The following is a 57,671-nucleotide window of genomic DNA, read 5'->3' on the forward strand; positions in this document are numbered from 1 at the left end:
TTATGGGGGCAGTGCTAACCATACAGTCGCGGCCAGTATTGGCCGACTTTGGTGCAGTGTCCCTCCTTCCCGGAATGGTAGCTGCTTCAATCATTAGGGAAATGGGGCCGGTAATTACCGCTTTAATATGTGCAGGAAAAATTGGCTCAGGTATAGGAGCTGAATTAGGCTCCATGAAGGTATCGGAACAAATTGATGCCATGGAAGTGTCCTCCACTCATCCCATACGGTTTTTGGTCGTCACAAGGGTTTTGGCTGCCACATTGATGATTCCTGTTTTAGTTATGTACGCCGACGCCCTTGGTATTTTAGGAAGTTGGGCTGCCATAAACATCAAAGGCAGTGTCTCCTTTGTTTTGTTTTTCCATCAGGCTTTTAGGGTCATTGATTTTATGGATTTTTTTCCTGCGGTAATAAAAACGTTCTTTTTCGGTGCCGCCATTGGTTTAGTAGGTTGCTATAAAGGATATACCGCGGCACAGGGAACCGAAAGCGTGGGCAAAGCGGCCAATTCGGCAGTTGTGATTGCTTCTCTGCTCGTGATAATAATTGACTTGATTGCTGTACAAATAACCGATATGTTGTTATAGTAAAATGCAAAAAATGAGTAATAAAGTAGGTGATATTGCAAAAAGCTCAGAAACTTCCAATTTGGTTATTGAAATCAATAACCTAAGTAAAGGTTTTGATGACCTTCAGGTGTTAAAAAACTTGTCGCTAAACCTATTCAATGGCGAAAATCTGGTAGTGCTTGGGAAATCAGGCTCCGGAAAATCAGTTCTTATTAAATGTATTGTCCGTTTAATTAACTCTGATAGGGGTACCATTAAGGTATTCGGGAAAAATGTAAATGAGTTAAAAAGTAAAGAATTATCAAAGTTGAGACAAAAAATTGGATTCCTTTTTCAAAGTGGTGCATTATATGATTCAATGACCATTAAACAAAATCTGGAATTCCCTTTAATCAGGATAAAAAAGAAACTGACTAAAAAGGAAAGGGATGAAAAAATTGAAGAAGTTTTAGAAAATGTAGGTTTAACCGATACGTTGCACAAAATGCCTTCAGAACTTTCTGGAGGAATGCGAAAACGGGCAAGCCTGGCACGTACTATAATTGTTGACCCAATGATTATGCTGTACGACGAGCCAACCACGGGTCTCGACCCGGAAACCTCAAGTGGCATCAGCACTCTAATTAATGATGTTCAAAAAAAATACAACACATCATCTATCATCATTACTCACGATATTGAATGTGCACGTGCAACAGCCGATAGAATAATAATGCTAAAGGACGGCGATGTATATATGGAAGGAAATATTGATGAATTTGAGAATTCATCAGATGAAACAATACAATCTTTTTTCAAAGAAAAACCATAAGTATGGATAATCAAACAACACGTTTCAAGGCGCTATTGGGCATTTTTATAACAGTTGGAATAGCCATATTTGTAATTGCCATTTTTATAATTGGCAAGCAACAGAATTTATTTAATCCTGTATTTAAAATTACTACCAATTTTTTTAATGTAAGCGGACTTCAGGTTGGAAACAATATCCGTTTCTCAGGCATAAACGTTGGAATTGTGGACAATATTAAAATCATTAACGATTCAACCGTACAGGTTGAAATGCTTATTAGAAAAAACGTCCAGGAATTCATAAAGGCAGACAGTCATGCAAATATTGGTTCCGAAGGAATAATTGGCGATCGTATCATTATCATTTCTCAAGGAAGCACTAATTCCCCTATGGCTATAGACGGACAACATATCTCATCACAAGAACCGGTTGAAACCGACGACATAATTAAGAGCTTAAAAACATCGGCACAGAGTGCCGAGGTTGTTACTCATCAGCTTGCCGAAATAATGACGAATATCAATAACGGCCAGGGAATGTTGGGAAGATTAATATCGGATCCAGTTATTGCTGAAAATGTTAATATGACCATCGAAAACTTAAGAAAGAGTTCCGAAGGATTGGATCAAACCATAGAGCTTACACAAGATAATGTGTTTGCTTTTATGGAAAGCTTACTTAAAACCGCTGCAAAAACTGAAGTTGCCTCCAACGAACTCGGTGAGATTATGACGAAAATTAACAGCGGCGAAGGAGCCATTGGAATGTTGATTCGTGATACAACCATTGTAAATAACATCCATGAAACCATGGAAAACATCAAAGAGAGCAGCATTGGACTCAACGAAAACATGGAAGCTCTAAAACATAATTTCCTTTTTCGGAGGTATTTCAGGCGACAAGCAAGGGAAAAAGAACGGTTGCGGTTAGAGGAAGAGACGCAAGAAAATAATTGAGATAGGGTTAGGTTGATAATTGATGATATTAGCTTCCTTTTAACGAACTATTAGGGATGAAACGTGTGGTATTGTGTTTTGGTATTTTTCTTTTGGCAATTGAATTTGCTTTAGCACAGGATGCACCAGTCCAAAGAGACTCAACTCTTCTTTATGAGAACATTGAAACTTATTCAGACCGCAGTGGATTTACTAAATTTATGTTCCGGTTATTTTTTAAACCGGTGTCATCAATTCCAGCTCAGGAAAAGGTGAACAAACAACTGAAACAAAAACCATACAGTACTTTTGAAGGAAAAATCATCAGACATATTAATATTATTACCTTAGACCCGTTTGGCAATTCAATTGGCGACACCATTACGGGGTCGCTGAATTTATTAACCAAAGCAGGAAACAGATATCATATAAAAACCAAACCCAATACCATTCGAAATTTGTTATTGGTACGTGAAAACCAGCTCTATGATTCTTTGCGAATAAAAGAATCAGAGCGGTTGGTTCGAAGCATGAACTATGTCACGGATGTCTCTTTTTACACACTGGAAGTACCTGGATCTGTTGACTCAGTTGATATCTACATTCGCGAACTCGATAGCTGGAGCCTTCTCCCCGGAGCCTCCCGGTCTGCTTTACGCCTAACCCTTAGTCTGCGTGAAAACAACCTTTTGGGACTCGGGCACAGGCTTCAAAATGGGATAATTGTGAACCGAACAACCGGAGATATTGCTTACCGAATAAAATATTTCATCCCAAACATCAGCAATACTTACATTAATTCTACTCTTGAATACGGTACTGATGAATATGGCATTTTTATCAAAAGTATTGATTTCGAACGTCCGTTTTTTTCACCTTTATCAAAGTGGGCAGGCGGGACAAATTTCTCGCAACACCATCTTAAGAATCCCATCTGGTCCGACAATTTTATCCCCTACAAGTACAATTTACAGGATTTTTGGATCGGAAATTCTGTTCCTGTTTTGAGAGGGACATCTGAATATAGTCGAACCACCAGATTCATCTCTTCCATGCGCTTTAAGCGCATCCGTTTTATCGAACAGCCTCCCGAAAAAATAGATACCTTACAGTTTTACAGGAATGAAAACCTCTATCTTTCAAGTGTAGGAATATCCACCCGCTTGTATCTAAAAGACAGGTACATTTTCAAATTTGGAGTATCGGAAGATGTCCCCATAGGAAAAGTAATTGCTCTCACCGGAGGCTATCAACATAAAAACGGTTTTGACCGTTTTTATATCGGAGCTCGGTTCTCTTCAGGAAACTATTATTCCTGGGGATATATCAGTTCTAATATTGAATACGGAACATTTCTCAGATCAGATAATACTGAGGATGGAGTTTTTCTGGTGGAGGCAAATTATTTTACAAAATTGATTGAAGCAGGACAATGGAAATTCAGACAGTTTGTTAAGCCTCAATTAGTTCTTGGTTTTCACCGCACCGATTACGACAGCTTAACCATTAACCATGAATATGGGTTGAGAGGCTTTAACAGCCCTGAATTATCGGGCACCAGTCGTTTGTTGTTTACGTCGCAAACACAATCATACGCCCCCTGGAATTTCATCGGGTTTCATTTTGGCCCCTATTTTAATTTTTCGCTGGGTATGCTTGGAGATACAGCAAAGGGATTTCGTAACAGCAGATTGTATTCGCAAATTGGACTGGGTGTTTTAATAAAAAATGATAACCTTGTTTTAAATGCTTTTCAATTATCTATTTCGTATTATCCGGTAATCGCCGGTATAGGAAACAATATCTTTAAAGCAAACTCTTTTCAAACCATTGATTTCGGAATCCGTGATTTTGAGATTGGAAAGCCGGGAGTGATTACATTTCGGTAGAATATAAACGATTTTCTGATAAGTTAAAAAGGGAAACAACAATGCTCAATATGTATTTCTAAAAGAGCACAAAGACGAATATGTGGTAGTACATATTCGTCTTTGTGCTCTTTTGTTTACTTCTCGGCTAAAAACTTAACGACCAATCTCCCGAATGCATCGAAACTAAATATCTTAAAAGTCCATAACATTATACCTCTAAACAAGCGCTTAATATTCTATAGACGGTATCCAAGTGACATTCCGAAACCAGTATTTTTAAGTGTCGATTGGTCATCACCGGTAATTCGGTTATCTTCCGGACTGATATTCAGCAAACCCAGTTGAGTGTTCAGTTGCAAAAATAATCCTGACTGCAGCTCGTAACCAAAAAAGAGGTTTGCCCCTGCATCAAATGGTTTTACATAAACAGTAGTTAATGGGTCATCGGCGTTCACCTTGTTTTTAAATTCAATATCTGCATCAAATGATGCAGGACCACCTTCGTACGTGGCTTTACCCCCAACTCCATAAGCTACGTAAGGCCCAAATCCAAGGAAAAAATAACCATTTCCAACCATCGCTTTATAAACAAGGTTCAACGGCAGTTCGATGTACGACAGCTTGTATGTGGATGAAATAACACCCTCAGAGTTCTTTGCACCTTTTGTACTGAATATTAATCCCGGCTGAAAATAAAACTCAGGAGCAAGGGGCATTTGAGCATTCAGTCCTGCATGAAAACCAATAAGCATATCATTTTCGAGCGAACTACCGCCTATATCCTTACCGTTCAGATTCTGAAAGTTAATACCCCCGAGAATTCCTATGGATGTTCTTGACTCTGCAGCCTGCTGGGAAATTGCTGCAATTGGTACTAAAAGTGATAATAGTATAATTAAAGAAAAAAGTTTTGTATTCATTGTGTATAAATTAAATCTGATGAAATTATTGATGAAACACGTAAGGTTTTTAATTTAACTTATTGTCATCCATAAAAATGTCAACAACAAATTAATTCGATGCTTGTTTTTCAGCTTCGGCTTTCATTTTTTCATTAGCCGTAATCAAAAATTCAACCCGACGATTTTGCGTACGACCTGCTGCTGATTCATTTTCATATTTGGGTGCTAACTCTCCAAATCCTTTTATGTTTAAACGACTATAGGCGATTCCTTTTCCCGATAGGTAACTGGAAACGGTTCTGGCTCTTTGTTCTGATAAGGTTTGGTTATATGACTCACTTCCGCTACTATCCGTATGACCCTGAACTTCAATGTCGGTATCGGGATAGTTATTTAATATTACAACCAGGTTATCCAGATTCCTTTTAGCGTCATTCGACAGGTTTGATTCATCAAAACCAAATAAAATATTGCTGCTGAATTCCACAACAATACCTTCACCTACCCGCTCAACTTTTGCATCGGGAACCGTCTTCGCAATCTCTTCAGCCTGTTTGTCCATTTGTCGGCCAATGACCGCACCTGTAGCACCACCAGCGGCTGCGCCAATAATTGCACCAAGCGCTGTATTCCCTGATGCTCTGCCTATTACCGCTCCTGCTGTTCCACCAGCTGCAGTTCCAACTGCCGCTCCCTTCTGTGTTCTATTCCACGAAGAACAGCCTCCAAAGATGAAAACTGCACTTAAAATAACGAGGAAACTCATTCTAAACTTGTTCATAATAATCGTATTAATATTGGTTAACTATTTAGAATAAAGTTCGGCTCATTTTAGTTAGTAAATGTTACACATTTACTCATTACTGTTACATCATTCACACATTTGCAACTACTAACAAGGTTCATAGTCATTCATTAAAGTTTTTCAGGGATAAGAATTCATTATCTAAATAAGATTAGATGATAAATAGTAAAAAGACAAATCACAATAACCGTTGATTTATTAAGTAGTAGAAAATACATTTCAGGATTGAATAAAATAAAAAGTGGGAATATTGTAAAAAATTATAGTAATCATATAACACAAATACTTATCAGGCTTCATAAATTCAACATTTAAACAATAAAAGGAAAGAGTGCTTGTTCGAAATATATTAATTAGAGCATATTTGTTAATTATTAATGCGAAATTTGGTACCTTATGTTGTAATAAATTGCTAAAAGAGTGATTGACTGATATTATTATGGATAGGTGAGAAGGCGAGCTTAAAGTAATAATGAAATGCTATATATAAAATTCGAATAATTGAGACCAAAAAAGACAAAACAGACTAATAAATCAAAGACTCCTGATATACAATCCGCTAAATTTCCAATAGTAGGAATCGGTGCTTCAGCCGGGGGACTGGAAGCCTTAGAGTTGTTTTTGAAAAATGTTCCTGAAAAAAGTGGAATGGCTTTTGTCGTTGTTCAACATTTGGATCCCACACAAAAAGGGATGCTTCCGGAACTATTGCAGAGAATTTCTAAAATGCAGGTTTCTCAGGTGCAAGACCTTACAAAGGTTAAACCCGACTGTGTATATGTAATCCCTCCAAACAAAAGCATCTCCATTTTAAAAGGAGTTCTTCACCTTTTTGAGCCTGTCGAAGCCAGAGGGCTTCGACTTCCTATTGATTTTTTTCTACGCTCACTGGCCGATGATCAAAATGAATATGCAATTGGAATCATCCTCTCAGGGATGGGTTCAGATGGAAGCATTGGCATTAAAGCAGTTAAAGAAAAAAATGGAATCGTATTGGTGCAAGATCCTGAAACTGCAAAATTTGACAGCATGCCACGCAATGCTATTTACTCAGGATTGGTCGATATTATTGCTCCACCTGAAGAACTCCCTTCCGGACTGATAGATTACCTTAAGCACATTCCTGTAACTAAGACGAATTCAAATGTTGAAGTAAAAGATAAAAGTGCCTTTGAAAAAATAATTATTCTATTGCGAACACATACCGGGAATGATTTTTCTCTCTACAAAAAGAACACGGTATATCGACGAATAGAAAGAAGAATGGGCATACATAAAATTGATAGTATTACTGCATACGTTCATTTTATGCAGGAAAACCCGGAGGAAATAAATATCCTTTTCAAAGAACTAATGATTGGGGTAACTAATTTCTTCAGAGATTCCGCTGTTTGGGAAAAGCTCAAAGAAAAAGAGATCCCGACACTGATTAAAAACCTAAAACCAAATACTCAATTGAGAGCCTGGATTCCCGGGTGTTCAACAGGAGAGGAAGCCTATTCTCTCGCCATCATCTTTAAAGAAATACAGGAAAATCTATACCCGGCCACAGGGTTGTCATTGCAGATCTTTGCTTCTGATATTGATAACGATGCAATAAATTATGCAAGGAAAGGATTGTTCCCTGAAAATATTTCCTCCGATGTCTCTCCCAAACGACTGAACCGATTCTTCATTAAAACCGAAGAAGGATATCGTATTAGCTCAGAAATTAGGGAGATGATAGTTTTTGCGCAACATAATATTATAATGCATCCACCGTTTACCAATATTGATTTTATTTCGTGTCGGAATCTGTTAATATATTTAGACCCTGAACTGCAGAGAAAACTGCTTGGCTTATTCTACTACAGCTTAAACCAGAATGGTATTCTTGTGCTTGGCACCTCTGAAACCCTTGGTTTGCAAAGTCATCTTTTTTCTCTCGTGAATAGCAACCTTAAAATATTTAAACGTTCCGAAGTGAGTCACAACCCACTTCTTTTGAATTTTCCGTCATCGTTTACCCGACCCAGAATTGGAAGCATTGAAAATAATCCACCCGAAAAACCTCTTATGAACATTCAAACGCTTGCCGATCAACTGCTCCTGAGCCAGTTTTCTCCAGCAGGGGTATTAGTTAATGAAAATGGTGATATTCTATACATCAGCGGACGAACCGGGAAATATCTCGAGCCTGCTGTTGGTAAGGCAAATTTGAATATTTTCGCCATGTTACGCCCTGGTTTTCAGAGTGATTTTGCCATTGCGTTTCGTAATGCGACAACCAAAAAAGAAACAGTGGTGTTACATAATGTTATTATTGGAACCAATGGAGGCTCAATAACTTTAAATGTAACCATTCAGTGGATCCATAAGCCGGAACCATTGTATGGTAAACTCATGATTATTTTTACTGAAATTCCGAAATCTACTGATGAAAAACCACTGAAGAAACAAGGAAAAAAAACACCATCAACTGCCAGAGAGGCTAAACTTGAAGAGGAGCTGCAGCATACCCGTGAAGAAATGCAAAACATCATGGAAGAGATGCAAACTTCACAAGAAGAGCTAAAATCCACAAATGAAGAGCTGCAATCTACAAATGAGGAATTGCAATCCACCAATGAAGAACTAATGACCTCCAAAGAAGAGATGCAGAGCCTCAATGAAGAACTTCAAACGGTAAATGCAGAATTAATGGCCAAAGTGGATGATTATTCACGGGTTAACAACGATATGAAAAACCTGTTGAACAGCATCGATATTGCAACTCTGTTCCTGGACAAAGAGCTGAATATACGCCGTTATACTAATCAGGCTACAAAAATATTTAAGCTCATTAAAAGCGACATCGGAAGGCCATTTACCGATCAGGTTTCACAACTCATATACCCGGAACTGCCAGATGATGCTCTCGAAGTTTTGAGAACACTCATATTCATTGAAAAACAGATTCCAACGAAGGATGGCAGGTGGTTCTCCATCCGGATAATGCCTTACCGTACTTTCGACGATCGAATTGACGGGTTAGTTATAACTTTTATAGATATAACCGAAATGAAACTGGTAGAAGATAAACTGCTAAAAATAAACCAGGAAAATCGGCTCCTAATTGATTCTTCTTCGAAGGCTATACTAAAAATTTCAGCCAGCTGGAAAATTTTGGAGTTTAACTCGGCAGCCGAATCATTTTTTGGGAAAAAGCGCGAAGATGTTACAGGATTAAATTTCATTGAGTTATTTATACCTGAGTCGTTCCAGAAACAGGTTATACAAAAAATGACCCGTCTTATCGCTAAGAAAGGAAACAGTGACTTTAAACTGACAGTCATTTCAGAAGGAAACAAGGAAGTTAATACTACCTGGTCGGTAAATGTGTTATTTAATTGTCTGGAATTATCTTCTGCAATAATAACAATCACAAAAAAATAAAATGGTATGATAAATGAAGAGATGGACTTTACTGATGTCCAAAAGCTGCGAGAAAAGGCTGAGAAAAAGCTGAACAAGTTACGTAAAAGCGAGGACGGTGAACTTAACAAAATTGATGTAAATAAACTTTTGCATGAATTGCAAGTACACCAAATTGAATTGGAAATGCAAAATGAAGAATTGCAACTGGCATATAAAACAGCAGAAAAAGCCTTGAAAAAATATACCATGTTGTTTGACTTCTCTCCTATGGGTTATTTTTATCTTGACCCGGATGGGTCAATCTGCGATTTAAATTTTACTGGTGCCAACATGCTTGAAGAACGTCGTTTCAGCCTGATTAACAGCAATTTTAAGCTTTTCATACTAGATGAATCAAAACCAGCATTTAATGACTTTTTCAGAAAAACATATACCAGCAATGTTAAAGAATCGTGCAAGGTGTGGCTTGGATATGACAATAAGACACTATGTCATGTTTATATGGAAGGTCTGGTAATAGAAAATGAACAAAAATGCTTTTTATCGGTCGTTGATATTTCGAAGTTTTCGAATACGTAATCAAAAATGAATGAACTACAGGCTAGGGATGCTTCAATTAACATTTTTACAAATTTTCAAGTGTATTGCGTTTTACATTTTTTAGTATTTTGAAGTGGGACGGTGTTAAACCTGTAATTTTTTTAAACTGGTTTGACAGATGTGCAACGCTGCTATAATGCATTTTATAGGCTATTTCTGATAGGGTTAATTCATCATACATCAGCAATTCCTTTACTCTTTCTGTTCTGTGTTTCAGGTAAAATTTTTCAATTGTAGTCCCTTTTTCTTCGGTAAAGAGATTGGCCATGTAGGTGTAATCGTAACTTAATTTTTCACTCAAAAAGTCTGAGAGGTTTACTTTAATTTGCTCATCAGTGTAATGCACCAATTCAATAATCGCATTGGATATTTTCTCTACAAGAATTCTTTTCCTGCTGCTCATCAATTCAAGTCCCGCCCTTTTCAATGAGATGTCTAACTTCTTCAAAATTTCTTCTGATACCGTTCCTATAATATTTGCCTCACCAATTTTTACATCAGAATATGCCAGTCCATGTTTTTCAAGTTCATCCTTAACTAACATCTGGCAACGAATACAGACCATATTTTTGATGTAAATTTTCATTTAAAAATATTATATTAAAGTTATTGGTTTCAGTTGTCGAAAGATGAATCGCAGCAAAGCTTTTAACGGAACTCGCATAAATCACTAATATAGGGGTTCATCTTCCCTTTGTTAATTGATGTGTGATAAAACAAGATTTTGGTGGCAACTAAAAAATTCCTCGTTCATACATGAAAAACAGATGTTGAAAATTTTTCAATGCCGAATATTAAATATTTTCCTTTAGGGAAAACAATGATTCACCAAACAGTTAAGTTGAGATAAAGATAATCTGAAGTTATAAAAAACAATTCCTTCCGGGAAGTCTAAACATTTCGTAAATACAGACAACATGTCATTTCAATATAAATGAAATAGAAATAATCACTCATTCTGAATCACCTACGAACAATATAAACATTCTTAGAGATTTACCTACTTTGGTTGCTTTTACAAATAAAACTGCCTTGACTCTCTATTTACTATATGTTATTCATCATTCCAACAATGTAAGTTAACCCAATCGGAGACCAAATGCAAGTTTATCAATTAAAAACGACATTCATGAAACAAATAATTAACTGGTACTTAGGACACGAGTTACCAAAATACTTAATAAAAGGAGAAGTCCTTAAATTTGACTACTTTAAAAGAAATTCATGTCAATCCCCCCCGCAGACTGGTTCTAACTATTTATGTATTTCATTAAGTACAATTATCAAAAGTTTCGGAGTACAGCCAATTGTTTAAAATTTTATTGTCCTAAACATCTTCAAATCTGGCAATATTTGCCAAAAAAAACTATTTTTGCCTCATCGTAAAACATGGTATGCAATGCATTACCATAAATATAACCCTTCCTTTTTGAAACCACGCAGACTACCAATTAACTTTTTCTGTATTATTTTCAATTCAAACTAACAACTGAACGATGGAGTATTTTACCGACCAAATGGCCAACGCTCATATTCTGAACCAGTTTTGGCTTACCTTTCTATTAGTTATCTCTATGGTTCTGGTATCCAGAACCTTCGTAGCAGGAACACGCTACTCCCCCATCCTAATTATTGTAGTATTTGGATTAATAATGGGCTACGTAATGGTGAGTACAGGCATGGGAACCCCAGGGCTAAGAGAATTCCCCATCATTGATTTTGCCAGCAAAGTGACCATAACAGCTCTAAGTGCATCATTCTTTGTAGGTGGGCAGGAAATAAGAAAACTGATTTCAAATCAACCCATCGACAATACTGATATCGTTGAACCATCAACCGATGAGATGTTTCTGGGAACCAAATTTACACAGTTCATGTTCCTGATTAGGGCATTCTTCATCATGATAGGCGTTGAATCCCTCAAGAGAACAATTATTGGTTACAACAACAATGAACCATTGGACAATTTTTACCCATTGTTGGGTTATATTGGTGTTGTAGGTTCCATCATTCTAATTGATTACCGTGCAAAAATCACCAATAAACCGGTTTACATTCGAAAGGGAATGATAGAAACCGGATTGATTTTGAGCATCCTGGTGCTTGCCTATTACATTGCAACCTGGATTAAGCCAATCATCGCCTTGCCAGAGATTTTCTTTGCCATGATCCTTTCGGTTACTTTTGGTATGCTTTTCTCGCGCTGGAAATTTGGCCCTACCATCCGCTCTCTACTGTTTGCAGGCATTCCGGTAGTACTGGCAGCCAACTTTATGGTTGGCGGCTCACGAATTGCCGAAGCATTTTCATTAACAGGCATGACGTCGGTTCTTTCATTTGGCTTTTTTGGTCAGTTGGTTTGGATGTTTGGAGGACTTACGCTTCTAATTATATTAGGTCATGCCAACCACATGAGAAATCTGGCTCCCGGGATGGCCGGTTCATTATCTCACTCGGGATTAACCGGAGCATGTACGGCCGGGGATTTAGGATACGAAGCACAATTGAGAGCACCCATCATGATAAACATACCTTTTATCGGCCATATTTTCGTATTCAGTATTCTGGCAGCGAGTGCTACAGCAGGAAAACTGCTGATTCCTTACACGCTTTTAATTGTTGCCATTGGAATCCTGCTCACATGGCTGGCATTAAGAACTTTAAAAAAAGCCAATAGCAGAGAGAAACAGGAAATTCGCGGATTGATGATCTTTTCTCTGGGCTGGCAGTTGGTGGCAGTGTTTGGTGGTTTGCTAATTCTCAATATTGGAGGAATGGGATTAAATGACTCTGTAATGGCCAATGCCTCTGCCATATCGCATTTTGGATTATTCGCAGCTATACAGGGGGGAATGTTTGGAGAACAGGCTGCCGGAATGATTGCTTTCGTTTTTGCCATGCCATTCCTTGTACACCCACTGGTTTTCGGAATTTTTGGAAAAACGGCTGAAAACAATGGTGTGATGCCGGCTAAAATTGTATTTATACTTGCAGCCATTGGTATATTAGGAGTATTATATGCTTTAGTATTTTAATTAAAAAGAAATTGAATGTATCCTTTTGAGAGATTAAATCCTGCAGAAATCTGGACATATTTCTATGAAATATGCCAAATACCCCGACCTTCAAAAAAAGAAGAAAAAATCATTGAATACCTCAGTGATTTTGCAAAAAAACACAGGCTAAACCTCAAAAAGGATAACATTGGAAACATGGTGATTTCAAAACCGGGGACACCCGGTTTTGAAAACCATCCCACCACTGTACTGCAATCGCACATTGATATGGTTTGTGAGAACAACAGTGATACAGAACATAATTTCATGACCGACCCCATCATTCCATACATTGACGGGGAGTGGATTAAAGCCAAAGGCACCACACTTGGTGCAGATGATGGGATTGGAATGGCTGCTCAACTGGCCATTCTGGCTTCAAAAGAGATTGAACACGGACACATTGAATGCCTGTTTACTGTTGATGAAGAGACAGGTCTGACCGGTGCTTTCGAGCTGGAGCCGGACATGTTCACCGGAAAAACTTTGATTAACCTGGACTCGGAAGATGAAGGAGAAATATTCATCGGATGCGCCGGAGGCATGAGTAACACCGGATATTTCACTCCTGAATTTGAACCTGCTCCTAAAGATGCTTTCGCATTTAAAGTAAAAATTTCCGGGTTAAAAGGCGGACACTCGGGAGATGATATTAACAAAGGATTGGGAAATGCCATTAAAATTCTGAATCGATACATTTATGATGCCACGCGTGAATATGACTTTCAACTGGCTACCATAGAAGGAGGCAATTTGCACAATGCCATAGCCCGTGAAGCCACAGCCACTGGTATCGTGCCATGGAAATACAAGGAAGAGGTAAGGGTTCTTATAAACTGTTTCATAGCAGATTTACAGGAAGAAATTGGAAAAACTGAACCCCATATAAATTTACATCTGGAGTCAATCAGTCTTCCGAAAAAAATCTTTACCAAGGATTTTCACAATCGATTGGTAAACACCATCTATGCCATACCGCACGGAGTGATTGCCATGAGCAGCAACGTCCCGGGGTTGGTTGAAACTTCAACCAATCTGGCATCAATTAAAACAGAAAAACAGCAATTGGTTATTAACACCAGTCAAAGGAGTGCACTCGACAGCGGAATAAAAGACATCGCCAACATGGTTAATACCGTATTTAAACTGGGGGGTGCAACAACGAAACAATCGGACGGCTATCCCGGTTGGAATCCCAATCCCGATTCTAAAATCCTGAAAACAGCTGTTGAAACTTACAAAATGCTGTTCAAAACGGAGCCCCAGGTGAAGGCCATCCATGCAGGACTGGAATGTGGATTGTTTTTGCAAAAGTACCCTGGGTTGGATATGATCTCCATTGGCCCCACCATTAAAAGTGCTCATTCTCCCGACGAAAGGCTCCATATTGAAACGGTTCAAAAGTTCTGGGATCATTTACTTGCCATACTAAAACATGTAGCATAGACGGTTATGACCAACGGTCATATTTCTTTGATAAAAATATACATTTTTATGTATCCTATGGCTGCTTCTTGCGTATAGTAAATTATATAATAACAAGTTTTTCCCATCATACTTAAAAAAGAAGCAGAATGGATAAAGTACTGACAAAACATTTCCAGTACACTGGACTTGATGATTACGATGAGTCGTTGGACTCTCAAATGAATGCGTTTTTAACCGAGAACAATATCCGTCCGGAGCAAGTAATAGATTTAGAGTATGCTGCGCATTCAAGCGGAGGAATAAACACGTATTCCGCACTTCTTATTTATAAGACCTCATAGTAGAATATTTTTTGGTGAACAATGAAAAAAGGTTGGTTACTGCTTTAGCAGTTAACCAACCTTTTTTTTTAAATTTGAATATCCATTCAAAAAAAAGACAATCATGTTAGAATTGTTTAAAAATTTTCTTGAAAAAAGAAGAAAAGTAAATAAATCCATCAAAAAGATAGACACTATTAGTGGCTTGGGGATTGCTCTTAGTGGAGGAAGCGCAAGGGGCTATGCTCATATCGGTGTTTTAAAGGCTCTTGCAGAAAACGACATTGCTCCGGAAATCATCTCAGGAACCAGTATGGGTTCGTTGGTTGGGGTATTATATGCTGCAGGCTATCATCCCAACGAGATTCAAAGTATTGTAAAAGAAGAGCCTGTTCTTAAAATGGTAAGACCAGCCTGGAATAAAAATGGCCTTTTTCAAATGACTGAACTGCGAAAATTGTTGAAAAAATACATTGAGAAAGACGACTTTGCAGCGCTTAAAAAGCCTTTCTGTTTAGCCGTAGCAAACATCAATGAAGGGAAAAATGAAATCATCAGTGAAGGCTCCTTGATTGACTATGTTCTGGCATCGTGTGCGGTACCTGTTATTTTTACTCCCCAAGTGATATACAATACCACATATATCGACGGAGGACTTTACGATAACCTTCCGGCTGATGCCATCAGAGAAAAATGTAAAACCCTCATAGGTGTCCATGTAAACTATATTGGCCCCATGGATAAATTCGATGGAATTACAAGCATAGCCGAGCGGGCGTTTAGTCTGGGAATTGGGGAAAATGTAAAAGCTGCAATAGAAATGTGCGATTTCATCATAGAACCAGCCGAGATGCAAAACTATTCTTTCTGGGATTTTGATAAATCTGAAAAAATCATTGAAGTGGGTTACAATTATGCTAAGAAAATGATTGAAAAAGGTGAATTGAATATTAATTAAACACTTCAAACCATGCCATATAGCCTTCATTTTTAGGGGATGCACTTAACGGAAGTATGTCACCGGTAATCATGCCATGCATTGATTTTGCCGAAAAACAACCAGCTAAATCATCCCATTCTCTGGCCTTCAAATAACCTATCTGCCATTTACCTGTTCGACCGGGAGCTAATCGCTCACGGATTTTTAGATTTATCAACCCCATGGAATAACGCATATTCACTTCTATACAAGGGTTTAAAAGAATCTTGCCATTGGCAGAAAGGAAAAACAGTCCATCAACGCCTATGGGTCCACGATACTTTGTATTGATTTTCATTTTTTGAAGAGCAGTCAAAAGAACAGATTCTGCCTCCTTCTCCCCTTCTTTCATCAGTGATTCCGGAATGGAGGAATCTTTGGGCAGATGGGTGTAACATCCTAAAAACCGTCCGGCTTTATCGGTTGAAAAATAAGTTGTTCCAAGAGAATGAACCCCTTTTGAATCACACCAAAAATGAAATGAAACATCCTGAAGCTTATGTAAAAATGGTTCTCCTAATAAAAAGCCCTGCTGTTTTAGTTTTCCAAGAATCCAGGGATTTTTCCAGGCTTGTTCATTCTTATCCCGGATTTTAAACAAACCTCTGCCCGAAGCGCTCCAGGGAGTTTTTAACAACAATGGCAGAGTGCTTGTTTTTTCTATATGGTTGATATACTCCGGAGAATCCATCATAACTGGAACGTGTGGAATCAAAACGTTCGAAAATCGTTCCTTTTCAATGATAACTACAGCTTCCTTGATCAGTTCAACTCCGGTGAGTCTGCTTAGCAATCGCTTGTATTCTGATTTCCAATGATTCATAGGATTCGATTTCCACGAATCCTGAAGTTGTATTTCAAGCGTTGAGAAAAATTTGTGAATGGCCGGACTCCACCCCCATGGGTGGAGTTCTTTTGCAAAAATGGTTTCCTGCAATGAATCTACATCCATACACTTCGGGACTTCAAATCCAAAGTCGGATAACCAACTGACAAAATCTGTACTCAGCCTATTACGCGTCAACAAAACATCTTCAGATGCACCCAGCCAAATCATAATGGACTCCAAGTCCTCTTCAAACTTCTTTAGTCGTGCAGGTGGTGTATACGAAGGATGACCGTTGACTACCGCCATTTCGCAAGTAGGGTTATAAAAAAGCAGCTTATTGCAGTTCATTCTTGTAAAGGAGTTAAAACTTTCTTTAGAAAATCATCTGTCAACTCAACTGTTTTCTCAAACCATGGTTGAAAAAGCCAAAAAGTGTGCATGGTATTTTCATGCACATATTTTTGGGAGTAGATTCCATGTTCTGTTAACTTTTCAATCATATCATCCCTTCCTGCACCAAATCGCGGGATGGAACTATTTATGAAAAGAATGGGAACAGAGTTGGGATTAACATGGGTAATTGGAGATGCTTCGTATCGCAAATCGGGCCGCTCTTCTGTTGTTGAATTAAACCACCAGGTAGCAGCAGATGGTCTTCCTGGCCGATCATGACCCTCGCCCGACTCCGGGTGTATAAACGCAGATAATCCATCTACATTTACAACAGCATTGACCACTGCATCAATTTCTGTGTGGTGTGGAGGATTAAAAACAGAATCGACTCCATTAATTGTTCCCACGAGTGAAGCCAGTTGTCCTCCGGCCGAGGTGCCGTATAACACGAGTTTTTGTCGATCAATAGGATAAGAGCAGGCGTTGGCTCTGACCCAACGGACAGCGGTAATTACATCTTCAACAGCCGCCGGGTAAAATGCTTCAGGTGAAAGTCGGTATTCTAAACAGATGGAAACATAGCCCCTTCTTGCCAACTCCATGGCCATAGAATGTTCCATAGATTTATCACCGCTTCTCCATCCTCCCCCATGAATTAAAAGTACAGTGGGTAATTTTGATTTTTCCAGATGGGATAAATAGATGATGTCCAGTTTGAGAGAACGATTTTCCAATTGAAGATAAGTGATATCATGATGTATGGTCAAAGCAGATGTATCGCCCTTTTGAGCAAGAGATATATCAGGATAATTTATTTGTTGTTTTTTGAATTCGCTGATTAAGTTAAAGGAGGTATCTCTGGGGATTCCATCAATCTCCACCAATTGACCATACATGGCATATGGTAAGAGGAATAAAAATATAAGCAGTGGAAACTTATTTGAAAGTAGAGTCATTGATTATCTGGTTTATATAAAAATGAAAAGGGCCCGCCGACGTTCCGACGTGCCCTTTAACCTTAACCCTAACCCACTACAAATATAATGGGTAATTTTATAAATACAAAAAAAACTAACGAAATTTTTATTGTTTTTTTCTCTATTTTCTCTTCAGCACGAAATATTCTTTAGCTAAGTATTTTAATGCTTGCCGATTATGGAGTGCTGTCCAATTTTTGTCATGCCGCTTACAAAATTATTGATGTATCACAATTCTGAAACCAACTTCATCTTCAGAAAATAATTCCGGTCTACAAATTTGAGCGTATCGAATTTTCAGGTCCGGTGCAACGATGTATGGATAAATCGGATCTCTTTCATGTTCGTTAAGGTTGTCATAAACTTTAGTGGTCTTCCAGATACAATAATAAGCAGCCAGTTTTTCGGAGACTCCAATAACTGGCTTATCAGCATATTGATCACTTCCAAAATAATTCACTACCGGCCAGTTGGTTGAATCTGGGATTTCTTTTAAAAGTTCAGAGAATAAGATGCTCCTAACTACAGGTTGGGAAGAATAGGGATCACCTGGTGCGTGTGTTAATTCAGCCCAGGACAACTCATCGTTGGGTCTGTTTTTAGCATATTGCCAAAACTCCTGGAATTCTTTATTGGTGATCTGATCACTTATCCAAAATGATGGAAAGCTTACCACCATATTGGGATCGTCATCCATTTTACCTTCCGGTATGAAATGCATATTCTCCAATCTGGATTCTCTCTGCGAGATCAAATTAGTTACTGCAATAACAAGAAACAGCAACAGTGAAACATTCCTCTTCATTATTTCTGATTTATGGTTAGAGTTTACTTGGTGATGAATCCAGTAGACGGGTGATTAAATCTTTTGAATGGAAAAAACCAAAACTGCGCTGCTTAACAATATAACCTTCCTTACCTATCACAAAATAATGAGGAATCGCATTTACACCCAAAGCAATTGAAATATCCGTGCTCTGTTCTTGGTTTGCAAAATAGTGTCTCCCCCCAATATCATTTTCGGCAAGAAAACCAGCCCAATTCTCCTCCGTTGATCTGATACAAAGGTAGATGAACTCGATCTCTTCATCTTCGTATAGTGGCATAACATCTTTCATAGCTTCCATACCCATAATGCAGGGCTTGCACCAGGTTGCCCACAAATCAACAAACAGAACTTTCCCTCTGTTTTCAGCAATAATGGATTCCATTAACGAACGACCTTCACTTCCCATGTTAGAGAATATTGGGTCTGAAATAGCTTTTGTAAGTTCTGGATTCTTTACAATTTGGTAGAACTCCAATAAGGGCTGTTTTATAAAAGATTCATTGATGTTTTTCTCAAAAATATGTTTATAATCATTGAATTGGGTAAGATTAAAACTTCGAAATATATTATGGAACACATTGCCAATAAGCAATTCCTTAAATATTCCATCTTCTTTTTCTAATAAAACTTCAAAAACATCCTCATGCGAGAGCACTCCCCCTTCAGGTAGACTATTTACCAGCATTCTGACAAGAATACGTTCATAACTATTTGCTAAATGAAAAATTCCTGAATTAACTATCCTGTTGGCAGAACCTTTGCGGTCTACATATAGATCACCAATTTGAATCGTATTAAACCAATTTATAAATCCCTCATCCAGGATGGCATCAAGAGACAAATTTGATAACATGGCCCGATAATACTGGATGTTTATGTAATCCAGTGACCACTGCTTGAAATCTGCTGGAGGATTTTCTCTTTCAATAAACACTCGTCTTTTCTCCAAAGCATCAACGCGAATGCTGTCGCAGTGTCTTCTTCTCTCTTCTAATCCAGAAGACTGGGAACTAAAAAATTCGAAAGTGAAAGCACCTGTATTGCTACTTAAATATTTTTGCAATGCAAGATTGGTTTCAGCACGATCACCGGAATAGCGAAAATTGCCAATGTCTCTGAAGTCAATCTCAACAAAAAGACTGTCTCCGGGATGCAGAATCATTCTATTCCCCACTGGATTAAAACCGATGTCCTGCGGTGAGTACAAATTAAAAGTAAGATGAAAGGAACCATCTTCATTGATTGGACTGTTGAAGACACTTCTGAAGTTGCGGAAATCTGTTAGATGTACAGTCAAACTTTCAGTATTGGGATACACATCCCTGTTGTAAACCTTACCACTGATGATAGTTTGGTTGTTTGCGATGTCGGTCTCTTTCTGGCTTGAGCAGCTCGATGCAATAATCACGCATAAGCATAATAAGGTCAGGATTTCAGTTCTCATTATTATTATTGTTTTAATTCAATTATTTAGCATAAAGATAAAAAAAATTGATGTTTTTTAAAAATAACGAGTAGTGAAATTATTGATCATTATCATTGAACAAGACAAAGTTTGCCCGATGAAGAATCGTCTTACAGATTTGAAAATGCTGTGCATAAATTTACAAATCTATTAAACATAGGGGGTCAATATGCTCCGGAATATTCAATCTGGCACAATAAAACCGATATAGATGGCACATTTAGAACCGCTGATGCCAGTAGCCGTTGTCTCAATCGAATTTACTCATAAAACCAAATATCGAACAATAAACCTAATTCCGAAGGTGTGAATTGTTTTCATCTGTTTATAATTTTTTTTTAGTTACTTCCGAGTACTCGGGATGGAACTCGCCATCATAGTCATTGGTTACGCCGATCTTCGATTCTCCTGCGTGAGAAGGTTTTATCATGGCTCGTTTCATAACCATTCAATTTTTGATTGTTTGAGATAATTTGGTTCACTCGAAAAACTAGTTCACATTTTAGTTCTCATTTATTTTGAAATACGAAGCATTCACGAAGGCAAAATCTTAACAAAACAGTAACGAGTAAATGAATCAAATTGAGTTAAATCACAAAAAACAGAAAAGCCTGCAAATCATACGATTTGCAGGCTTTTAGTTTTGTTTAAACCTGTATTTGTCGGGATGAGAAGATTCGAACTTCCGACCCCTCGCCCCCCAGACGAGTACTCTAACCGGACTGAGCTACATCCCGAACTTATATAGATGCTTTTCTAAAAAAGCAGTGCAAAGATAACAACTTTTATCAATAGACACAACCTCAACCTCCTTAAAAAATAGGGACATTTCATCATAAGATATTAACACATCTGTTTTCGTATTCAATTACAAATCTTTGCGCCAGCAAAACATTTTAATGTTAGTATAAAATAATTCCCATCCCCTATAAATTACAGTTCCTCCTATAAATTCGTCGTTTTAGCGAAATTCTCATCATAAATAAACAAAATCATCTATTTTTGTAAAACCATATCAGAAGCATTCATGTTAGAGATATAGAATCATCATCCCAAAGAAACCAGGATAGAACATTTTATGAGTACGAACGGCCAAACAAAAGAAGAGACCTTTTTGCTAAATGGGTTGATGCGTGGAGAAGAGTCCTTTTACCGCAGACTGTTCGATCTTTACTACAAACAACTGGTTATATTTGCCAACCGCATCCTGAACGACGATGACCAGTCCCGCAATGTGGTGCAGGATGTATTCGTGATGATCTTTGATAAAAGATCAGAATTAAACATTCATACAAGTCTGAAAGCACACCTTTATCAAACCGTTAAAAACAGGTGCTTAAACATTGTAAAACGGGACAAAATTATCCATGAGCACCATCAAAATATTCTGAGCAGATCAAACCATTTTATTGAGCCATCAGAAAATCTGGAATATACTGAACTGGAAGAGAAAATCAACAACACCATCAGCAGTCTTCCCGATCAGTGTCAGAGAATATTCAAAATGAGTCGCTTTGAGGGACACTCCAATCAGGATATTGCCGACCAGCTTGACATATCCAAAAGAACTGTAGAAACGCAAATCAGTAAAGCACTAAAAAAGCTGCGGGAAGAGTTAATGAAAAGCCAGATGTTGCCGCCGATATTGGCTGTTTTATTTTGCCTGTTACAGCCATCTCTGATGCTGATCTGATGCTGTGTTACATCCTATTTTTTAAAGAGCCCGGTACATCTTGTTCTAAACACGAATATCATTCAACTTCTATTCAATAAATAAAAAAATAACATTTTTTATACGTGTATGAGGAGGCTCGTTTGTCATATGAGTGATTAAGCATTTATGGACGTTATCCGTCTATAAGCCAAAATCATTTTGTTTGATCAGGCCTTAATCAATAGAAAAACCAAATAATTGTAACCATTAAAACCCAAGAGAGATGGAATTTTTGTTGCAACTAATAGCAGACATGTTTGGAACGGCTCAAGCCGAAGAGACAGCTAAAACAATGCAAACAGCAGAGCATGAAGCAACGGTATCCAAAGCAGCCAATGCTTCGGAAAAATCATTGCAGGAACCTGTACCCGAAACACCAAATTTATTCAATGTCATTCAGTTTCGTTAATAACATTGGCATTAAGTAATACCTAAACCGGAACAAATTGTATAATAATCATATGACTTCTAATATCAACAACCAGGAAGAGTTGATTGTGAGATACCTATGTGGTGATGCGTCACCCGAAGAGATGATCACAATTGAATCCTTGCTAGAAAATGACCGGGAATTTATTCAGCTTTTTAACGAAACCCGGTTTGTTTGGGAGCAGGCTGCAAAACCCTGTTTCAATCCCGAACAAGATTGGCAAGCCATCCGCCAGCGTATTGGTTTCGCAAAAAAGAAATCGGGAGCTCTTTCGTTTTTCATAAGAGTTGCCGCTGTAATTACATTGGTGATATCAGTATCCGCAGGATTATGGGTGTACTGGAATGTACCCGGATATGGAAGATGGGTTGTATTTGAAACAGGAGCATCGTCCGACTCGATAGTATTGCCCGATCAAAGCATCGTGTTTCTTAACAGAAACTCTTCCCTTAAGTTTCTGAACTCATTTAAGCCTGACCAAAGAACCGTGGCACTGACCGGTGAAGGCTACTTTGAAATCCAACCGGACAAAGACCGCCCATTTAAAGTTGAGACCGGAATCGTACAGGTTCATGTAACCGGTACCGCATTTCACCTGGATGCAACCCACGAAAACGGCGTTGTTGAGCTCAATGTCACCAAAGGAGGTGTAACCATATACAATCCAACCGGCAGTCTTGATGTAAAGCAGGGAGAAAGAGCCTTGGCCGGACAAAGGCTGATTCAAAAATCGCTCATATCTGATAATAATTTCCTGAGTTGGAAAACCGGGTCACTGGAATTTGATAATGCCACTCTTTACGAAATAGCAAAAACTCTTAAAGATCATTTCCCGGAAATAGAAAGATTCAGCATAAAAGATACCACAAATATTAAAGTAACCACCCGTTTTCAGGAGCAGTCTCTTCAAGACATAACTGAAGAATTATCATTACATTTTCAAAAAAAGTTTGCACTTCATAACGGAGTTTTAGTAATCTCTGATTAATTTTATGGGATCATTCAATGCTTATTTAAATGATCCCTTCCAGGCTCTTATTAATTCAAATAATCACTCGAATCATATACGGGGTTGTTCTCTTATCCGGAACAACCTCGCAATTTTTATTGGCACAAACCGATGTTACCCCCCGTATTCAAATAGAACCTGTCAGCGGCAGCACTCCCGACCTGATTCGGATACTGGAAGAGAATTCGGGATGGGTCATCAGCTACAGTTCACGACTACCAATTCCTGAGCGCAGCCAGCTTTCCAGCCAGGAAAAAACACTGCTTCAGCACGTCAGCCATCTGTTTAAGGACGTTCAGTTCTCCTATACAATTCGTTCAAACAGGCTGATTCTGACACCTCCGCCAAAGAGAGAGATAAAACATACCATCAGCGGCTTTGTCCGAGAAGCCGGAAGCATGGAAACGTTACCGGCAGCCAACATATATACTCCCACTGATTTCAAGGGAACTGTCAGTAATAATTATGGTTTTTTCAGCATCACTCTAATTCCGGGGAAACATACCCTGAATGCATCGTACGTTGGTTACCAAACAGAATCAAAAACCCTGGAGCTAAACAATGACACAGTCATTGTTTTTAATCTTCAACCCCACCTCCTGCTTGGAGAAATTGATGTGGTTGGACAACTATCCTACGCACAGTTAAACGCATCCAGAATGGGAAACATTCTGATTCCTATTCACGAAATAAAACAAACGCCTGCTCTTTTAGGAGAAACCGATATTGTTAAGAACATTCAAATGCTTCCAGGCATTCAGGGTGGAAGTGAAGGTTTCAGTGGCTTGTACGTGAGAGGTGGAGGTCCCGATCAAAATTTAATATTGCTGGATGATGTTCCCATATACAACATAGGACATCTGCTTGGTTTTTTCTCAGTGTTTAACGCCGATGCCGTTAAACACGTTTCTGTACTTAAAAGTGGTTTTCCGGCTCGCTATGGCGGAAGAATATCGTCGGTAATAGACATCAGAATGCTGGAAGGAAACAATGAAAGGGTTGGAGGGAATATCAATGTTGGACTGTTATCTTCAGGCGTTTCCCTCAATGGACCGGTTCAAAAAGACCGGTCGGGGTTTGCCATCTCATTCAGAAGAACCTATATGGATGCCATTGCCGCGTTGGCTCAGCGTGGACAGGAAGAAACCACCAACTACTATTTTTTCGATCTAAACGCCAAATACAATCACATTATAAACGATAAAAACCGCCTTTACCTCAGTGCTTATTGGGGACGTGATAAATATATGACAACATATAATTTTGTTGACCTTACCTTAAACAATGGTTCACCTAATGGTGAACAGTTGAGAACCACCATAAACGACGAAAACAATGCCGGTTGGGGAAACGTAGTAACTGCATTGAGATGGAACCACGTGTTCAATCAACGACTGTTTGGAAACCTTACAGCCACTTTTTCAGATTACCGTTTTTTTATAGGTGTACAACGTAATCATGAAATCAACAATAATTGGGATAGTTACGAGCAAAGATATATCAGCGGAATAAGAGATTACAGTGTTAAGGTCGATTTCGACTACTACCCTGCAAACAACCATCAGGTGAAATTTGGATTGAATGCCATCCAGCATGAATTCAACCCGGGTGTGGATGTGGTTCAACGAAGTCCGGGTACTTCTCAGTCGATGGATACAACTTTAGGAGATATCAGACTCACCGGAGGTGAATACCATTTTTATCTGGAAGACGAGTTTACGCTGATGCGTAAACTCAGAGTAAATGCAGGTGCAAGATATGTGCTTTTTAATGGAGACGATAAGTTTTATCACTCACTGGAACCCAGAATATCATTAAATTACGAATTGTCGCCCATGTGGAACATGCGCACCGCGTATTCTCACATGTCGCAGTTTATTCATTTGGTAAGTTCTTCCAATGTGGCGCTGCCAACCGATTTATGGCTGCCGGTTACCGAAACCATTCCCCCAATGTATAGCAGACAGGCTTCGCTGGGTACCGACTGGAAGTCAGGTTTTAATCAGAACTACTCCATATCGGCCGATATTTACTACAAACAAATGAAAAACCTCCTACATTACAAAGAAAGCACCGGATTTTTCGATTACAGCACCGAATGGGAAGATAAGCTTACTGGAGGAGATGGAGAGTCCTACGGTCTGGAGATGATTCTGCGAAAAAACAACGGTGATTTCACCGGATGGTTAAGTTATACTTTGGCAAAAACCACAAACCAGTTTTCAGAGATCAACAATGGCAGATCCTTCCCTGCCAGATTTGACCGTCGACATGACATCAACCTGAACCTAAAATATCAGTTTAATGAACGAATTGATGGCAACCTGAATTGGCAATTTGGTAGTGGAACCCCCATTACCCTCCCTTCGGAGAAATACTTTGCACCCGATTTTCCATTTTTGGATGAATCGCCAGGCAGTGGTTTTTCAGAAGATGCCGTTTCTCTAAATCAATACAGAATGCCCCCTTTTCACAGAATGGATGTAGGTTTCAATTTCTCCAAACAGAGAGACCGAACCGAAAGAATATGGAGTCTGGGTGTGATTAATCTTTATGGTCGTCAAAACCCTTTCCTCCTATACTTTGCATCCGATTCAAACTCCGAACCGGGTTCTGCACAGCGCAACTTAAAGCAGTTGAGCCTATTTCCCTTCCCCATTCCTTATGTGAGATGGACACTGATTTTTTAGTAAAAGTCCAATGGACTAATTAGTATTTGATGACTTTAAATCAATAATAAATTTTGACCATCTATGCTTAAATCAGTAAATTTATGCTTACCGAAAGCATAAATTATTAAGACATGAGGTTCACCATTCTCATCGACAACAACCCAAACCCTGAAACAGACCTTCTGACTGAACATGGTTTGAGCATCTTTATTGAGTCTGGAAAAACAAAAATTCTATACGACACCGGAAACTCCGATGCCTTTATAGCTAATGCGAAAAAATTGGGGATTGACATCAGGGATGTGGATTACCTGGTTCTGTCGCACGGACATCGCGACCACACCGGAGGTTTGGGAGCGTTTCTGGAGATCAATAAAAAAGCTGTTGTATTTCTTTCCGAAAGAATTAAAAATCAGTCATTCTACTCAACCAAATTGAGCGATCCAAAGGACATCTCCACCGATCATTCGTTGTTTAACAAGTTCAAAAACAGGTTTGAATTCATAGGTCAAAATGGATTAATCAACGAAAACATTGCATTGATTAACAGTTTTAACCAGATATATCCTTTACCAAAAGGAAACCGTCATCTGTTAACAGAGATCAATAACCGACTTATTCCTGATAATTTCAACCACGAAATTGCGCTGACATTAAAACAGAATCATCAGGTTTTGGTTTTTTCAGCTTGTACCCATAACGGATTGCTCAACACAATTAATGCAGTCTCAAGTTACTGGAAAAACAAAACCATTGCGCTCTTTATCGGTGGCACTCACCTCATCGACAGCAATTCCGCATTATATGAAAATGAGGAGGAACTTTCAACCATGATCAATGTCCTTCATTCAACATATCCTGATACCTTGCTGATTACAGGTCATTGCACGGGAAAGCGTGCAATGAATAAATTTGAAGAGGAACTGGGAGAAAAATTTGACAGATTCTTCAGTGGATATAGCAAATCAATATAAAAACAGCGACTCTCAGGTCGCTGTTTAATTAAGTTTTTATGTTTTTATTCTAAACTGTTGCTATCTCCTTCACTATTTCAGTACCACGTTTTATGGCTGCTTCATTTAGCGGTAAAAGATGGTGATGACGCTCAGGAAGTGATTTCTTTAGGCCGTTCATGACATTCTCCATCGTAACCACCGGATTGATTTTCAAATATCCTCCTAACACAATCATGTTAAAAGTTTTTGCACTTTGCATTTTAGATGCCTCCTCTGCTGCATCAACCCTGTAGATATTGATGTCATCGCGCTCGGGATGACGTGTGATTCCATTTCCATCGTATACCAATAAACCACCCGGTTTAACCGTCTGCTCAAACTTATCCATTGACTGCTGGTTAAGAATGATGGCGGTGTCATATTTACGCAAAATGGGGGAACTGATTCGGTTATCGCTCAGAATCACAGTAACGTTGGCTGTACCGCCCCGCATCTCTGGCCCATATGATGGCATCCATGAAACTTCCATACCTTGCATAACGCCGGAATATGCCAGAATTTTACCCATTGACAGGACTCCCTGACCTCCAAATCCGGCTATAATTATTTCTTCATTCATGATCTCATGATTTTAATAAACCCAAGGCAAATTCTCTTCTCTATTAAAAAGAATGGGAACTTTACACCTGATTATACATCTTTAATATCGCCCAACGGATAAATTGGAAACATATTGGCCTCCATCCATTTATTGGATTGAACGGGATTCATTTTCCATCCGGAGCTACAGGTACCTACCACCTCGATGAATGATGTTCCCTTTTTATTTTTCTGATTTTCAAAAGCTTTTCGCAAAGATTTTTTCAGTTTTCGGACTGCTGGAGCCGTATGCGCTGCCTGACGGGTAACATAACATGTGCCCGGTAAAGTAGCTACAATACTGGTCATATTCAGAGGTCTTCCATCGTGCTCCACATCCCTTCCAAAAGGACATGTTGATGCCTTCATTCCTTCAAGAGTTGTAGGCGCCATTTGGCCTCCGGTCATACCGTAAATTCCATTGTTAATGAAAACCATCAGGATGTTTTCACCCCTGTTACAAGCGTGAATGGTCTCTGCTGTACCAATGGCAGCCAAATCACCATCGCCCTGGTATGTAAAAACGTACTTATCGGGACGCAGGCGCTTTATGCCGGTGCCAACGGCAGGGGCTCGACCGTGAGCAGCCTCATGCCAGTCAATTTCAATATAATTATATAAAAGTACGGAACAACCAACCGGAGTAACTCCAATGGTGTCTTCCTGGATGTTCAATTCATCTATTACTTCGGCTATAAGTTTATTAACTACCCCGTGAGTACAGCCGGGACAGTAATGCATCATCCGTTCGGTGAGGAGCTTGGTTTTTGCGTAAACCAAGTTTTCCGGTTTAATAATATCTTTAACTTCCAACGCCATAATCAACCTTTTAAAAAGTTTTTTTCCAAAGCTTCAACCACCTCTTCGGGTGAATGAATAACACCGCCCATACGGCCAAAATGCTCAACCGGTACTTTCCCGTTTACAGCCAATCGTACATCACGCACCAATTGTCCGGCACTCAGTTCCACGGCCAGCATTCCTTTAACCTGACCTGCCAGTTTATCCAGTTCAACTCCCGGAAACGGGAACAGAGTGATGGGACGTAACAGTCCAGCTTTGATGCCCTTTTCTCTCAACAACTGTACAGATTTCTGACATATGCGAGCACTGGAGCCGTAGGCCACCAATAAGTACTCTGCATCTTCGCACTGAAACTGCTCAAAACGAACATCTTCCTTGTGCATCTGCTTATATTTTGCCTGAACTTTGTGGTTAAATCTTTCAAAAGCGTATGGATCAAGCTCTACAGATGTTATGATGTTTCTCTCTCGTGAAGATGGTTTGCCTGTTGTTGCCCAGGGATATTTTTCTGCCAATTCCTGATCGGACATGCGGTCTTTTTGAGCTTTTAACTCAACCTTCTCCATCATTTGGCCTATCATGCCATCACTTAAAATTAAGGCCGGATTGCGGTATTTAAAAGCCAGTTCAAAGGCCAGCTCAACAAAATCGGCCATCTCCTGTACAGATGAAGGAGCAAGAACAATTAAATTGTAATCTCCGTGTCCGCCTCCGTTAACCGCCTGAGAATAATCAGACTGAGCAGGCTGAATGGTTCCCAAACCTGGTCCTCCACGAACCACATTTACAACAACGCAGGGTAATTCGGCTCCAGCTAGATAAGACAATCCCTCCTGCATTAAGCTGATTCCGGGACTGGATGAAGATGTCATCACTTTTTTACCGCATCCTGCTCCGCCATACATCATATTTATGGACGCAATTTCACTCTCAGCCTGTAAAACCACCATGCCTGTTGTTTCCCAGGGACGTAGTTCCATTAAAGTTTCCATCACTTCGGACTGAGGTGTTATGGGATAGCCAAAATACCCGTCGACACCATATCGTATGGCAGCTTCGGCAATGGCCTCATTTCCCTTCATTAACCTTAATTCGCTCATTGTTATGAATTCGTTACCTGATTTATTTTGTTGCGATGAGTTAACTGTCAGACAGCTTCAGCAACTTTAACTTTATAAACAGTGATACAACTATCGGGACAAACCATCGCACAATTGGCGCATCCGATACAAGCTTCCGGATTTTCCATATAAGCGTAATTGTATCCTTTCGCGTTTACTTCCGCAGCCAGACGGATAACATCGGTGGGACAAGACTCTACACAAAGAGAGCAACCTTTGCAGGTTACTGTATCCACCACAATTGCACCTCTAACTTTTGCCATAAAATATTTTATTAATATTTGAATTGATTACGAATTTAATCATAATCCCTGATTTCACCACATTTCTTCATTTTAGATTGCTTCTAAAAGAAGCTTTATAAACCGGTGACGGTTTATAATCTACAAATAAAACAGTGAGTTACGTACCTAATTTGTAAACATTCTAATTACTTATCATGAACTGCTTGAAACAACTTCAAACGATCCTCCATATCAGCAAAACGATCCGATGATGTTTGCGAAACACAGATTCTTAAACCCTCAGTTCTGGAACTTCCTGTTGTATCAAGAGTTATTGCACTAATTCCAAATCGTAACAGCTCTCCAAGGAGCTCCTCGCCTGTCATCCCGGGATAGCAAATGGTAAAATAAAATCCGTCGGCCAATTCCTTCTCCTCATCATGATCGTAAACAATTTTAAACCCATTCGCCAGAAACAACCGCTTCATGGTTGTGGCTCTCTTTCCATATTCTCTCACATTGCCAATAAAATCATAAGTTCCATCGTTGGCTGCTTTCAACATGGCTGCAAACCCTGCCTGGGAAGAATGTGCCGTACCGGCTGAAGCTGTGTACATGGCTTCCTGCAAAACAGCCCGTCCGAATACATCAGACACAAACCAACCTGAAAGATTTGGAAATTGCTTATGAAAAAGATCATCCGATATGAGCATGGCGCCCGTTCGCTGACCAGCATAGCTGAACACTTTGGAACTGGAAAAAATCAACGCATAATTTTTGGTATAGTTGGCAACTGTTGGCTGATATGGTGGCTCACCGGGACGACCAAAGTCTTCACGAAAATCCATCCCAAAATATGCCAAATCCTCAAGTACGACAACATCGTACTTGTTTGCCAGTTCTCCTATGATTTTCAGTTCATTTTCCGTAAAACAAATCCACGCGGGATTGTTGGGGTTTGAATAGAGAAATGTACTGATGTTTCCCTTTTTTAAATATGACTCCAGTTTATCCCTCAATTTATCACCCCTATAGTTATAAATATCAAAACTTTCGTATTTCATACCCAAAACGCCCAACTGGCGTTTTTGAACAGGAAAACCGGGATCAATAAAAAGAGTGGTATCCTTAAGCGCATCCCGTCTGTTGGCAACCAGAAACAGAAGCATTGAAGCCTGCATGGCTCCCACTGTTGGGATGCAAACATCCGGAGATATCTCAATATTGAGAAAGAGTTTGGCAAACCTCGACAACTCCTGCTTCAATGCAGGAATGCCTTCAATAGGCGGATATATGGATGCTACGCCACTTTTCAATGCTTCAATTTCGGCATCAACCCCTATGGATGGTGCCGGCAACCCAGGGACTCCCATTTCAGTGCGAATAAATTGCACTCCATATTTTTCCTGCAATTTATTAACCAGGTAAACAATCTGGCGAATGGAAGCATGAGCCAGGGTCTTAATTCCTAACTCTTCTCTGAATTTGTATATAACCTCTTGACTAAGAGGAAAAGGATTACTCATATCAAAACAAATATTATCAGACGACAGGCGACCGAATGTCCCTTATCACCCTTTCATATAAATACAAAAAATACCCAAAAAAAATCACCAACGTTGAACTGTATATATGTTGCACACCTACAGCGTGCCGTTTCTCAATGAAACATCCAGTTCTATCAACATTTGCCACCTATGGCGGCATAATTTAATGTTCTCCTGAGGATTGATATTAGCAGGTTCTTCTCCGGTTCCGCTACGCTTCATCCCGCTTTGCGGGACTACGCTGCGCTGCGCTTCCATCCTACCCTGTCACCCTCCAACCATAAACCATAAACATTCTAAACTACAACAACTTTCTTTTATCAATCACCCGTTTGGCTTTGCCCTCACTGCGTTCAATGGTCTTAGGTTCAACCAATTTAACTGTTACAGATAGCCCTGTGGCACTCTCCACATGATTTTGAATTTTCATGCGCAGTGCCTGTAGTTCGCTGATTTTATCCTGGTAAAACCGATCTTCAACTTCTACATGCAGTTCCAGAGTGTCCAGATTATTATGTCTGTCGACCACCAAAAGATAATGAGGAGTTGTTTCGTCCATTTCAAGCAATACACTTTCAATTTGTGATGGAAACAGGTTTACTCCGCGAATAATCAACATATCATCGCTTCGTCCTGTACACTTATTCATTCTGACCAGGGTTCTGCCACAGGCACAGGTTTCAAAATTCAGTCGAGTCAGATCTCGTGTTCGGTATCTTATAATTGGCAGACCTTCTTTTGTCACAGTAGAAAATACCAACTCTCCCAATTCCCCTTCCGGGAGAACTTCCAGTGTTTCAGGATCAATGATTTCAGGAATAAAATGGTCTTCATTAATATGTAGGCCGCATTGGTGCTGACACTCGAAAGATACGCCGGGACCAATTATTTCACTTAAACCATAAATATCAATGGCCTTAATTTTAAGTTTTTTCTCTATTTCACGGCGCATATTCTCAGTCCATGGTTCAGCACCAAACACCCCTACCCGCAGTTTTAGATCATCTCTGTTGATATCACCTTCCTCAATAGCTTCTGCCAGATACGATGCATAGGATGGTGTGCAGGCTAATACGGTACTTCCAAAATCCCGCATGAGTTGAAGTTGTCTTTTGGTATTTCCTCCTGAAATAGGAATCACTGAAGCACCAATTTTTTCACCACCATAATGCAGACCCAATCCACCCGTAAACAATCCATAACCGTAGGAAATATGAATAAAATCGTTTTTCCCTGCGCCAGCTCCCGTCAACGTACGTGCCATCACTTCACTCCAGACTCCAATATCGCGACGTGAATAGCCAACCACAGTTGGCTTTCCGGTTGTACCTGATGAAGCATGAAGTCGGATGATTTCGCTCATGGGAACAGCGAACAATCCAAAGGGATAATTATCGCGTAAATCGTTTTTGGTAGTAAAAGGGAGAAGCTTTAAATCATCAACAGATTGTATATGTTCAGGCCCAAGTCCTTGTTGCTGCATCTTTTCCCTGTAATAGGGGACATTGTAATATACACGTTCCACCACATCTCTCAGCCGTTCGCTTTGAACAACCTTCATTTGCTCACGCGGCATGGTTTCGAAATGCCGGTTCCAGATTGAATTTGTCATTTAGGTTTAGTTTGATGAATAAGTTTTGATTTGAATTAAAATTTATACAGATCACTGGCCGAAATCAGTTCCATCTGGTGTCGCTGCAGTTCCATAATGGCCTGCTCAACATTATCGCTCCTAAGAGCGATAAAGGATTTCTCACCAACTGAAAATCCATATAAATATTCAATACTGATATTGGCTTTGGAAAGAATCTGAAGTGCTTTGGCCAAAGCACCCGGAGTATTGGGTGTTGCAAATGAAATGACTTCGCTGATATTAACCGAGAAAAGTTTTTCCTTTAGAACATCTCTGGCTTTTTCAGGCTCTGAAACAATCATCCGTAGAATTCCAAATTCTGATGTATCGGCAACACTGCAGGCTGAAACATTGATGTTATTTTCTCCGAAAATTTCAAAAACTTCGTGTAAACGACCGGATTTATTCTCAAGAAATACGGACAATTGCTTAATTATCATAACTTTAAGTTTTAGCAGATTAAGCACGCAAATTACAAACATTAACACTTATCAAGAGATCTTAATAATATGTTTTATAACATATGTCATGTTTTTTCTATTAAAATCCTGGCATCAACCACCCTTATGTAATCTTGATTACCCAGCAGGGGATTAAGATCAATCTCTTTAATTTCAGTAGCATACCTCAACAAAGTTGACAATCTGACGATGATTTCCGAGAATAGCTCCTCATTTACCCCTTCAGTTCCCCTTGTTCCCTGAATGATGGGATAACTTTTCAGGCTTCGGATCATCGATCTTGCTTCATCAAAAGTCAAAGGTGCCAATCCATGAGAGAAATCTCCTAAAGCTTCTACAAAAATGCCGCCCAACCCGCACAAAACCACGTGTCCAAACCGGGGTTCATACTTTGCCCCAATAAACAACTCCATCCCCGATTGCATCTTCTGAACCAAAACCGCATTTACGCCCTTAATCTTTCTCATTCGGCGATACTCTGCATTTAAATGTGCTTCGGTTTTAACGTTAAGGGTTACGCCACCAACATCAGACTTATGCACCGGGCCAATGACCTTGAGTGCAACCGGATAACCTATTCTTCTGGCAATGCGCAAAGCACCCCGCCGTGTAGCAGCAACACCCTCCTCCACTATTGGAATGCCAGCAGCCTTAAGCAAACGGCCTACCACCCCGGGTTCCTGAAATCCATCCATAGCTGTTTCAACAATCCTTCGGATTTCAGGAATATCAATTCCTTCCATAAAGACATGCTCACCTGCAGGTTTTGGGGTGTTGTGAACTGAAGTCAGAGCCTTACCTAAAACCACCTCATCAGGGAAATTGATATGACCTTTTGACAGGAACTCTTCCACTTCGCTCCTGGCACTACTGATTGACGGCAATATGGGAAATACAGGCTTCCGGCAATTTTGCATCTTTTCATGAATCATGTCAAATGCATCATAAACGGTAGTCAGCCCGGTACTTCCAAAGATAATGATCATCCCGTCTACTTCATTCATCTCATTGTCACAGTAGTCGATGACTTTCCCAAGTTGCTCGGCGGTTCCAGTTGCCAGAATATCGATGGGATTGGATGCAGAAGATCCGGGATTCAACATTTTCAGAATACGATCATGATCTGCACCATCTATGGCGGGAATGTTTAAACCGCCATCAGATAAAGCATCGGTAAGCATCACACCGGGCCCGCCTGCCTGTGTGATAATAACCAGATTTTTACCTTTTAACTCGTTGTACATAAACACAGAAGCCACTGTTGTAAGTTCCTCCCTGCCAAAACATCGAACAATACCGGCTTTTCTAAACAGAGCTTCTACAGCAGAGTCGGCACTTGCCATCGCACCTGTGTGCGATGAGGTGGCACGCTGTCCGGCATCGGTCACCCCCGATTTAATGGCTGCAATCCGGCATCCCTTGTTAATAAGAGAAGTGGCGTGTTTTAATAGCTTATCTGGATTCTGTATGTTTTCTACATAAATTAGTTTGATCTTTGAACTTGTTGATGCATCAAAGGATTCATCCCAGTATTCGAGCACCTCTTCGATGCCGGTCTGAGCGCTGTTACCTACTGTAATAATGGATGAAAACGTTAGTCCCTTGGGAAGTGCCGATTCAAGAATAAAAACAGCTGTAGCACCGGAGCCGGAAACAAAATCGCACCCGGCCGGATTTAGTCGTGGTACAGGAGAAGTAAAAACCCCGTTATAAACGGGGGTGATGACACCAATGCAGTTGGGTCCAATAAGAGTTCCTCCAACAGAATTAACAGCATCGCGCAATTCTTTTTCCAGAAGTGCACCCTCTTCACCCTCTTCGCTAAAACCAGCTGATATAACAATAAAAGCACGCGTGTTTTTTAATTCCGCCAGCTCTCTTACAACAGCAGGACACTGATTGGCAGTTATGGCAAGAATGGCAAGATCTACATTACAGGGTAGTTCTTTTGCACTGGAAAAAGAAGAGACACCCTGCACCAAATCACGACCGGGATTAATTACAAACAAATTCCCGGTGTAACCTCCATCCACAATATTCTTTACAATTTTACCTCCCGGCTTAGATATGTTTTCAGAACCACCAACAACAACAATCCCCGAAGGCGAAAATAATTCTTTATTTATCATATTTCCTATTTTTCGATTTTGGATGGAAAAATGTAATCACACACACTTAACCTGTATTATTCACAAATTATCTATTACGATGATCAACTACCTGCTAAATACTGACGTCCTCAATAAAATTGACTTGAAAATAATCAATTATTACCTTCATCAATTTTCTTTGCGGTTGTCCGTATTTATTGGTATTTAATCATCTCATAACGACAATTCATGAATAAAACAGGTTAAAACAGTTCCATCAAAACAAATTTACGCTAAAATAATGAACTGTTGATTTGAGTTTTATCATGATCCTTTACCTGAACCCTGTTATACCCACTTATTTTTTTATATTTTTACAAAAAAAAGAGCGTGACAACCAACATAAACCAAATTGATTTTAAAAAGAGTCTGTCAGGTGAAGAGATAGCCTTTTTAATAGGTTGCTCCGGAGACAACAGCAAAGCTTTACGTGAAATGGCCGGACAAAAAACCATTGAAATAAGAGGCTCTAAAGTTTGGTTTAGAGGTCTGATTGAGTTATCGAACATATGTATAAAAGATTGTTTTTACTGTGGAATCAGGAAAAGCAACACAAAAGTACCCCGATACAATCTGGATGATGAGGCCATCATTCAGGCAGCCAGATATGCTTTCGAAAACCGGTATGGATCTGTGGTGTTGCAATCAGGCGAACGATTTGACGACGAATTTATTGATCGCATCGACAAACTGATAAAAAGAATAAAGGAGATTTCGGACAACAAGATTGGAATCACACTTAGTTTGGGAGAACAGACCAAAGAGACCTATCAAAAGTGGTTCAACAGCGGAGCACATCGCTACTTATTACGCGTAGAAACTACCAGCAAGGACCTTTACCAAAAGCTACATCCTGAAAACGAGTTGCACAGTTTTGAACGCAGATTGGAAGCCCTTAAAGCCCTTCAAGAAGTTGGATATCAAACCGGTTCAGGAGTCATGGTTGGACTTCCCGGTCAAACCATCAGCGATTTGGCAAATGATCTCCTGTTTTTAAAAGAATTTGACATAGACATGGTTGGCATGGGACCATACATTGAACACGAGGATACACCATTGGCCAAATCACATCAGTCGCCTTACACACAGGAAGAGAGACTGAAAATGACGCTGAACATGATAGCCACGCTTCGGTTAATGATGCCCGATATAAACATTGCAGCGTCTACAGCCTTGCAGGCCATTGATCCCATGGGAAGAGAAAAAGCCATAAAATGTGGAGCCAACATCATCATGCCCAATATAACGCCTGCCGCAGAACGCAAAAACTATCAACTGTATAACAATAAACCTTGTATTGATGAATCAGCCGACGACTGCCTCTCTTGTCTCCAAATGCGCATAGCCTTTACAGGAAGAGAAACAGGACTGGGAGAGTGGGGTGATTCACTACACTTTTTCAAGAAACAGAAAAATGAACAATTGAAGCGTTAGCGCCGTTAATATTATTCTTAACCCGAACAACCTAATGAAGAAAAATATTATATTAATCATTTAAAAACAATATTCACTGAATGGTTTATTCAAAAACCATAAGATTAATGTAAAGTAAAACATGAGACAACCTGAAAAACATATTTTAGTAATTTTTGGAGCCTCCGGCGACTTGACATACCGCAAACTGGTTCCTTCTGTTTTTGATCTTTTTACACAAAAACTATTGCCCGAAAACTTTGGAATTTTGGGTTTGGGAAGAACCGAACTCAGCGATGATCAGTTTAGGGAAAAGATGAAAGAAGGAATTGAAAAATTCGCAGGAACCATCAACACAAAACAAGATATGGTAGAAGAGTTTCTTTCGAAACTCTTCTATTACGCCTTTAACACTAAAGAAGAGAAAGAATACCCTGATTTTAAAAAACATCTGGAATCACTTAACAACAAACTAAAAACCGAGAACAACTACATATTCTATCTGGCCACGCCTCCAAGCATGTATCCATTGGTTCCAAAGTTTTTAGCCAACAACCAATTAAACGATGAATCCAATGGTTTTAAAAGATTGATAGTTGAGAAACCATTTGGCTATGATCTGGAAAGTGCCAGAAGCCTGAATCATGATCTTCAGAACCAGTTCAGAGAAGAACAAATTTACAGGATAGACCACTATCTTGGAAAAGAGACTGTACAAAACCTTTTGGTTACCCGGTTTTCCAACGGAATTTTTGAACCACTCTGGAATCGTAATTTCATTGATCATGTTGAAATTACCTCTGCCGAAGACATTGGCGTAGGCGATAGAGGGGGATACTACGAAGATTCGGGTGCTTTGCGCGACATGGTACAAAACCACCTGATGTTGCTGGCTTCGCTGGTGGCTATGGAGCCACCGGCTTTGATTAAAGATGAGAGCATCCGTAATGAAATTGTAAAGGTGATGCAATCTCTTCGACCCATTCCGGAGGAGAAAGTTCCGGAGTTCGTGATACGCGGTCAGTATATTGGCTCTGAAATCAGAGGGAAAAAACAAAAAGGATATCGCGAAGAAAAAGGTGTAAACCCGAAGTCGAGAACAGAGACATTCGTGGCCATGAAATTCTTTATAGACAACTGGCGATGGGCCGGTGTTCCGTTTTACATTCGAACAGGAAAGAGTTTACCTACTCGTGTAACTGAAATTGTCATTCATTTCCGCCCTACTCCCCATCACCTGTTTCATGGGGATAAAGATATTATGAAACAGAAAAACCAGCTGGTCATCAGAATTCAACCGGATGAAGGAATTTTACTGAAGTTTGGAATGAAACTTCCCGGTGCAGGATTTAATGTGCAGGATGTAAACATGGATTTTCATTACTCCGAGTTGAACGACACATATTTACCAAGCGCTTACGAAAGGCTTTTGCTTGACTGCATGCTGGGTGATGCCACGCTTTATTCGAGAGCCGATGCCGTAGAGGCTGCATGGGAATTTGTTGATCCGATATTAAAAGCCTGGAAAAATCAACCTTGTATCAAAGTTCATGGTTATCCTGCAGGCACATGGGGTCCCGATGTGTCAGACCAATTGATTGAAGGAGAACAAACCTGGAGATATCCATGTAAGAATCTGGTTGGCGATGGAGAATACTGCGAGTTATAAGGAAAGAAAATAACTCAAAGTTCCATGAGGCCAATAAATTAAATTCGTTATACGAATGAAATGTCAGCATAAATTTAAAACTACAATGACACCAAAAATTGAAATATATCCCGGCAAAAAAGCCATGGCCAGAGAGTTCGGGAAACGACTGGAGCAACTAACAAAAGAATCGGAAAACATCACCATTGCTCTTTCCGGAGGTAGCACACCAAAAGCTATTTTCGAAATCCTGGTACTGGAATTCAAAGACCTTATTAACTGGAAAAACATCAAATTCTTCTGGGGTGACGAACGGTGTGTGGAACCTATTGATCCGGAAAGTAATTATGGAATGACACACGACCTGTTATTGAGCAGAGTCCCCGTTAACAAATCCAAAGTATTCAGAGTTGCAGGTGAGATAAATCCAAGCGATGCTGCTCTCCAATATGAAGAAACCATAAAAAATGAAGTGCCATTTGTTAACGGTCTGCCCCAGTTCGACCTGATGATTTTGGGTTTAGGAGATGATGGTCATACCGCTTCAATTTTCCCTCATCAAATTGAATTTTGGGAATCAGAAAACATCTGTGAAGTTGCCACACATCCAGACTCCGGACAAAACAGAGTGACCCTAACCGGTAATGTTATAAACAATTCAAAACAGATTCTTTTCTGGATTACAGGCGATAAAAAAGCTGAAAAAGTAGATGAAATCATCAATAAAAAAGACAACTACAAGCAATACCCGGCATCATTGGTAAAGCCTGAAAACGCCATCTGGATGATGGACGAAAAAGCAGCAAGAAAGATTGGTTAATTTTCGACTGACCACAGGTCAGAGGGTTGGATAGTTTTGGGTTGAGGGTTTAGTTTTAGGGTTTTCAGTTTTTAGTTTATGGTTTGGAAAACCATCAAACTACAAACTATCAACTCAAAACCTAACCTCAAACTTCGAACCTTAAACCTTAAAAAGACAGATCTCTCTGGCCTTTTTTTATCAAATCCAGGCGTTCAATCAGCTTTTCTTTAAAAGCATCATCCGGATAATGCTCCAGGTTATCGAGAATCAGCCGATAGCCTTTTGTTTTGATCTCATCCGAAGCGTAATCTTCAAGATATTCAGCCAGAGTAAGCATGGCATTGGGTTGACAGAACCTCTTGATAAAACCCGGCACTGAAAACTCCATAAAATGCTCACCTGTTCTGTTTAATCTATAACATGCAGTACAAAAAGAAGGGATATACTCCTTTTCAATCAATTCAGTCATTACCTCCTGTAATGAGCGGTTATCGTTAATCTCGAACTGTTCAGCATTTAGGTTTTGCTCTGGTTTTCGATTGGAGTAACCTTTCATTTCAATATTGGTTCCTCCATCAATTTGAGATACACCAAACTGCAAAACTTCATCACGCACATGCGAAGGTTCTCTGGCTGTAAGTATTAAGCCGGTATATGGAACGGCCAACCTCAATATAGCTACAAGTTTAGTAAAATCGGCATCGCTCACGGCATACTTCTGGTCAATGGCATATCCCGAGGCCTTTTTTATACGGGGAAAAGAGATGGTATGTGGGCCAACATTATAGACAGCCTCAAAATGATTGACATGCCTGACTAGACCTAAAATCTCAAAACGCCAGTCGTATAATCCGAGTAAAGTTCCAATTCCCACATCATCTATTCCGGCTTCCTGTGCTCTGTCAAGAGCTGTCAAACGCCAGTCATAATCACGCTTTTTCCCTCCTTGATGAACTTCCAGATAAGTTTCTGGGTGGTAAGTTTCCTGAAAAACCTGATAAGTTCCAATTCCGGCCTCCTTGATAGTCATAAAGCCCTCAACATCAAACGGCGCAGCGTTGATGTTGACCCGTCGAATTTCACCGAATCCCTTTTTCACTCCATAAACAGTACAAACCGACTCTGCAATAAATTTCGCACTATATTCAGGATGTTCGCCAAAAACAAGAATGAGACGCTTATGTCCGGCATCTTCAAGGGTCTCCACCTCTTTAACTATCTCCTCTTTATTTAGAGTTACTCTCAGCTGATCTTTATTGGATGTTCTGAATCCGCAATATGCGCAATTATTGGTACAATAATTCCCGATGTATAGTGGAGCAAACAACACAATTCGTCGGCCATACACCTGTTCTTTCAGTTTCCGTGCACCATCTTTTATGGCTTCAATGAGTGCCGGATCGGTGGTATTAACCAACACAGCCGTCTCTTCCAGTGTGAGGCGATTTTTGTTCAAAGCTCGATCAATCACTTCCAACACCCTTTCAGTTGATGGATTTTTGAACCCATTAATATAATCCCATATTTCATTGGGATCAATAAAAGGCGCCATGGCTTTGTCCTCAATCTTGTATTTTTGTGGCTGGTATATCATTATTTCCTCTTGAAATCATTCAGAAAATGCAGCTCTCCTGAAACAGTAAAATTAACACTCCTTTTGCATTCATCCATATAGAATAGAGAAAATAATTAAAAAACAATATTGATTAAACTAAACTTATATCAGATTACCCTCGCAACCTTTTTAATTTTGAAAATTTCCTATAACTTGTGTGTAAATTATCACGACTTTATGATACAAAGAATTCATCTGTTAACCATGATGTTATTCCTGTTTGCGGAAATAACAGGTAATGAGCGACATGATAAGTTAACTGATGTAATCATCATCAACTCTTACCATACCACATTTAAGTGGACACAGGATCTAACCAATGCCATAATCAAAGAACTTCCGGAAAAAGATAATTACAGGCTCTTTGTTGAATATATGGATACCAAGAAATTCCACACGCAACCTCAACTGGAAGCCTTCAAAGATTACATGTTTGAAAAATATAAGGGGATAGATGTACAGGGTATTATTTGCAGCGATAATCATGCCATGGAATTCATTCTAAAATATGGAGATGAGTTGTTTGGCAAGGTGCCGGTGGTATTTTGCGGTGTAAATAACATCAGGGACTTCAACATTGACACCACCCGTTACCGGGGTGTTGCAGAAGACATTGACATCAGAACAACACTAAGGATAATAGAAACAGTTCAACCCAATTTGGAAGAATTAATTGTTATATCAGACTCAACTTTATCAGGATTACTTTTTAGTGACCAATTCAAATCCGCATTAGAGCCCGATTTCTTACACTTGAACTATGAAATCATTTATGCCACAACCCCCCTTCAATTGAAGAACCAACTCTCAGCCTTCCCAGAAGAAAACCGAGCCATTTATCTGTTGAGCCTATATCTGGACAGAGATGGTTCTTCCCGGGATATCATCCTAGAAGCCGATTTTATCAGGGAGTCTCTCGATGTTCCTGTATATGGAAACTGGGACTTTCTGTTTGGAAATTTTATTGTTGGGGGTTCTGTTATAAACGGAACTGATCAGGGGATTGAAGCCGGAAAAGCCATGCGTAAGATACTGACCGGCAAAGCCGATCAGGTTCCATTTCTTAAAGAGACGCCTCAACATATCATATTTGATTATATTCAACTCAAAAGATATGATCTCATTATTCCCCAAAAATCAAACATCAGTTTTATTAATCGACCTGAAAACCTATTTCGAAAACATCAAAGAACCATTATTATTGGTGGTTCAATATTGATTTTTCTGGTAACTGCCATACTTATCTTACTACATATACTCAATCAGAAAAGAATCATTGAAAAAAGACTACGCAAAAGTGAGAATCGTCTGGAACTAGCTCTGGAAGGATCTTATACCGGATTATGGGACATCGATTTTGAAAACAAAACCATTTATCTAAATAAACGATTATCTCGTTTTCTGGGATATGTTGATAAAATTGAAACAGACTTTAATATCAAAATGGTAAGAAATCTGTTTCATCCTGAGGATATTGACCAGATTAGAGAAGCATTTATCATGCATGTTAATGGAACCAACAGGGGGTTTCACGGTGAGTTCAGGCTTAAAACAGATGACGGAGAATATGGATGGCATAGCGTACATGGAAGGGTTACTGAGTTTAATGACGCTAACAGGCCGGTAAGGATGGTTGGGATACTTACCGATATTAACTTTCAAAAAGAGTTTGAGAATGAACTACATAAAGCACGTAACCGGGCGCTTGAAAGCGACCGGTTAAAATCTGCATTCCTTGCCAATATGTCTCATGAAATTCGCACACCAATGAATGCCATCATTGGTTTTTCGGACATCATCCTTAAAGAAAAAATGAGCAGCAAGGAGGCTGAGAAATACCTGAAAATGATATTAAAAAGCGGAGAAAGTTTGTTAAACCTAATCAACGACATCATTGATATCAGTAAAATTGAGTCGGGACAAATTCAGATTAAACCAGAAACATTCGATCTGCACACGCTGTTGCAAAATATTGAAATGGTGGCAAAAACATTGATTACCAGCAAGAAAAAGAACATTGCATTTGTGGTGAAAAAAGGAAACACAAAAAAGAATTTCTTCATTGAATCAGATCCACACCGAATTGAACAAGTCATATATAACCTGATCAATAACGCGATAAAATTTACTAACTCCGGATCAATTGAACTTGCCTATTTTATTAATAACGACCGTCAAATTGAGTTTTCGGTGACGGATACTGGAGTTGGAATTGCTTTAGAAGACCAGTCTGTGATATTTGAACGATTCCGCCAAGCTGAAAATGGTGATCACCATACAGCCGGCACCGGATTGGGACTGGCCATTTCCAAAAGTCTGGTTGAATTAATAGGCGGTGAGATATTTGTTGAATCTGAGCCTAAAAAAGGCTCTTGTTTCCGGTTTGTTATTCCATGTCGGGTAAAATCACAGCTATCAGGAATCCATTTCTGAAATCACTTTTGAACTTTCAACACCTTAGGATAGATAAAATATTCTTTTCGTCCTTTTCCTACTTCCATATCGCTCCATTTAGTTATTGGGAAGGAAATAACAGTACTTGCCGTGGTAGGAAAATGGAACATATCCTGTCCGCTCAGCCTGATGCTTAGCATAGCAATGTCCGGATTATGCCCAACCACCAGAGCAGTTTTGGCCTCGCCACACAATTGCGAAATACCATTCAACATTCCGGCTGTGGTATCACCATCGTAAATAAAAGATGCTTGTTGAATGGTCATAATGTCCAAATCAAAAACTCTGGAGAAAATCTCAGCAGTTTGAAGAGCCCGTGTTGCCGGGCTAGAAATAATCACATCGGGGTGATAACCTTTTTCCTTAAGATTTCTTGCCACCAAAGTGGCATCTTTATGTCCACGCTTTTTCAGCTTTCTATTAAAATCTGATCCTGCATCACTATATGCCTCTGTTTTGGCATGTCTTACTAATATCAATCGTTTCATAATCTTAATTTTATAAAAACTTAAGTAGTCTCACAAACCTGATTTCTAGACTTCAAATAAATCGCCATTGTAATCCGGTTCTTTGGCAGCCAACATATTAAAAGTACTCCATTGAGATCTGATTCGCTCATAGCCATCGTATTCAACCTTTATATTATTAAGTTGATGGTCAATATATCTGGCTTTCACATTATCTCTAAGTTGAAGATTTAAAATATCAAGCAGCTCTTCTAGGATTTCCTCGTCATCTACAGGAAATGCAATTTCGATTCGCCGGTTAATGTTGCGGTTCATCCAGTCGGCAGAAGTCATGTATACCTTTTTATTACCGCTGTTTCCAAATACCCAAATACGTGCATGTTCCAGGTAACTGTCAACAATTCTGCGGATGCGAATATTTCTGCTGAATGGCTGGTCGGGAACTACGCTGCATATTCCGCGTATGATGAGATCAATTTTCACACCAGCCTCACTGGCTTCGTACAATTTATTAATGAAAGTTTTGTTTTGAATGCCATTCATCTTTAAAAGAATGTATCCCTCACCTTCGTTTTGAGCCAGTTCGATCTCACGATCGATATAGCGCATTAAATCCTGCTTAAAATTAAATTGAGTAACTAGGATTTTATTAAAAACCGGAACTTCACTTTGGTCTTCCAGGTAGTTAAAAAGCCTCTCTAGATCGTAAATATAATCGTCCTTGCAGGTAAAGAAACCATGATCTGCGTATAGTCGAGCCGTTTTTTCATTGAAATTCCCTGTGCTTAAATAAGCATAAGATCTCTTTCGGACACCTCCTGCACGGCGAATGACAAGCGCCATCTTTGCATGAACCTTTAAACCAGGCAGGCTATATATGATTCGAACACCTGCTTTCTCCATCAAACGTGCCATTTGAAGGTTATTCTCCTCATCAAATCTGGCTTTTACTTCAACAAAAACGGTGACCCGCTTTCCATTTCTGGCAGCATTTATCAGGGCATTTACAACGGCCGAATTTGAGGCCACCCTGTATTGAGTAACCTTAATCTCCTCCACTTTTGGATCAAGAGAAGCTTCATTTAAGAATTTCAACACAAAATCAAATGACTGATAAGGATAATGGAGCACCCGATCCTTGATTTTGATGGCTGAAAACATAGAACCATACTTCCGTAATGCTGCCGGTTGGATGGGCGATGGATGATTCATTTGCAGACGTGGCGAAAACGGGTTTGGGAAAGAGAAAAAATCCTGAAAACTTAAGTAACGCTCACCTGCCAGCATATCTTCTTTATAAAGGCCAAAAGTCTCTTTCAAAACCTGAAGAAATTCCGAAGGAATTGCGCGATCATAAGTAAACAAAGTAGGTTCTCCAACTTTGCGAAGTCCGATATTACGCCTAATCTTTTCCACAAGATTTCCGCTGAATTCATCCTGAATTCCCAAATCAGCATCTCTCAAAAGTTTAATACAGTAACTTGAATCAACATCATAGCCGGGAAAAAGTTCCTGCAAATTGAATCTTACCATGTCATCTAAAAAAAGGAAGTGATATTGTCCTCCAAAATCCGGTAATCTTATGAAGCGCGGTAAGTCATTAGTAGGCAGTTTAACAATGGCGTAACGGGGTCGCCGCTTTTTAAGCCGTTCGGGGTCATCGGTATTCTTTTTCCTGAAAAGCTTGATGGCCAGATACAACCTGTTATCCCTTAAGAACGAGCGTGTACCGCGAGTTAAAAGTACCGGTTGCAGATAGGGTATAACTTCCTGGTAGAAATAATTCCGGATAAAAGTCTGATGCTCTTTGGCAGGAGGCTCAAACCCCTGATACAACATAAGCCCTTCTTCATATAATCCGGCCAGAATCTCATTATGAAAAATCCGGCTAAAATCAATCAATTGTCTGTCAACAATGGTGTTGATTTGCTTGAGTACCTTGACGGGCGATGCTCCCTGAATTTCATCGACTTCCTCAGGATCAAAATTGTATTTATATTCTGCGACTCGTACCTTATAAAATTCATCCAGGTTGGATGAATAGATAGCCAGGAATTTCAAACGCTCAAAAAGCGGCAGACTCTTATCATCGGCCTCCTCAAGCACCCGATAATTGAATGATAGCCAACTAATATCACGATTGAAATATTTTGGAATATTTACCATATAAAACCCAATTACTCGCGATCAATTACTCACTCGTATGTTGCTCTCTAAAAATATTAAAAAAAACAATACCATTGAAGAAAAGACCGGAAGACTTTTACTTATCTGCAAGTTAAACGCGAGTCGGTGAAAGTTCTATAACTTCCATGTCTCTGATGTTTCCTTCATCCAAAACAAACCTGATGGCTGTTCGTACTAAGTGAAAACCATATTTACCGGCAGCTCCGGGATTTACATGTAACAAATTTAATGATGAATCGTTCATCACTTTTAGAATATGGCTGTGACCGCAAACAAAGAGTTTCGGCGGATTTGAGTAGATGAGTCTTTTTAATTTTGGAGAATATTTTCCGGGATACCCACCTATATGAGTCATCATTACATCTATCCCTTCAACGGTAAACCGTTGAAGTTCTGGAATTCTTTGTCGCAATTCCGCTCCATCAATATTCCCATATACAGCCCTTACGGTTTTAAAGGATTCCAGTTGATCCAAAACTTCTTCACAGCCAATATCACCGGCGTGCCAAATCTCATCAACATCTTTAAAAAGTTCGAACAATCGCGGATCCAACCAACTGTGTGTATCAGATATTAAACCGATTCGTTTCATACAGCGCTACCCGATTACACCTGAACCAATTAATTCGTCATCGCGATACCATGCGGCAAACTGTCCGGCTGTGACCCCTCTTTGAGGCTCATCAAAAACAATAAACATGCCATTGGTTCGCTGAATTATTACAGCGTCCTGCAACGGCTGTCGGTATCTGATGCGCACTTTTAACCGCAGCGACTCACCTATTTCAAGTACCAAATCAGGCCTGATCCAATGAACCTCAGAAGGTTGAATCTGAATAACTGAACGAAATAACCCGGGATGCTCCTGCCCCATTCCAACATAAACCTGGTTAAATTCCACATTAATTCCAATTACAAATAGGGGCTCCGGGAAACCGCCTATGTTGAGCCCCTTCCTTTGTCCGATGGTATAAAAATGAGCTCCGTTATGGTCGCCAACTCTGCTTCCAAATCTTGGATGAAATGGAAATGGTTTTGACAGTTCCGCCAGTTCGCCGTCTGCTGAATTTTCATCTGCCCTGCTCCAATCTCTCTGAAACAGTTCACTATTTGGTTCAACCAAAAACACTTTCCCCTTTTTTGCTTCAAGCTTTTGTTGCAAAAAGACAGGTAGGTCAACTTTCCCTACGAAACAAATTCCCTGTGAATCCTTTTTATGAGCAGTTACCAATTTAAGTTCATTGGCTATTCTTCTTACTTCCGGTTTTTGCAAATCACCAATTGGGAAAAGCGCTTTTTCCAATTGCTTTTGTGACAATTGGCACAAAAAATAACTCTGATCCTTATTCTGATCGGCACCAGCAAGAAGTTTGTAAACCGGTTGTCCATTAATTATTTCAGTTTCTTTGCGACAATAATGTCCCGTGGCCACATAATCGGCACCAAGGCGCATGGCTTCATCCATGAACACGTCAAACTTAATTTCCCGATTACAAAGCACATCAGGATTTGGAGTACGCCCTTTTTCATATTCGGCGAACATATAATCGACAACTCTTTTCCGGTAATGATCGCTTAAATCAACGAAATGGAAAGGAATATTCAGTTTACGCGCAACGGATTCCGCATCAAATTTATCATCAAGCCATGGGCAATCAGCCTTTAACACACCGGTGGTATCGTGCCAGTTTTTCATAAACAACCCAATAACATCGTATCCTTGCTCTTTCAGAACATATGCTGCAATGCTAGAATCCACGCCTCCCGACAAACCAATAACTACCTTCTCTTTTTTAACTGACATGCTTACTAAAATTTTGAATAGGCAAAGATAGAGTTTTTAACCTGATTAATGAATACAGATTTCAAGATACACAAAAGGCTGTCCAAACATAGTTTGGACAGCCTTCGTAAAATATTAAAACGTCTGATAAGATTTATGCGTTAATCATCATCGGCATGATCAGCATCAATTCATCTTCATCATCACTTTTCTCGTAAGGTAATACAATAGCGGCTCTTGAAGGATCTGATAACTCAATGATGATATCACCGGAATTGATATTCTCAAGAATATCACTTAAAAACACCGATTTGAATCCGATTTCCATTTCATCACCGTCATACTGACAATTAAGCTTTTCAAAACCTGAAATTGAGAAATCAATATCCTGTCCGGAAACCACCAGTTCATCTTTACCAAGATGCAGTTTCACTAAATTAGATGCCTGATTGGAAAAAATAGAAACCCTGCCCAACGAGTTAGCCAAATCAACTCTGTCAACCACCGCTTTATTGGGATTGTCCTGTGGAATCACGGCATTGTAGCTGGGATAATTCCCTTCAACAAGCCTGCAAACCAATTTATAGTTTGGCAGGTTAAAAAATGCATTTTTGTGGTCAAATTCAATCATGACATCACCACTTTCACGAGGCAACACATTTTTCAAAAGGCCTGCAGGTTTTTTCGGAAGAATAAATGATGCTTCAAACTCACTCTTGGCATCCAATCTTCTGTAGCGAACCAGCTTGTGCGAATCGGAAGCCACAAAAGTAAGGCTCTCAGAAGACAATTCGAATAAAATACCGTTCATTACAGGTCTCAGTTCGTCGTCGGCTGTAGCAAACAGGGTTTTGGTAATACCTGTTAGCAACATAGAAGCAGGAATCTGCAATTTACTAGCCTTTTCCTCATCAATTTCAGGAATAACAGGATAATCATCACCAGCTTGCGCCACAAAATTGTACTTTCCTTTTTCCGAAACCATATCAACCATGAGCGAATCCATAGCTAACTCAAAAGTTAGAGGCTGCTCCGGAAGCTTCTTAAGAACCTCTAATAGCATTTTAGAAGGCAACGCAACTTTTCCATCGCCTTCGGTGCTTTCAGTTTCCATGGTGGTAGTCATGGTCACCTCCAAATCGGAAGCTGTGATATTCAGGGTAGTTCCATTTAAATCGAACAGGAAACAATCAAGCACCGGTAACTGACTTTTTGTAGAAATTGCCCGGCTTATGGCCGTCAGGTGCGACAGCAATTCGGAGCTGGATACGACAAATTTCATAGTTATTTTGTTTTGTTTTAATGCATTAAGGACTATTTATTCTTCTCAAATATATGAAATATCAATTAATTTTTGGCTGAATTCCTCTTCTGTTTTTAATACAATAGATCTTTAGACTTTTCCCAAGACATTCGGGATTAGATATAAGATATAAGCAAGATACTTATTATCAGATAATTGCATTTTATGTTTGCAGGTCTGCATGTGCCTGATAATTAGGCAAATAAAAAAGATTAACGAACTCTTATAATAAATGTAACCTAAAAAATCATTGTGCTACCTGTTTCCCAAGTGTCGTGGAAAGATCAATGACAAAAAAACGTCCGAAGATACAAAAATTTAAAACAGATCATTCTTGTCTCTATAATTTGTTTTTCAACGGTCACAATGAACTCGTCCCGAAGCCTCGGGACGAGTTTAATCATTTTGATGAAGAATGATCAACATCTTTTTGCTTTCCAAAGGTTAACTTTCGCCATACTGGAAGCGTCACCCCAATCAACAACAGAAAAAGAAGCGGCACCAAAACATTAATGGTTTGCCAAAACTTAATTTGTGAGGATAATTTTTCCCTGTCAAGCAAACGTAGTTCATAGTTTCTGGTCCTAAGTTCCATCCACCCTTCATCGTCAACCAGATAATTAATGGCATTAAGAATAAATTGCTTGTTTCCAAAAGTCTGGTTGCCCATTTCATCAAACCCTAAGGGCATCGGTCTTGGCGATGCTCCGTGGCGGTTTCTCACTTCATTTTTGATGATATCGCCATCTGCTACTACGATCATACGGGTTGGTTCACTCTGATGTCTCACTTCTGAAGATTCCATATCTATTTCGGGGGGAATCATTCTATTGGCAAATACCGATGGAAATGAGCCTTCCATTGCAACTGCGACAGGCACATATGAACTTCTGAAGTCCTCTCTTTCCGGTCGTTCGTTTACCATGGCAAGAGAAATGTAAACCGGAACCGGCAATCGGCGGGTAAACCGGCTGGTATGCAACAAAACTTCACGCGATATGCCCTCAGGGATTCCAACGGTATCAATGCTGCTGACAAATTCGCCTCGCACTGCATTCAGGTTGCGTGTAACCGGGTGTTCCATATTTACATTCAGAAGCGGGTTAAAAAGCCATGGAACAGGAACGAATCTGGGTTGCTGACCGTCTGGAGCCGTATTAATAGGAATCATTGCTGCCTGAATATCCTGTAACAACTCATGGTTGATTCGAACTCCATATCTGAAAAGCTGGTCGGAAAGATTAACATCCGTTGCCAATCCAACTGTTTGCGTGGCACGGCGTAAACTATCCAGGGTAACATTTACTGCATCCACCATCCAAAGAACCTTGCCTCCCCGCATGATGTACTGATCGATAATAAACTTATCTCTTTCAGAAAAACGCTCCTGTGGTTTGGCAATGATGATGGCTTCGTAATTATCCAAAACCCATGGATCGCCTGTCAAAACGCCCCTGTCCACCTGGTAGTAGTGCGACAAAGCTTCGGTTATATCATACACATCCCATTCATCCAGTTCTCCATGTCCTTCGAGAAACGCCACAGCCGGCACCTCATCTGTCACAAGGCGACGCATTGCGTCAGTAATTTTATACTCCAGCGATTCCATTGATATATTCAGGTTTTCAGCACCCGATTTTCCCGGTAGATTTTCCAGCAAATTAACAGGCAGCTCATACCCATCTATATGAAAAATTGCGTAAGGATAAACATTGGTTTGCGTCCTCCGGCCATCAGCTTCGGCCTCATAAACAGGAACGGGAGAAAGTCCCCACTCCCGAAGTTCTTCACGAATGTTTGCATCGGCAGCCGGTTCCACAAATTCATATTGTATGGCACCTCTTGATACCAAACGGAACTCTTCGAGTGTTTCACGAGTGGTGCGTGCCAACCTCTGAAAACCTACATTCAAATCACCATGCAGATAAACTCTAACCAACACCTGATGATCGAGATTACGTAAGTAATCTCTGGTGACAGGAGCCAATGTATATCGCTTTTCTGCGGTTAAATCAATTCGAAAAAACCAGTTGGAAGAGATCAGGTTTACAACTATGATTATAGCAAAAACCAAAGCCAGCTGAATTAAATCTTTTTTACGGGGGTTGAATTTACTCATCTCCTACATTTTAAAAATTTACCACTTACGGCTTCCCAAAACGGTTTTTGTTAACACTAAAAAGAAAGTTATAATACCGGCAAAATATACCAAATCTCGCGAATCAACAACCCCGCGACTGATTGATTGATAATGCTCATCAATTCCTAACTGAACCAAAAAACCACCAATGGGACGAAAAAACGGTAAAACTGCCATGGACTGAATACCACTATAGAAGAAAAAACAGATGACCACGGCTATGACAAAGGATACAATCTGATTTTCTGTAAGAGCCGAAGCAAATAACCCAATAGATGCATAGACGGCGGCAAGAAGCACCAGCCCGATATATGACCCCCAAATGGCTCCGTGGTCAATGTGCCCCACCGGCTGAGCGAGGTAATGAACGGAGATAAAATAGACCAAAGTGGGTATCAGAGATATGACCACCAGAGTCACCCCGGCCAGATATTTACCCAACACAATGTGCCAATCGGTTAAAGGATTGGTCATGAGCAACTCAATGGTGCCTGATTTTTTCTCATCGGCCAGCAACCGCATAGTGACTGCCGGAACAAGAAACAGATACAACCAGGGTGCAATCCAGAACAGAGAATCCAGGGTAGCATAACCTCCGAAGGGAATATTCAGGTTTCCGGGAATGACCCACAAAAACAGTGCTGTCATTAACAGGAATACGCCTGCTACCAAATAGCCCGTAAGTGAGCTGAAAAACGACATGACTTCTTTTTTCCAAAGTGCCAGCATAAAAAATATTAGATTGTTAGATGTTAGACTACTATATATAGATAAATGTATTATTATAAAATCACTAGCAACTGTTTAAATTTAGGTTCTAAGGATTATATAGATTATAGACCTCTAGATATTAGACAGATAGAATAGTTCAGAAAGATGGTTAAACACAACTGGTTTTCTGTTTTGTCTGTCTATCAGTCTAAAAATCTTTTATCTAAAGATCTTTTAAATCAATTCGATATAAATTTAAACAGTCCCCAAGGAACACAAAACCACAATCGACTGACATTCTGCCAAATAAAACAAATGTCGACTGTTATAATAAAGGTATTTAGATAAAACACTTTACCCCTCTTTAAATTGCGCAAATTAAACAATTTTCAAAAACAACCAATTTTAACCAAAATACGGTCTTTAATTATTCACTTAAAGCATCCGCCATTAATCTTGCAGTACGTTCACTGCTGCCAGGCCCACCCATGATAAAACTAAGCTCTTCGTAACCTTTAAACACTTTGTTACGATGAGATTCATCGTAACATAACTTTTTCAATTCATCAAGCAATGCCTCGGTAGAAAAAGTACTCTGAAAGAGTTCTTTAATCACTTCCCGCTGCATGATTAGATTCACCAAAGAGATGTATGGAACTTTTATAATCACACGTTTCGACATAAAATCAGTAAAAGCTCCGCCCCACATTTTATAACATACCACTTGCGGACAATTGAGCAAAGCTGCTTCGAGCGTTGCGGTGCCGGAGGTCACCATGGCGGCATGTGCATGCTGCAACAAACTGTATGTTTCATCAAACAAAACCCTGGCCTCCTTCACATTTTGAAGATATGGCTCGTAATGACTCATAGTGAATGATGGTGCACCGGCTATAACAAACTGAAAATCGGGAAAATGAGGCATCATTTTCACCATTTCAGGCAGCAGACGGTGAACTTCTTCTTTGCGGCTGCCGGCAAGCATGGCGATGATGGGTTTATTAGTCAACCCGTTACGGTGGCGAAACTCTTCGCCCGTCTCGATTTTATGTTTGCGCTGATCGATGGAATCCAATAAAGGATTCCCTGAATATATGGCATTTATGCCATATTTGGCAAAAAAATCGCTTTCAAAAGGTAAAATAGAGTAAACTCTATCAACATATTTCCTGATTTTCTTTACACGACTCCTGTTCCACGCCCAAACCTTTGGTGCAATGTAGTAAAACACCTTAAACCCGCTTCTTTTAATAAATTTGGCCATTCGCAGGTTGAAACCAGGATAATCAACCAAAATTACAACGTCGGGTTGATAGTTAAGAATGTCCTTTTCGCATTTTCTAAAATTCCTGAATATATTGAACAGATTCTTTACCACTTCAAAAACACCCATGTAGGCGGTATCTCTGTAATGAGCCACCAATTGTCCGCCTTCGGCAGCCATTAAATCGCCTCCCCAATACCGAAAATGCGCCATATTATCGTTTTTTTTAATCTGGCGCATCAGGTTTGATGCATGTAAATCGCCGGATGCTTCGCCGGCTATTATATAGTACTTCACCTAAACAACTATTTTACTGAGCCATAAAAATAATCAAAGCCACAACACCGTATATCATGGTAGCCGTTAAAACTCCCCTTGCACTTTTCATCCACTCCATTTTCAACCCGATAAAAAAGAACAGCAAATTGGGAATTACACTTAAACTCAACAACTTTCCCAAACTGTCCCATTCATTGAGTTTCGAAAGGAATTCAATATAGGTTCCCGCACCGGTATACCTGAATTGATAAATGAGCCAGGAGGCTATCAAAGGGACTATGAATCCAATAATTAAACCTGTAATTTGATTGTTTTTCCAATTCTTATTCATCTGTTAATAATTTGCTTTTCAATAATCACATGGAACTCGCCATAATAGCCATTGGCTAGGCCGATCTTCGATTCTCCTGTGTGAGAATTGGTTCTCATGATTCGTTTCATCTGTGGAATTTATTATCAAACAATCTGATGAGAAGCAACCCTGTCGAGACCCGCACTTTTCAAATGCTCCAACGATGGTTGGTGTGTGGAATCAATGGTACAAGGTACCACCGATACGTAACCGTTATTAAGCGCCCATTCATCGGTATCGGTAGATTCGGGTTCATTATTCCGGAAATGTCCGGTCAGCCAATAATAGGTTCGCCCCCTGGGATCGATTCGTTTATCGAACTCTTCAACCCAAACACCTTTGGCCTGGCGACAAACTTTAATACCATTTATACTTTTTCCTTTGGGGACGTTAACATTATAGCAAATACCCTGTTCCATGCCATTGCTAAGCACAAAACTGAAGATTTCACGACAATAGTGGATGGCATTTGAAAAATCGGCTTCAGGATGATGATCTAGCAGAGAAAATCCTATGGCAGGTATTCCGTGTAAAGCACCCTCTCTGGCTCCTCCAATGGTGCCTGAATAATGCATGCTCACGGAACTGTTGGTTCCGTGATTAATCCCCGATACAACAAAATCCGGCTTTTTCTCCAAAAGAGAATTCATCGCTAGTTTTATACAATCGGCGGGAGTTCCGTTTGTTTTGTATATCTCCAGTCCGGGTTCATCTGTTACTTTTGTTAGATATAAAGGATATTTCACTGTAATGGCGTGTGACATACCAGACATAGGCTGATCAGATGCCACAACCAAAAGATCTCCAAACGGCCGAACCACCTCAATTAAAGCCTTTAATCCACGCGCTTCCACCCCGTCATCATTGGTCACTAATATCAAAGGCCTGTGGTTGGTGCTATTTTTTTCCATGTTTGCTTGTTTAAGAAATCAAAGATAGCATTAAAGGAAGAAACAACAATGACTATTTATTGATCTCTATTTGAAAAATCAATAAATTGCGGATAAAACATTCAGAACAATGCAACCATTTAAAATCCTTATGTTTCTGATTTTGTTGGGTACTTTGAATTCATGTCACCATAATATTGCCAACAACGATCCTAAAGTACTCGTAATCACATCAAACCCTGAGAGGTTTGATGGCAGCGCCTTTTTTGATATGATTTTCTCAATCACAGGTTATTCAATAGATACCATCAGCCAGCCAAGAGCCAATCAGGCTCTTTTATCCGATTCCATCCAAAAGTATCAGGCCATTTTGTTTTATGATATGTGGCAAGATATCACTGATGAACAAAAGGAGGCATTTATTAAGCTGACAGAAAAAGGTACAGGAATGGTGTTCCTGCACCATTCCCTTGTTAGCTATCAGGAATGGGATATTTTCCCCCGAATCATCGGGGGAAAATACTTCCACGACAGATTTACCTATCCCGCTGAGCGTTACTCAACTTACAAACACAACATCGAACTCAAAATTGAAATAATAGATGAAAATCATCCGGTAACCTACGGAATGAATCATTTCACAATTATGGAAGAAGGTTACGACAATATCTTCATTTTTAATGACGTAGTCCCTATTCTGCAAACAGACCACCCTCACTCCGTTTCGACCATAGGATGGATCAACCGCTTCAACCAATCTACCAATGTATATATCATGCCCGGACATGGTCCGGATCTGTTTCATCACCCCCAATACCGAAAATTAATTGCCAATGCGCTCGGGTACGTTTCAAAACAAACGGAATAATTTTTCGCTCCATAAAAGTAAAATGCTATTTTTGTGAATTCTTAAAGAATTCACAAAAAATTGCAATTATTTAATTAACAGATAACCGCTACTGGCATGGATATTTCATATAACTGGCTAAAAAACTACATCAATACCGATAAATCACCCTCTGAAATTGCTGCTGCATTAACTGCTTTGGGACTTGAAGTTGGCAGTATTGAAGAAAAAGAAACCGTTAAAGGAGGTTTAAAAGGACTGGTTGTTGGAGAAGTTCTTTCATGCCAAAGACACCCAAACGCTGACAAGCTTAGTGTAACCACGGTAGATGTGGGAACAGGTGAGCCATTGCCCATTGTTTGCGGAGCACCCAATGTTGCTGCCGGACAAAAAGTGGTGGTAGCTACAACCGGAACAACTCTTTACAGTGGAGATGAATCGTTCGTTATTAAGAAAACAAAAATACGCGGAGAAGCATCAGAAGGGATGATTTGTGCCGAAGATGAAATCGGACTGGGAACCAGTCACGATGGAATTATGGTACTGAACCCCGAAACAAAAGTTGGAACGCCCGCTGCTGAATATTTCAAAATTGAATCGGACACCATATTTGAAGTTGATTTGACACCAAACCGCATTGATGGAGCCTCCCACATTGGCGTAGCAAGAGATTTGGCGGCATCGCTTCAACTGACCGACTCTAATATTAAAGTAACAAAACCATCGGTTGACGATTTCAAAACCGATAATAACAATTATCCGGTAAAAATTACCGTTGAAGATGCTGAGGCGTGTCCGCGATACAGTGGCGTGACCATTTCCGGGGTGAAAGTTACTGAATCGCCCGACTGGCTTAAAAACAGACTCCTGAGCATTGGCATGACGCCCATCAATAACATTGTTGACATCACCAACTTTGTTTTGCATGAATGTGGCCAACCTCTGCATGCATTCGACGGAGACCAGATTTCAGGCGACCATGTGATTGTTAAAACCATGCCGGCAGGCACAAAATTCATCACCCTCGACGAAAAAGAGAGAACACTGCACGAAAAAGACCTGATGATATGCAACGAAACCGAAGGCATGTGTATTGCCGGAGTTTTTGGAGGCATTAAAAGCGGGGTTACCGAAAAAACCACACGCATATTTCTGGAAAGTGCCTGCTTTAACCCGGTATATATTCGTCAAACATCACGACGTCACCTTCTTTTCACCGATGCATCATTCAGATTTGAAAGAGGCTCCGACCCAAACATTACAGTTTATGCATTAAAACGAGCTGCACTTTTAATAAAAGAGATTGCAGGTGGTGAAGTATCGTCCGAGGTTGTGGATGTTTATCCAAACCCGGTGGCTGATTTTAAAGTAGATGTGAGTTGGAAAAACATCACCCGTTTGATAGGGAAAGTCATTGACCAGGCCTTGGTGAAAAAAATTCTGACATCCCTCGACATCAAAATCACCAATGAAACCGAAACCGGATTAAGCTTGGCAGTTCCGCCATACAGGGTTGATGTGCAACGTGAGGCCGACGTGATTGAAGAGATTCTTCGGGTCTACGGCTTCAACAATGTTGAAGCACCCACAACGGTAAACTCCACCATTGTTTATTCGCCACAGCCCAACCATCATCAGTTACGGAACGAAATATCCGCACAATTGGCCGGAAGCGGATTTCAGGAAATCATGTGCAACTCCTTAACAAAATCGGCCTATTACGATGATTGCACAGAGTTTTCTGCATCACGAACTGTTATTCTGGCCAACCCGTTAAGCAGTGATTTAAACGGCATGCGCCAAACGTTACTTTTTGGTGGATTGGAGACCATTCGTCACAATCGAAATCGCCAACATCCGGATTTAAAGCTGTTTGAACTTGGAAACTGCTATTTTTTGAAAGAAAACAGTGATGTTACTGTTCAGGAAAGTTACATTGAAGAACAACGCCTCGCGTTGTTCATGACCGGACATGTGGCATCTGCCAACTGGTATTCACCTGCAAA

The 57,671-nt window shown here is 39.8% G+C and carries 48 protein-coding genes and 1 tRNA gene (2 of these 49 running past the window's edge); 21 read left to right on the forward strand and 28 right to left on the reverse strand.

The features are described 5' to 3' along the window. The 4 genes in view from EV194_RS12055 to EV194_RS12070 are tightly spaced (at most 56 nt apart) and all read left to right on the forward strand, a layout consistent with a single transcriptional unit that may run on beyond the window. On the forward strand, positions 1–590 hold the 3' portion of the coding sequence (locus EV194_RS12055; protein ID WP_243699405.1) for an MlaE family ABC transporter permease. Its footprint begins 259 nt before the window's first position; the window shows 590 of its 849 coding nt (coding positions 260–849); its start codon lies off the left edge, out of view; it ends in the stop codon at positions 588–590. Positions 591–603: 13 nt separating this feature from the next. After that, a complete protein-coding gene (locus EV194_RS12060) occupies positions 604–1,383 on the forward strand; it encodes an ABC transporter ATP-binding protein (protein ID WP_132434294.1) in 780 nt (259 codons plus the stop codon). A 2-nt stretch (positions 1,384–1,385) separates the two neighbouring features. Then, complete coding sequence (locus EV194_RS12065; RefSeq protein ID WP_132434295.1) at positions 1,386–2,321, forward strand: MlaD family protein; 936 nt, start codon at positions 1,386–1,388, stop codon at positions 2,319–2,321. A gap of 56 nt (positions 2,322–2,377) precedes the next feature. Further along, positions 2,378–4,189: a BamA/TamA family outer membrane protein gene (locus EV194_RS12070; RefSeq protein ID WP_132434296.1), complete on the forward strand. Its 1,812-nt coding sequence runs from the start codon at positions 2,378–2,380 to the stop codon at positions 4,187–4,189. Between the two features lie 218 nt (positions 4,190–4,407). Here the strand turns inward: EV194_RS12070 and EV194_RS12075 are convergent, their stop codons facing one another. Next, positions 4,408–5,091, reverse strand: coding sequence for a porin family protein (locus EV194_RS12075; protein WP_132434297.1), 684 nt, complete (start codon positions 5,089–5,091; stop codon positions 4,408–4,410). Positions 5,092–5,182: 91 nt separating this feature from the next. Further along, positions 5,183–5,854 carry an OmpA family protein gene (locus EV194_RS12080; protein WP_132434298.1) on the reverse strand — a complete coding sequence of 224 codons (672 nt, stop codon included), beginning with the start codon at positions 5,852–5,854 and terminating at the stop codon, positions 5,183–5,185. A 525-nt stretch (positions 5,855–6,379) separates the two neighbouring features. Between EV194_RS12080 and EV194_RS12085 the strand changes: the two genes are divergently transcribed. Together EV194_RS12085 and EV194_RS12090 are read left to right on the forward strand one after the other, a co-directional pair. Continuing rightward, positions 6,380–9,292, forward strand: coding sequence for a chemotaxis protein CheB (locus EV194_RS12085; protein ID WP_132434299.1), 2,913 nt, complete (start codon positions 6,380–6,382; stop codon positions 9,290–9,292). 6 nt (positions 9,293–9,298) lie between these two features. Further along, entirely contained in the window at positions 9,299–9,853 is a 555-nt protein-coding gene (locus EV194_RS12090; protein ID WP_132434300.1) for a hypothetical protein, read from the forward strand. Between the two features lie 46 nt (positions 9,854–9,899). Here EV194_RS12090 and EV194_RS12095 read toward each other — a convergent pair whose 3' ends face one another. Beyond that, entirely contained in the window at positions 9,900–10,460 is a 561-nt protein-coding gene (locus EV194_RS12095; RefSeq protein WP_132434301.1) for a helix-turn-helix domain-containing protein, read from the reverse strand. Positions 10,461–11,370: 910 nt separating this feature from the next. Here EV194_RS12095 and EV194_RS12100 point away from each other — a divergent pair. The 4 genes from EV194_RS12100 to EV194_RS12115 all read left to right on the forward strand — a co-directional run bounded on the left by EV194_RS12100 (position 11,371) and on the right by EV194_RS12115 (position 15,636). Continuing rightward, positions 11,371–12,909, forward strand: coding sequence for a hypothetical protein (locus tag EV194_RS12100; RefSeq protein ID WP_132434302.1), 1,539 nt, complete (start codon positions 11,371–11,373; stop codon positions 12,907–12,909). Between the two features lie 15 nt (positions 12,910–12,924). After that, positions 12,925–14,376, forward strand: a complete 1,452-nt coding sequence (locus EV194_RS12105; protein WP_132434303.1) for an aminoacyl-histidine dipeptidase — start codon at positions 12,925–12,927, stop codon at positions 14,374–14,376. A gap of 128 nt (positions 14,377–14,504) precedes the next feature. Then, positions 14,505–14,699, forward strand: a complete 195-nt coding sequence (locus tag EV194_RS12110; protein WP_132434304.1) for a hypothetical protein — start codon at positions 14,505–14,507, stop codon at positions 14,697–14,699. A gap of 103 nt (positions 14,700–14,802) precedes the next feature. Beyond that, entirely contained in the window at positions 14,803–15,636 is an 834-nt protein-coding gene (locus tag EV194_RS12115) for a patatin-like phospholipase family protein (protein WP_132434305.1), read from the forward strand. Here the strand turns inward: EV194_RS12115 and EV194_RS12120 are convergent. The 5 genes from EV194_RS12120 to EV194_RS12140 form a co-directional block, all read right to left on the reverse strand. Continuing rightward, a complete protein-coding gene (locus tag EV194_RS12120) occupies positions 15,629–16,792 on the reverse strand; it encodes a hypothetical protein (protein WP_207916027.1) in 1,164 nt (387 codons plus the stop codon). The two genes, EV194_RS12115 and EV194_RS12120, sit on opposite strands and share 8 nt — an antisense overlap. Before the next feature lie 38 nt (positions 16,793–16,830). Then, positions 16,831–17,835, reverse strand: a complete 1,005-nt coding sequence (locus EV194_RS12125; protein ID WP_132434307.1) for an alpha/beta hydrolase — start codon at positions 17,833–17,835, stop codon at positions 16,831–16,833. 238 nt (positions 17,836–18,073) lie between these two features. Beyond that, positions 18,074–18,661, reverse strand: coding sequence for an SUMF1/EgtB/PvdO family nonheme iron enzyme (locus EV194_RS12130; RefSeq protein WP_132434308.1), 588 nt, complete (start codon positions 18,659–18,661; stop codon positions 18,074–18,076). Between the two features lie 16 nt (positions 18,662–18,677). Continuing rightward, positions 18,678–20,129 carry a TlpA family protein disulfide reductase gene (locus EV194_RS12135; RefSeq protein ID WP_132434309.1) on the reverse strand — a complete coding sequence of 484 codons (1,452 nt, stop codon included), beginning with the start codon at positions 20,127–20,129 and terminating at the stop codon, positions 18,678–18,680. A gap of 683 nt (positions 20,130–20,812) precedes the next feature. Next, positions 20,813–20,887: transfer RNA gene (locus tag EV194_RS12140), tRNA-Pro, on the reverse strand. 341 nt (positions 20,888–21,228) lie between these two features. On the opposite strand from EV194_RS12140, the gene EV194_RS12145 reads away from it, so the two are divergent. From EV194_RS12145 to EV194_RS12165, 5 genes are all read left to right on the forward strand, one after another. Next, on the forward strand, positions 21,229–21,843 hold the full coding sequence (locus EV194_RS12145; protein ID WP_132434310.1) for an RNA polymerase sigma-70 factor: 615 nt from the start codon (positions 21,229–21,231) through the stop codon (positions 21,841–21,843). Between the two features lie 244 nt (positions 21,844–22,087). Then, positions 22,088–22,273, forward strand: a complete 186-nt coding sequence (locus tag EV194_RS12150; protein WP_132434311.1) for a hypothetical protein — start codon at positions 22,088–22,090, stop codon at positions 22,271–22,273. 37 nt (positions 22,274–22,310) lie between these two features. Continuing rightward, a complete protein-coding gene (locus tag EV194_RS12155) occupies positions 22,311–23,282 on the forward strand; it encodes a FecR family protein (RefSeq protein ID WP_132434312.1) in 972 nt (323 codons plus the stop codon). Positions 23,283–23,311: 29 nt separating this feature from the next. Next, positions 23,312–25,993, forward strand: a complete 2,682-nt coding sequence (locus tag EV194_RS12160; RefSeq protein WP_132434313.1) for a TonB-dependent receptor — start codon at positions 23,312–23,314, stop codon at positions 25,991–25,993. A 113-nt stretch (positions 25,994–26,106) separates the two neighbouring features. After that, positions 26,107–26,949, forward strand: coding sequence for an MBL fold metallo-hydrolase (locus tag EV194_RS12165; protein WP_132434314.1), 843 nt, complete (start codon positions 26,107–26,109; stop codon positions 26,947–26,949). A 49-nt stretch (positions 26,950–26,998) separates the two neighbouring features. Here EV194_RS12165 and EV194_RS12170 read toward each other — a convergent pair whose 3' ends face one another. From EV194_RS12170 to EV194_RS12205, 9 genes are all read right to left on the reverse strand, one after another. Beyond that, positions 26,999–27,550, reverse strand: a complete 552-nt coding sequence (locus EV194_RS12170) for a 2-oxoacid:acceptor oxidoreductase family protein (RefSeq protein WP_132434315.1) — start codon at positions 27,548–27,550, stop codon at positions 26,999–27,001. Between the two features lie 71 nt (positions 27,551–27,621). Further along, positions 27,622–28,389 (reverse strand): thiamine pyrophosphate-dependent enzyme, encoded by a 768-nt coding sequence (locus EV194_RS12175; RefSeq protein ID WP_132434316.1) that lies wholly within the window; start codon positions 28,387–28,389, stop codon positions 27,622–27,624. 2 nt (positions 28,390–28,391) lie between these two features. Next, positions 28,392–29,474 (reverse strand): 3-methyl-2-oxobutanoate dehydrogenase subunit VorB, encoded by a 1,083-nt coding sequence (locus EV194_RS12180; protein WP_165921884.1) that lies wholly within the window; start codon positions 29,472–29,474, stop codon positions 28,392–28,394. A gap of 47 nt (positions 29,475–29,521) precedes the next feature. Continuing rightward, positions 29,522–29,758, reverse strand: a complete 237-nt coding sequence (locus EV194_RS12185; protein WP_079557544.1) for a 4Fe-4S dicluster domain-containing protein — start codon at positions 29,756–29,758, stop codon at positions 29,522–29,524. A 167-nt stretch (positions 29,759–29,925) separates the two neighbouring features. After that, positions 29,926–31,245, reverse strand: a complete 1,320-nt coding sequence (locus EV194_RS12190) for an aminotransferase class I/II-fold pyridoxal phosphate-dependent enzyme (protein WP_132434317.1) — start codon at positions 31,243–31,245, stop codon at positions 29,926–29,928. Between the two features lie 117 nt (positions 31,246–31,362). Continuing rightward, positions 31,363–31,488: a hypothetical protein gene (locus EV194_RS17160; protein ID WP_262708670.1), complete on the reverse strand. Its 126-nt coding sequence runs from the start codon at positions 31,486–31,488 to the stop codon at positions 31,363–31,365. A gap of 79 nt (positions 31,489–31,567) precedes the next feature. Then, positions 31,568–32,878: a phenylacetate--CoA ligase family protein gene (locus EV194_RS12195; protein WP_132434318.1), complete on the reverse strand. Its 1,311-nt coding sequence runs from the start codon at positions 32,876–32,878 to the stop codon at positions 31,568–31,570. A gap of 35 nt (positions 32,879–32,913) precedes the next feature. Beyond that, positions 32,914–33,339 carry an ACT domain-containing protein gene (locus tag EV194_RS12200; protein WP_132434319.1) on the reverse strand — a complete coding sequence of 142 codons (426 nt, stop codon included), beginning with the start codon at positions 33,337–33,339 and terminating at the stop codon, positions 32,914–32,916. An 86-nt stretch (positions 33,340–33,425) separates the two neighbouring features. Continuing rightward, positions 33,426–35,489, reverse strand: coding sequence for an acetate--CoA ligase family protein (locus tag EV194_RS12205; protein ID WP_132434320.1), 2,064 nt, complete (start codon positions 35,487–35,489; stop codon positions 33,426–33,428). Between the two features lie 351 nt (positions 35,490–35,840). On the opposite strand from EV194_RS12205, the gene hydE reads away from it, so the two are divergent. The 3 genes from hydE (at position 35,841) to pgl (ending at position 39,391) form a co-directional block, all read left to right on the forward strand. After that, positions 35,841–36,944 carry a [FeFe] hydrogenase H-cluster radical SAM maturase HydE gene (gene hydE / locus EV194_RS12210; protein WP_243699406.1) on the forward strand — a complete coding sequence of 368 codons (1,104 nt, stop codon included), beginning with the start codon at positions 35,841–35,843 and terminating at the stop codon, positions 36,942–36,944. A 121-nt stretch (positions 36,945–37,065) separates the two neighbouring features. Further along, positions 37,066–38,592 (forward strand): glucose-6-phosphate dehydrogenase, encoded by a 1,527-nt coding sequence (zwf, locus tag EV194_RS12215; RefSeq protein WP_132434321.1) that lies wholly within the window; start codon positions 37,066–37,068, stop codon positions 38,590–38,592. Positions 38,593–38,677: 85 nt separating this feature from the next. After that, entirely contained in the window at positions 38,678–39,391 is a 714-nt protein-coding gene (gene pgl, locus EV194_RS12220; protein WP_132434322.1) for a 6-phosphogluconolactonase, read from the forward strand. Between the two features lie 148 nt (positions 39,392–39,539). Here pgl and hydG read toward each other — a convergent pair whose 3' ends face one another. After that, a complete protein-coding gene (gene hydG / locus EV194_RS12225) occupies positions 39,540–40,967 on the reverse strand; it encodes a [FeFe] hydrogenase H-cluster radical SAM maturase HydG (RefSeq protein WP_132434323.1) in 1,428 nt (475 codons plus the stop codon). Positions 40,968–41,165: 198 nt separating this feature from the next. On the opposite strand from hydG, the gene EV194_RS12230 reads away from it, so the two are divergent. Then, on the forward strand, positions 41,166–43,421 hold the full coding sequence (locus EV194_RS12230) for a sensor histidine kinase (protein WP_132434324.1): 2,256 nt from the start codon (positions 41,166–41,168) through the stop codon (positions 43,419–43,421). 2 nt (positions 43,422–43,423) lie between these two features. Here EV194_RS12230 and EV194_RS12235 read toward each other — a convergent pair whose 3' ends face one another. From EV194_RS12235 to surE, 10 genes are all read right to left on the reverse strand, one after another. Then, the gene (locus EV194_RS12235; RefSeq protein WP_132434325.1) at positions 43,424–43,930 is read right to left on the reverse strand and encodes a SixA phosphatase family protein; all 507 of its coding nucleotides are present in this window, start codon (positions 43,928–43,930) and stop codon (positions 43,424–43,426) included. Between the two features lie 45 nt (positions 43,931–43,975). Next, positions 43,976–46,075 carry a polyphosphate kinase 1 gene (gene ppk1, locus EV194_RS12240; protein WP_132434326.1) on the reverse strand — a complete coding sequence of 700 codons (2,100 nt, stop codon included), beginning with the start codon at positions 46,073–46,075 and terminating at the stop codon, positions 43,976–43,978. Between the two features lie 112 nt (positions 46,076–46,187). Next, positions 46,188–46,688, reverse strand: a complete 501-nt coding sequence (locus tag EV194_RS12245) for a metallophosphoesterase family protein (RefSeq protein WP_132434327.1) — start codon at positions 46,686–46,688, stop codon at positions 46,188–46,190. Between the two features lie 6 nt (positions 46,689–46,694). After that, a complete protein-coding gene (mnmA, locus tag EV194_RS12250; RefSeq protein ID WP_132434328.1) occupies positions 46,695–47,900 on the reverse strand; it encodes a tRNA 2-thiouridine(34) synthase MnmA in 1,206 nt (401 codons plus the stop codon). 133 nt (positions 47,901–48,033) lie between these two features. Next, a complete protein-coding gene (dnaN, locus tag EV194_RS12255; RefSeq protein WP_132434329.1) occupies positions 48,034–49,161 on the reverse strand; it encodes a DNA polymerase III subunit beta in 1,128 nt (375 codons plus the stop codon). 421 nt (positions 49,162–49,582) lie between these two features. Further along, the gene (gene gldG, locus EV194_RS12260; protein ID WP_243699407.1) at positions 49,583–51,301 is read right to left on the reverse strand and encodes a gliding motility-associated ABC transporter substrate-binding protein GldG; all 1,719 of its coding nucleotides are present in this window, start codon (positions 51,299–51,301) and stop codon (positions 49,583–49,585) included. Between the two features lie 18 nt (positions 51,302–51,319). Further along, positions 51,320–52,051, reverse strand: a complete 732-nt coding sequence (gene gldF / locus EV194_RS17125; RefSeq protein ID WP_243699408.1) for a gliding motility-associated ABC transporter permease subunit GldF — start codon at positions 52,049–52,051, stop codon at positions 51,320–51,322. Positions 52,052–52,460: 409 nt separating this feature from the next. Then, entirely contained in the window at positions 52,461–53,594 is a 1,134-nt protein-coding gene (gene lpxB / locus EV194_RS12265; protein WP_132434330.1) for a lipid-A-disaccharide synthase, read from the reverse strand. Between the two features lie 13 nt (positions 53,595–53,607). Next, positions 53,608–53,907, reverse strand: a complete 300-nt coding sequence (locus tag EV194_RS12270) for a hypothetical protein (RefSeq protein ID WP_132434331.1) — start codon at positions 53,905–53,907, stop codon at positions 53,608–53,610. 125 nt (positions 53,908–54,032) lie between these two features. Further along, on the reverse strand, positions 54,033–54,839 hold the full coding sequence (gene surE / locus EV194_RS12275; RefSeq protein ID WP_132434332.1) for a 5'/3'-nucleotidase SurE: 807 nt from the start codon (positions 54,837–54,839) through the stop codon (positions 54,033–54,035). A gap of 109 nt (positions 54,840–54,948) precedes the next feature. Between surE and EV194_RS12280 the strand changes: the two genes are divergently transcribed. Both EV194_RS12280 and pheT read left to right on the forward strand, forming a co-directional pair. Next, positions 54,949–55,686 carry a ThuA domain-containing protein gene (locus EV194_RS12280; RefSeq protein ID WP_132434333.1) on the forward strand — a complete coding sequence of 246 codons (738 nt, stop codon included), beginning with the start codon at positions 54,949–54,951 and terminating at the stop codon, positions 55,684–55,686. Between the two features lie 96 nt (positions 55,687–55,782). Beyond that, positions 55,783–57,671, forward strand: the 5' portion of a protein-coding gene (gene pheT / locus EV194_RS12285; RefSeq protein WP_132434334.1) for a phenylalanine--tRNA ligase subunit beta. 562 nt of this gene lie beyond the right edge of the window; only the first 1,889 of its 2,451 coding nucleotides appear in the window; the start codon lies at positions 55,783–55,785; its stop codon lies beyond the right edge, outside the window.

This window comes from Natronoflexus pectinivorans (assembly GCF_004345615.1).
Lineage (GTDB): Bacteria > Bacteroidota > Bacteroidia > Bacteroidales > Marinilabiliaceae > Natronoflexus > Natronoflexus pectinivorans.

Excerpts from the sequence above, each read along its gene's own strand:
- EV194_RS12060 (WP_132434294.1), top strand. The coding sequence starts at position 604 with ATGAGTAATAAAGTAGGTGATATTGCAAAAAGCTCAGAAACTTCCAAT.
- EV194_RS12065 (WP_132434295.1), top strand. The coding sequence starts at position 1,386 with ATGGATAATCAAACAACACGTTTCAAGGCGCTATTGGGCATTTTTATA.
- EV194_RS12070 (WP_132434296.1), top strand. The coding sequence starts at position 2,378 with ATGAAACGTGTGGTATTGTGTTTTGGTATTTTTCTTTTGGCAATTGAA.
- EV194_RS12075 (WP_132434297.1), bottom strand. The coding sequence starts at position 5,091 with ATGAATACAAAACTTTTTTCTTTAATTATACTATTATCACTTTTAGTA.
- EV194_RS12080 (WP_132434298.1), bottom strand. The coding sequence starts at position 5,854 with ATGAACAAGTTTAGAATGAGTTTCCTCGTTATTTTAAGTGCAGTTTTC.
- EV194_RS12090 (WP_132434300.1), top strand. The coding sequence starts at position 9,299 with ATGATAAATGAAGAGATGGACTTTACTGATGTCCAAAAGCTGCGAGAA.
- EV194_RS12095 (WP_132434301.1), bottom strand. The coding sequence starts at position 10,460 with ATGAAAATTTACATCAAAAATATGGTCTGTATTCGTTGCCAGATGTTA.
- EV194_RS12100 (WP_132434302.1), top strand. The coding sequence starts at position 11,371 with ATGGAGTATTTTACCGACCAAATGGCCAACGCTCATATTCTGAACCAG.
- EV194_RS12105 (WP_132434303.1), top strand. The coding sequence starts at position 12,925 with ATGTATCCTTTTGAGAGATTAAATCCTGCAGAAATCTGGACATATTTC.
- EV194_RS12110 (WP_132434304.1), top strand. The coding sequence starts at position 14,505 with ATGGATAAAGTACTGACAAAACATTTCCAGTACACTGGACTTGATGAT.
- EV194_RS12115 (WP_132434305.1), top strand. The coding sequence starts at position 14,803 with ATGTTAGAATTGTTTAAAAATTTTCTTGAAAAAAGAAGAAAAGTAAAT.
- EV194_RS12120 (WP_207916027.1), bottom strand. The coding sequence starts at position 16,792 with ATGGCGGTAGTCAACGGTCATCCTTCGTATACACCACCTGCACGACTA.
- EV194_RS12125 (WP_132434307.1), bottom strand. The coding sequence starts at position 17,835 with ATGACTCTACTTTCAAATAAGTTTCCACTGCTTATATTTTTATTCCTC.
- EV194_RS12130 (WP_132434308.1), bottom strand. The coding sequence starts at position 18,661 with ATGAAGAGGAATGTTTCACTGTTGCTGTTTCTTGTTATTGCAGTAACT.
- EV194_RS12135 (WP_132434309.1), bottom strand. The coding sequence starts at position 20,129 with ATGAGAACTGAAATCCTGACCTTATTATGCTTATGCGTGATTATTGCA.
- EV194_RS12145 (WP_132434310.1), top strand. The coding sequence starts at position 21,229 with ATGAGTACGAACGGCCAAACAAAAGAAGAGACCTTTTTGCTAAATGGG.
- EV194_RS12150 (WP_132434311.1), top strand. The coding sequence starts at position 22,088 with ATGGAATTTTTGTTGCAACTAATAGCAGACATGTTTGGAACGGCTCAA.
- EV194_RS12160 (WP_132434313.1), top strand. The coding sequence starts at position 23,312 with ATGATCCCTTCCAGGCTCTTATTAATTCAAATAATCACTCGAATCATA.
- EV194_RS12165 (WP_132434314.1), top strand. The coding sequence starts at position 26,107 with ATGAGGTTCACCATTCTCATCGACAACAACCCAAACCCTGAAACAGAC.
- EV194_RS12170 (WP_132434315.1), bottom strand. The coding sequence starts at position 27,550 with ATGAATGAAGAAATAATTATAGCCGGATTTGGAGGTCAGGGAGTCCTG.
- EV194_RS12175 (WP_132434316.1), bottom strand. The coding sequence starts at position 28,389 with ATGGCGTTGGAAGTTAAAGATATTATTAAACCGGAAAACTTGGTTTAC.
- EV194_RS12180 (WP_165921884.1), bottom strand. The coding sequence starts at position 29,474 with ATGAGCGAATTAAGGTTAATGAAGGGAAATGAGGCCATTGCCGAAGCT.
- EV194_RS12185 (WP_079557544.1), bottom strand. The coding sequence starts at position 29,758 with ATGGCAAAAGTTAGAGGTGCAATTGTGGTGGATACAGTAACCTGCAAA.
- EV194_RS12190 (WP_132434317.1), bottom strand. The coding sequence starts at position 31,245 with ATGAGTAATCCTTTTCCTCTTAGTCAAGAGGTTATATACAAATTCAGA.
- EV194_RS17160 (WP_262708670.1), bottom strand. The coding sequence starts at position 31,488 with ATGAAGCGTAGCGGAACCGGAGAAGAACCTGCTAATATCAATCCTCAG.
- EV194_RS12195 (WP_132434318.1), bottom strand. The coding sequence starts at position 32,878 with ATGACAAATTCAATCTGGAACCGGCATTTCGAAACCATGCCGCGTGAG.
- EV194_RS12200 (WP_132434319.1), bottom strand. The coding sequence starts at position 33,339 with ATGATAATTAAGCAATTGTCCGTATTTCTTGAGAATAAATCCGGTCGT.
- EV194_RS12205 (WP_132434320.1), bottom strand. The coding sequence starts at position 35,489 with ATGATAAATAAAGAATTATTTTCGCCTTCGGGGATTGTTGTTGTTGGT.
- zwf (WP_132434321.1), top strand. The coding sequence starts at position 37,066 with ATGAGACAACCTGAAAAACATATTTTAGTAATTTTTGGAGCCTCCGGC.
- pgl (WP_132434322.1), top strand. The coding sequence starts at position 38,678 with ATGACACCAAAAATTGAAATATATCCCGGCAAAAAAGCCATGGCCAGA.
- hydG (WP_132434323.1), bottom strand. The coding sequence starts at position 40,967 with ATGATATACCAGCCACAAAAATACAAGATTGAGGACAAAGCCATGGCG.
- EV194_RS12230 (WP_132434324.1), top strand. The coding sequence starts at position 41,166 with ATGATACAAAGAATTCATCTGTTAACCATGATGTTATTCCTGTTTGCG.
- EV194_RS12235 (WP_132434325.1), bottom strand. The coding sequence starts at position 43,930 with ATGAAACGATTGATATTAGTAAGACATGCCAAAACAGAGGCATATAGT.
- ppk1 (WP_132434326.1), bottom strand. The coding sequence starts at position 46,075 with ATGGTAAATATTCCAAAATATTTCAATCGTGATATTAGTTGGCTATCA.
- EV194_RS12245 (WP_132434327.1), bottom strand. The coding sequence starts at position 46,688 with ATGAAACGAATCGGTTTAATATCTGATACACACAGTTGGTTGGATCCG.
- mnmA (WP_132434328.1), bottom strand. The coding sequence starts at position 47,900 with ATGTCAGTTAAAAAAGAGAAGGTAGTTATTGGTTTGTCGGGAGGCGTG.
- dnaN (WP_132434329.1), bottom strand. The coding sequence starts at position 49,161 with ATGAAATTTGTCGTATCCAGCTCCGAATTGCTGTCGCACCTGACGGCC.
- gldG (WP_243699407.1), bottom strand. The coding sequence starts at position 51,301 with ATGAGTAAATTCAACCCCCGTAAAAAAGATTTAATTCAGCTGGCTTTG.
- gldF (WP_243699408.1), bottom strand. The coding sequence starts at position 52,051 with ATGCTGGCACTTTGGAAAAAAGAAGTCATGTCGTTTTTCAGCTCACTT.
- EV194_RS12270 (WP_132434331.1), bottom strand. The coding sequence starts at position 53,907 with ATGAATAAGAATTGGAAAAACAATCAAATTACAGGTTTAATTATTGGA.
- surE (WP_132434332.1), bottom strand. The coding sequence starts at position 54,839 with ATGGAAAAAAATAGCACCAACCACAGGCCTTTGATATTAGTGACCAAT.
- EV194_RS12280 (WP_132434333.1), top strand. The coding sequence starts at position 54,949 with ATGCAACCATTTAAAATCCTTATGTTTCTGATTTTGTTGGGTACTTTG.